The organism is Streptoverticillium olivoreticuli subsp. olivoreticuli, assembly GCF_003391135.1.
Lineage (GTDB): Bacteria > Actinomycetota > Actinomycetes > Streptomycetales > Streptomycetaceae > Streptomyces > Streptomyces blastmyceticus.
This window is the reverse complement of the sequence record NZ_CP031455.1, coordinates 8,104,077-8,161,593: the sequence shown is the minus strand read 5'-3', so window position 1 is coordinate 8,161,593 and position 57,517 is coordinate 8,104,077. Positions and strand designations below refer to the sequence as shown.

The window sequence follows — 57,517 nt, the reverse complement described above, 5'->3', positions numbered from 1 at the left end:
GGTGTGCGCGCGGTGGTGCCGCTCGACCTCGCGGATCAGCGCGGCCGGGTCGTCGAAGGCCGCGCCGCGGATCTTCACGGCGAGGTCGTGGCGGACGCTCTCGGGTTCGATCGGCTCGTGCAGCCATTGGGACAGGGCTGTCCGGCCGAGGGCGGCGACGGAGTACTCCTTCTTGTCCGGCCGGCCCTGCTGCGGCACCTCGCGGACGTCGAGCCGGCCGTCGGCCTCCATCCGCTTGAGGACGCGGTAGATCTGCTGATGGGTGGCGGTCCAGAAGTAGCCGATGGACCGCTCGAACCGCCGGGCCAGCTCATAGCCGGAGCCCGGCTTCTCCAGCAGGGAGACGAGGATCGCGTGCTCGAGCGCCATACCCCGGATCCTGCTATGCAACTCGTTTCATATACAAGTGGCGCCACTCGGGTGAGACACGGCTCACCCGGGACCGGGGCAGCACCTCCCTCCGACTCGCCACGGCCTCCGGTGCCTCTCCCGTATCCCCTCCCCCGGTGTCATCCTTGACGCATCTGCGGGACGTCTGCGGGGACAGCCCGCGGGAAGGGGCCCACCGTGCTTCGCGTCGCAGTCGTCGGGTCGGGACCGAGCGGGGTCTACACCGCCCAGGCACTGGTGCAGCAACAGGACGTCCCCGGAGTGACGGTGGACGTCCTGGACCGGCTGCCCTGTCCGTACGGGCTGGTGCGCTACGGGGTGGCGCCCGACCACGAGAAGATCAAGTCGCTCCAGAGCACGCTGCGCACCGCCCTGGAGCACCCGGCCATCGCCTTCCTGGGCAACGTCCCGGTCGGCGACGGACCGGGCGGCCTGACGCCGCGTCGGCTCCTGGAGCTCTATCACGCGGTGGTCTACTGCGTCGGTGCCGCGACCGACCGCAGGCTCGGCATTCCGGGTGAGGATCTGCCCGGCAGCTTCTCGGCCACGGAGTTCGTCTCCTGGTACAGCGCCCATCCGGATGCCGCGCCCGGCGGCTTCGTCCTCGGTGCGCGTTCCGCGGTCGTCATCGGGGTCGGCAATGTGGCGGTCGACGTGGCCCGGGTGCTGGCGCGCGGCGCCGATGAGCTGCGGCCCACCGACGTACCGGACGCCGCCCTGGCCGCGCTCGCCGACAGCCGCGTGCGGGACGTCCACATGGTGGGCCGGCGCGGGCCCTCCCAGGCGAAGTTCACCACCAAGGAACTGCGCGAGCTGGGGGCGCTGCCGGGCGCCGAGGCACTTGTACGGTCCGATGAGGCGGCGCTGGATCCCGCGTGGGCGGACCCGTCCGGTCTGCCGTCCGCCGGCCGGCGCAATGTCGACGTCCTGCGGGGCTGGGGAGAGGCGCCGCGGCTGGGGCGTGCGCGCCGGATCCACCTGCGGTTCTTCCTGCGCCCGGTCGCGCTGCTCGGGGACGGTGCGGTGCGCGCGGTGCGCTTCGAGCGGACCGTGCCGGACGGGCGTGGCGGCGTGGCGGGCACGGGCCGGTTCGAGGAGATCGAGGCGCAGTTGGTGCTGCGGTCGGTGGGTTACCGAGGGGTGCCGATCGCGGGGCTGCCCTTCGACGGCGAGCGCGGGACCGTGCCGCACGCGCAGGGCAGAGTGCTGCGCGACGGGGCCCCGTCGCGCGGTGAGTACGTCGCGGGGTGGATCAAGCGCGGGCCGACCGGGGTGATCGGCACCAATCGTTCGTGCGCCAAGGAGACGGTCGGCTCGCTGCTGGCCGACGCCGAGGCGCTGAGGGCGCGCCGCCCCGCCGAGGACGCGCGTTCCGCTCTGCGCGCGACGGTCCGGGAGTTGGTGGAGTGGCCGGGCTGGCTCGGGATCGAGGCGGCGGAGTCCGCGCTCGGCCGCCGGCTGGGCCGTGGTCCGGTGAAGATCCCGGACTGGGACGGGCTGCTGGCCGCGGCCCGCAGCCGCGGCTGAGCGTCCCGGCGTCCGCGCGGCTCAGTCGTTCGCGAGCCGGTCCGCCTGGTGGGCGGCCGACGTGAGGAGGGCGTCGAGCAGCCCGGGGAAGAGAGCTTCGAGGTCGTCGCGGCGCAGGGCGTTCATCTTCGCGGTGCCGCGGTAGATCTGGTGGATCACGCCGCTCTCCCGCAGCACGCGGAAGTGGTGCGTGGTGGTGGACTTGCTGACCGGCAGCTCGAACACCGAACAGGACAGCTCGTCCTCGGCGCGGGCGAGGCTGCGGAAGATCGTCAGCCGTACGGGGTCGGAGAGTGCGTGCAGCACGCTTTCGAGACGGATCTCGTCCCGTTCGGGGTGCTCGAGCGAACGGCCTGTGGACGGGGGCCGGGTCTGCGTCTGCACGGCTGCTCCTTCAGGTCGGCTAAGGCTTCGGAGGGCCCGCGAAGGCGTCACCGGGAGCCGGTGTACGAGATCCATCGTACTTCGACACCGCCCCTACTACGAGAGGCATCGTAGGAGCTTCGGCCCGCGACAGACCCCCCGCCGGGTGCGGTGGCCGCCCAAACCGGCCCACCCAATCGGTGGGCCGTACAAATGTTTCCTTTTTTCGCGCAACCGTACATGCGTGTCGATCATCTCTAGAAGTGTGGCGGGGGGGTGCTGTCGACCGGTTCGGACGACGCGGCCGTGACCCGCCGCTCGCTCTGCTGATACGAGAAAGGTCGACTCACGTGCACGTCGGATCGGGCCGTCGCTCCGTCCTGTTGGCAGCCGCTCTCATGGGTTCCCTGGCGCTCAGCGCCTGTTCCGGGGGGTCCGGCGGCTCCAGTGCCGATGCCGGGTCGGAGGCCCGGATCACCGTCACCCCGGCCGAGGGCAAGGAGGTGAAGCTCGGCTCTCCCATATCGGTGAAGGCCGACGGCGGACGGCTGACCGGCGTGGAGGTCAAGGACGACAAGGGCCACAAGGTCGAGGGGCAGCTGACCGCCGACGGCTCCTCCTGGACCTCGGAGGGCAAGGTCGGCCCGCAGACCACCTACACCGTGCGTTCCACGGCGAAGGGCGGCAAGGACGGCAAGGGCAAGGAGTCCTCCTCGACCGCCACCTTCACCACGCAGCAGGCGCCGAAGGTCAACAAGCTCACCAACACGCCGGGCAACGGGGAGACCGTCGGCACGGGCATGCCGGTCTCGATCCTCTTCGACAATCCGGTGGACAAGAGCAAGCGCGCCGAGATCGAGAAGTCCCTGAAGGTCACCACGCAGCCGAAGGTGGAGGGCGCCTGGGGCTGGGTGAAGGACTGGTCGGGCCAGGACAGGATCGACTGGCGCCCCAAGGACTACTGGCCCTCCGGGACCAAGGTCTCCGTCAACGGCGGCCTCTCCGGCATCGACTCCGGCGAGGGCGGCTGGTTCGCGAAGAACTACGAGTTCGGCTTCTCCATAGGCGCCGACCACAAGGCCGTCATCGACGTTCCCAGCCACACCCTCACGATGTACGAGAACGGCAAGCCCGTCGGGGACATCAAGGGCTCCGCGGGCTCGCCCGTGGACCCCACTCGCGGCGGCATCCACACCGTGCGCAGCAAGAACGCGGCCGAGACCATGGACTCGGCCACCATCGGCCACGGCAACGAGTGGATGCTGGACTCGAAGTGGGTCACCCACCTGACCGCGTCCGGCACCTTCCTGCACTCGGCGCCCTGGAACCAGTCGATCGGCGTGGAGAACAACAGCCACGGCTGCTTCGGCATGACCACCAGCGACGCCAAGCGCGTCTACGACTTCCTGCCCATAGGCTCGACCGTCGAGGTCAAGAACACCACCAGCACCAAGGTGACCGACGTCGGCAACGGCCTGGAGGTCTGGCAGGAGACGTGGGACCAGTGGCAGAAGCGCAGCGCGCTGAAGTAGCCGTCGCCTCGGGCCGTCCGTAGCGACAAGGGCCGGGGTCGTGGGAGGAATCGCTCCCACGGCCCCGGCCCTTCCCTTACGACCGTCAGGCAGCCCTGCCGTACTGGGCGGGCCGGCGCGGCGGGAGCCCCAGGGCGACGGCCGCCTGCAGCGGCCAGTAGGGGTTGCGGAGCAGCTCGCGGCCGAGGAGCACCGCGTCCGCACGGCCCGAGGCGACGACCTCCTCCGCCTGATGGGGGTCGGTGATCAGACCGACCGCGGCCACCGGCAGACCGGTCTCGTCACGCACCCTGGCGGCGAAGGGGACCTGGTAGCCGGGCGCGGTGGGAATGGTGGCGTCCGGCGCGTTGCCGCCGGTGGAGGTGTCGAGGAGGTCCACGCCGTGCGCGACGAGGTCCTTCGCGAAGCGCACGGTGTCGTCGGCGGTCCAGCCCTCGCGCGCGTCCTGCGGGTTCTCCGTCAGCCAGTCCGTGGCGGAGATCCGGAAGAACACCGGCAGTTCCTCGGGCCACACGGCGCGCACCGCGTCCACGATCTCCAGCGCGAGACGGGTGCGGTTCTCGAAGGAGCCGCCGTACTCGTCGGTGCGGTGGTTGCTGTGCGGGGACAGGAACTCGTTGATCAGATAGCCGTGGGCGCCGTGGATCTCGACGACCTTGAATCCGGCCGCGAGCGCCCGCTGCGCGGCGGCGGCGAAGTCCCGGACCACGCGCCCGATGTCGTCGGTGGTCATCTCGCGCGGCGTGGGGTGGCCCTCCGCGAACGGCAGCGGGGAGGGGGCGACGGTCGTCCAGCCGTGCGCCTCCGGGCCGACGGGGCCGCCGCCGCGCCACGGGCGATCGGTCGACGCCTTCCGCCCCGCGTGGGCGAGTTGGACACCCGGAACGGTGCCGTTCGCCTCCAGGAAGGAGGTGATGCGCCGGAACGCCTCCACCTGCCGGTCGTTCCACAGCCCCAGGTCGGCGGGCGAGATGCGCCCCTCTGGAGAGACGGCCGTGGCCTCGGCGAGGATCAGCCCCGCGCCGCCGACGGCACGGGCCGCGAGGTGGGCGAAGTGCCAGTCGGTCGGCACGCCCATGTCGGGGCCGTGGTCGGCCGCGCTGTACTGGCACATGGGCGCCATCCAGACCCGGTTGGGGATGGTCAGCGATCGCAGGGTGAAGGGCTCGAAGAGGGCACTCATCAAAGACTCCGTTTCCGCCGGTGCAGCCGACGCGCTGCGGCTGGTACGAGAAACACCGTACTACGAGATTCATCGAATTACGACACCCTTCGTACAAGGCCTTCCGATCGCCCCCGCCGACGGGTCTCGCGTGCGACGCCCACCCGTTCGGGGGACACCGGGCACGGCCGGAACCCGTCCACGAGCCGGACGCGTTCGTACGAGCACGCACTGAGCCAGTAGAGTGACGCCCCGTGGCTGCACGACCTTTGAACGAGATCGTCGAACCTGGCTGGGCCAAGGCACTGGAACCGGTGGCCGGGCGCATCGCCTCGATGGGCGACTTCCTGCGCGCCGAGATCGCCGCGGGCCGTACGTACCTGCCCTCCGGCGCGAATGTACTGCGCGCCTTCCAGCAACCCTTCGACGACGTAAGGGTGCTGATCGTCGGTCAGGACCCCTATCCGACACCCGGCCATGCCGTGGGCCTGAGCTTCTCGGTCGCACCCGAGGTGCGACCGCTGCCCGGCAGCCTGGAGAACATATACCGCGAGCTGCACACCGACCTGGGCCTGCCCCGCCCGTCCAACGGCGACCTCACGCCGTGGACCCGGCAGGGCGTCCTGCTGCTCAACAGGGCCCTGACCACCGCCCCGCGCAAGCCCGCGGCGCATCGGGGCAAGGGCTGGGAGGAGGTCACCGAGCAGGCGATCCGTGCGCTCGTCGCCCGCGGCGGCCCGCTGGTGGCGATCTTGTGGGGCCGTGACGCGCGCAATCTGCGGCCGCTGCTGGGCAGCGTGCCGTCCGTCGAGTCCGCGCACCCCTCCCCCATGTCGGCCGATCGCGGCTTCTTCGGTTCCCGGCCGTTCAGCCGGGCCAACGAGCTGCTGGTCCGCCAGGGGGCGGCCCCGGTGGACTGGCAGCTTCCGTGATCCGGCCGGGCCGGTGACGACGACGGCGGGCCATGTCCTGGGGATCGACTCGGGCGGTTCGGGGATCCGGATCGCCGTGGCTCCCGCGGACGGCACGGGCTCGCCGCTGACCTGGACCTCCCCGGCCCCGGCGGGGGTCGACGCCCGACGCCTCCTCGACCTCGTCCTGCCCGCCGCCAGGGACCTGCTCGCCCGCACCGGTGCGGAGCACTGCGAAGCCGCCTGCGTGGGCGCCGCCGGAATGGTCGCCCTGGGGGCGGACCTCCGCGCCGTACTGCCCGACGCGCTGCGCGGGGCCCTCGGGGTACGCCGCCTCGCGCTCGCCTCGGACGCGGTCACCGCGTACACGGGCGCGCTCGGGCAGCGTCCGGGGGCCGTGGTGGCCGCGGGCACCGGAATGGTCGCGCTCGGCACCGACCTGACCCCGCAAGGCGGTTGGCGCCGCGCGGACGGCTGGGGGCATCTGCTCGGCGACAGCGGCGGCGGCGCGTGGATCGGCCGCGCCGGGCTCGAAGCGGCGCTGCGCGCGTACGACGGGCGGGCCGGCGGGTCGAGCGCCTTGCTGGCCCGGGCGACCGCCGTCTTCGGTCCGGCAGCGGATCTGCCCGCCGCGCTGTACCCCCGACCGGACCGGCCCGCCGTGCTCGCCTCGTTCGCACCGGAGGTCGCCCGGTGCGCTCCGGCCGATCCCGTCGCCGCCCGGATCCTTCGCGAGGCGGCCCGGCACATCGCCGGGGCCGCCGCCGCGGTCTGCCCGAGCGACCGGCCGGAATCCGGCCGAATGGCCTGCCCGCCAGCAGGAACGGCGGAGCCGCGGGCGACGGATGTGACGTATGAAGTCGCACTCACGGGCGGACTGTTTCGCATGGGTGACCCGCTGCTCGCACCACTGCACGAAGAATTGCAATCGCAACTGCCCCATGCGCAACTCGTCGACGCCGCGGGCACGCCGCTCGACGGCGCATTGCGCGTGGCAGGAGCCTTGATGACGGACAGTCTGCGATTGCCCACGGACCCCGCGATGTTGCGTATCATTTGCTGAACGACTCTGCGTGGACCGTATGTCTGGACGAATAAATCCGGACAGACGGCTCTGAAACGCCCCCGCCCGAACGGTCCGGTGCGATGAACGGCTAACATGCGGCGCCATGAGCTCCCCCACAGGGCCCGCGCCTGGCCTGCCTGTACGAATGCCGCGTCCCCGCCAGCCCGGACGGCACCGGCGGCCGGAACCCGCGGCCGCGCCGACGGGCGCGCCGCCGCTCGTCCTCGCCGTACCGGGGACGCCCGACCTCGCCACCCGCCGGCTCGCCGAGGAGACCCTCAGCATCGCCCGCTCCGAGCTTCCCGGGCTCGACGCGCGCGTCGGCTATGTGGACGCCGACGGCGGCGATGTCGGCTATCCGTCGCTGGAGTCGGTCCTGGCCCACGCGTCCGCCCAGCGGGCCGCTCGCGCCGGCGAAGCCCAGGGCGGCCCCCAGGCGGACGGAGCCGATTCCTGGGACCGCTATCCCACGGCCGTGGCCGTGCCGCTGCTGGCGGGCCCGGACAGCGCGCTCCTGCGCCGGATACGCCAAGCGGTGATGAACAGCGGTTCCGTCACCGAGCTCACCGACACGCTGGGCCCCCATCCGCTGCTCGCCGAGGCCCTGCACGTGCGCCTCTCGGAGGCCGGGCTGGCCCGCGCCGACCGCGCACGACTGTTCACAGTTGCAACCGCGGCGGACGGCATCATCCTGGCGACCGTCGGCGGCGAGGAGGCCGTGCAGGCGGCGGGCATCACCGGCATGCTGCTGTCGGCACGTCTCGCCGTGCCCGTGCTGGCGGCGGCGCTGGACGAAGAGGGCGCCATCGCCCGGGCAGCGGAGCAGCTGCGCTCGTCCGGCTCCCGGAACCTGGCGCTCGCCCCGTGCATCATCGGCCCCGAGGTGGCCGAGGGGCTCGCGGCCGAGGCCGCGCGCGAGGTGTCCTGTGCCGCGGCCGAGCCGCTGGGCGCCTACCCGGCGATCGGCAAGCTGGCCCTGGCCAAGTACGCGGCCGTGCTGGGTCTGTCGACGCAGCCGTCGCTCCAGGGCGCACCGGTCCGCTGACGCTTCGTCCCGTACGGATCCGCACCCGTACGGATCCGCACCCGTACGGATCCTCAAACGCACGTGCCCGGCAGGGCGAACGCTGCCGTCACGTGCCGCACACCCGGCGATACAGCCGTAGAAGACCGCAGCCGGAGCCGACCGGCGCCCGGAGAGGGGCTTCCGCACCGCGGGAGCCCCTCCGGCCGTTTCAGGAGAAGATCACGCAGGACGCGGCGGGCACGGCGAGCGAGCCCGCGGGGCTCGGTATGCCCGTGTCGGGGTCGATCGTGAACCAGGTGACGTCGCCCGATCGCTCATTGGCGGCGTAGAGGTGGCGGCCCCCGGGGTGCAGGGTCAGGTCGCGCGGCCAGTGGCCCCCGCAGGGGGTGGAGGCGCGGATCCCGAGGATGTCGCCGGACGGGTCGAGGGCGAGGGTGGTGATGCTGTCGTGCCCGCGGTTGGCGACCCACAGGAACCGCCCGTCCGCGGAGACGACGGGCTCCGACGGGTAGGTGGCGGTGCCTGTGCCCGGCAGGAGGACACGCGTCTCGCCGGTCGGCTCCAGGGAGCCCTCCGTCGCGTCCCAGCGGCACACGGTGACGGTCGGCTCCAGCTCGTTGAGGACGTACGCCCGGTCGCCCCGCGGGTGGAAGACCAGGTGACGGGGACCGGTCCCGGGCCGGAGGCGCACCTCGTGGTGCGGGCGCGGCAGACCTGTCGCCGGGTCGAGGGCGTAGACCCACACGGAGTCCGTGCCGAGGTCCACGGCGAGCAGCAGGCGCCCGGAGGGGTCGGGCACGACGGCGTGCGCGTGCGGACCCTGCTGCCGGCCGGCCACCGGGCCCGAGCCCCGGTGCGGCAGGACGGCGGACGGCGCGCCGAGCACTCCGCCCCTGCGGACCGGCAGGGCGCTGACGCTGCCCGAACCGTAGTTGGCGGTGAACAGGTGCGTACCGGCGAAGACGAGGTGCGTGGGCGCCTCACCGCGCACGGGGACGGGCGCGCCGAGCGGCTCGGGCCGGGCGGGGTCGGCCAGGGAGAAGGCCGCGGCGGCGCCCTCGTCGGTCTCGCTCACCGCGTAGAGCACATCCGCTCCGGGGGAGAGCGTGAGGAAGGACGGGTTGGCCACGGCGTCGGTCGCGTGTACCGGTGTGAGCGCGCCCGTGCGGGCGTCGACCTCGGCAGCTGTCAGGCCCGGCCCGCCCGCCTCCGTGAACGAGCCGACGTATGCGAACCGTCCCCGTCGGCTGTGCTGCTCGCTGCTGATCACCGTGCCGCCCCTCCCCCACCGAACCACTCTGTGCGCCCGACGCTACACGGAGGCACCGACAAGCCCCAGGTCAGGCCTGGTCCGTTGGTCCTCCGTGGCGCAGGCCATGCTCACAGCGCTGTACCAATGGCACAGTCTTCACGTCTTCTCTTGAGCCAGCGGGCCCCCGGATGCTTTGATGATCCTGTCGATGGCGCTGCGGATCTCGCGGCGCCTTTTTGTTTTGTGCGCAGAGGGAGCCGGAAGAGTTGCTGAAGAGGATGTTCGTCGCTCCGGACCCGGGTCGGCTGCGGCTGCGCATCTCGGCCCGGGCCGTCCTGGGCATCGGGTCGGCCGTGGCCGTCTCCGAGCTGGCCACGCACTCGCTCACCGCGGCCGTCGCCGGCGGCCTCGCCGCGCTGCTCGCGCTCTTCACGGTCGCCGACACCGAGGTCGGCGGGCAGGCCGTCACCACCGCGCTGCTGCCCGTCGTGGGTTTCCCCGTCCTCGCCCTGGCGACGGTGCTGCACGGACACCCGCTGATGCGCGACGCCGCGTTCCTCGCCGTGGTGTGCGCCGGGGTGTACGCCCGCCGCTGGGGCCCGCGCGGTCACGCCCTGGGGACCTTCGGGTTCATGACCTTCTTCATGGCCCAGTTCCTGCACGCCGTCCCCTCCCAGCTCCCTCGGCTCTGCACGGCCGTGGCCCTGTCCGTGGCCGTCGCCGGTCTCGTCCGCTTCGGCCTGTGGTGCATCGAGCGCCGCACTCCTCCGCCCGCGGGGCCGGCTCCCCTGACAGCCCGCGGGCTCGCCCGCCCCACCACCCGGCAGGCGCTCCAGAACACCTTCGCCTGCGCGCTCGCCCTGGGCGTCGGACAGCTCGTCTCGGACGAGCGCTGGTACTGGGCGGTCGGCACCGCCTGGTGGATCTTCGTCAACACCACCTCGCGGGGCGAGACCCTGGTCCGCGGCTTCCGGCGCGTCGTCGGCACCCTGGCGGGCATCAGCATGGGGCTGCTCGTCGCCGTGCCCCTGGACGGCGCGCCCGCGCCCACCGCCGCGCTCGTCGCCGTCTGCGTCTTCGGGATCTTCTACACCGCCCCGCTTTCGTACAGCTGGATGATGTTCTTCGTCACCGTCATGGCCAGCCTGCTGTACGGACTGCTGGGCGTGCTCCACCCCGGTCTGCTGGCGCTGCGCTTCGAGCAGACCCTCGTGGGGGCCTTCGGGGCCGCGATCGCCGTCGTCGTGATCCTGCCCATCACCACGCACGCCTCCACCGACGCCTGGATCCGACGCGCTCTGCTGGCCGTACGCCACTGCACGGCGGAATCGGCGCGCCGACTGGCCGGCGACGCCTCGGCCGACCCCACGCCGCACGTCGCCGAGCTCGAACTCCTCCTCGCCAAGGTGCGCGCTTCCCTCGCACCGCTGCTGCACCCGCTCAGCCCGCTCCGGGCCCGTAAGCAGCGCGCCCGGCAGGTCATGCTGTTCCTCGACGACTGCGTCCACCAGGCACGCGGCCTCGCGGCGGTGGCCGCCGACCCGGACGCGTCGCACGACGCCCGGCTGACCGCCGCCTGCCAGCGGGTCGAGACCGCGCTGCACGCTCTGCTGCCGGCCCCGGAGGCACCCGCCCCCGCGGTCGAGTTCGGCGCCTCCGCGCCGCAGCACCACCCGGGCGCCGAGCGCGCCCTGGCGCATCTGCACGACCTGGAGAAGGCGCTCTCCGAGTTGGCCGCGCCGGTGCTGAGCAGCCCGCGTTCACCGCTGGCCGGGGCGTGATCCGCCGGCCCGGAATGTCCTGACCTCGATGACCGGCCCGGCACTTGACGTCGTGTGAGGCTGGGCCATTGGTACTGTTACCGGCCAGGAAGCACGACCACAGGGAGGTCGTCGGCCGATGGCCGTGGACACGCTGGACGCGAAGATCCTGCGGCTGCTGCTGGAGCAGCCGCGTACGAGCGTGCGGGAATACGCGCGCGTGCTGGGCATCGCGCGCGGCACGCTCCAGGCGCGGCTCGACCGGTTGGAGCGCGACGGTGTGATCACCGCCACCGGCCCGCGCCTGTCCCCCGCCGCGCTCGGCCACCCCGTGCTGGCCTTCGTCCATATCGAGGTCACCCAGGGGCATCTGGACACGGTCGCCACCGCGCTCGCGGACGTACCGGAGATCATCGAGGCGTTCTCGATAACCGGCGGGGGTGACCTGATGGCGCGGGTCGTCGCACGGGATGCCGGGCATCTGGAGGATGTCATCCAGCAACTGGTCCAGTTCCCGGGTGTGGTGCGCACGCGCACGGAGGTCGTGCTGCGCGAGCGGGTGCCGTATCGCGTGGTGCCGCTGGTGGACGCGGTGGGTCACGCGGCGGCGGCTCAGCGCGGCGCGTGAACGGGCCGTCCCCGACGAAAGCCCGGCCCCGTTTCTCACCGTGAAGAAGTAGGTGCGATTATCTGCTCGCTCTACTCAACACGCGAGAAACAGAGGCATGTATGGAGCGATGTGGGGAAAGACCGGCACGCCGGTGGGGCGCGGCTCTGATCGCGTCGGCCGCGGCGGTCGCCGTCGCGCTCCCGGCGACGACCGCGGAGGCCGCGAGCGGCCCGTCGGTGGCCGGCGCCAAGGGTGCGTTCCTGCTCGACAGCGGCAGCAACCGCCAGCTGTGGAGCAAGGATGCCGACACCAAGCGGCAGATGGCCAGCACCACCAAGGTGATGACCGCGACGGTCGTTCTGGACACACGCGGGGTCGACCTCAACAAGAAGGTCACCATCAAGCAGTCCTACCGCGACTACGTGGCGCGGAACGGCGCGAGCACCGCCGATCTGCGCACGGGCGACAAGATGACCGTGCGGCAGCTGCTGTACGGCCTGCTGCTGCCCTCGGGGTGCGACGCGGCGTACGCCCTTGCCGACACGTTCGGCAGCGGCAGCACCGAGGCGGAGCGCACGCGCTCGTTCATCGCCAAGATGAACAAGAAGGCGTCCGACCTCGGCATGAAGAACACGAAGTACGACTCCTTCGACGGCATATCGCCGTCCGGGGCCAACTACACGACGCCCCGCGACTCGGCGCAGCTCGCCCGGCACGCGATCGACAACAGCACGTTCAGCACGGTCGTGAAGACGACCGGCACCCAGCAGACGGCCGCGAACGTCAAGCGGACCTACTACTGGGACAACACGAACAAGCTGCTCGGCTCGTACAAGGGCGCGATCGGCATCAAGACCGGCACCGGAACCGCGGCCGGTCCGTGCCTGGTGTTCGCCGCCAAGCGTGACGGACGGACCGTGGTGGGCGTCATCCTCAACGACGCCGCCGACCGCTACCCGGACGCGGTGAAGATGCTGGACTGGGCCTACCGGACCAAGACCAGCGTCAAGCTGCGCCAGCTCCCGGAGTCGGCCCAGCAGGACTGAGTGCCCCGGTGAGCGACTGCGGATGAGCCTTCCGGCCATGCGCCAAGGCCCTACCAGGATCGCCTGGTAGGGCCATTGTTGTGAGGGCACGGGGGCTGCGCGGGGCGTCGGATCCGGCGAGCGCGGCGAGCCCTGCCGACCGCGATCGACCGCCGCCGAGCGCGATCAGTTGCTGTCAGCCGCTGTCAGCCGAGGAAGGACAGGCGGACCTTCCGGTCCGGGTTGTCCACGTTCGTATCCACCAGGACGACCGACTGCCAGGTCCCCAGTTCCAGTTCACCGTCGACCACGGGCAGCGTGGCGTGCGGCGGGACCAGTGCGGGCAGGACGTGGTCCCGGCCGTGCCCGGGGGTGCCGTGACGGTGCCGCCAGCGGTCATCGGCGGGAAGAAGGTCACCGAGGGCCGCCAGCAGATCGTGGTCGCTGCCCGAGCCGGTCTCGATGACGGCCAGACCCGCGGTCGCGTGCGGTGTAAAGACATTCAGCAGTCCATCGCGCCCCGGAGCGACCTCGCGCAGGAAGGCGGCGCACTCCTCCGTGAGGTCGTACACGGTCTGCGTGGAACCGGTCGTGATGCCGATCGTGCGGGAAGTGAAGGTGGTATCAGCCATGCCCCACATTCAAGCGGAATGTCGGCAAACCCCGCCGCCGACCCATCCACGGCGCCTGTGGTGACCGCGGATCCGGACGGTCGCCCGATGCAAGCCGGTCCTTCACAGCGGTCGCCCGCTGCGGCAGTATGAGGCGCCGGATGATCAGGCCGACGGCCGGGAGGGGAACATGCGCGTAGGGCTGTTCGTCACCTGTGTCAATGACACGCTCTACCCGCGTACGGGCCAGGCGGTCGTCACCCTGCTGGAACGGCTCGGTGTGCGGGTCGACTTCCCCATGGAACAGAGCTGCTGCGGTCAGCCGCTCTTCAACACGGGATACCGCCACGAGACCGAGCCGCTGATGCTCCGTTACGGCGCCGCCTTCCGCGACCATGACTACGTGGTCACCCCGTCGGGTTCCTGCGCCGCCATGGTCCGTGACAACTACCCCCGGCTCGCCGCGAAGGCCGCCGCCGAGGGGCGGGGCGACGAACTGTCCGAGGTGGCGGCCGCCGCGGTGGCCAAAACCTATGAGCTGACGGAATTCCTCGTGGATGTCCTCGGTGTGACGGACGTCGGCGCGTACTTCCCGCATACCGTCACCTACCACCCCACGTGCCATGGACTTCGGGTCCTGGGCCTCGGCGACCGCCCCCGACGCCTGCTGGAGCAGGTGAAGGGGCTCGAACTACGGGAGTTGGCGGGAGCGGAGGAATGCTGTGGTTTCGGCGGCACCTTCGCGGTGAAGAACCCCGCCGTGTCCGCCGCGATGGGCAGCGACAAGGCACGCGCCGCCACAGCGACCGGCGCGCAGGCTGTGTGCGCGGTCGACAACTCCTGTCTGATGCACATCGGTGGCATCCTCTCCCGTGAAGGTTCGGCCGTGCGTCCCGTCCATATCGCGGAGGTACTCGCCGGCGAGGAGGGCGACCTCCGGTGAGCAGCGGTCGCAAGGGTCGTCACGTGGGCAGTGCGACGGGGCCGTCGGACCAGGCCGACGGCGGTTCCCTGGGCCGGCCTCACAGCGCCACCTATCTGGGCATGCCGGCCTTCCCTCAGGCCGCGGCCGTCTCGACCCGTGACAGCCGGCTGCGCTCCAACCTCCGCCACGCGACACACACCATCCGTGCGAAACGTGCCCAGGCGGTCGCTGAATTGGCCGACTGGGACCGGCTGCGCAGCGCAGGAGCCGCGATCAAGGACCGGACCTTGCGCCATCTCGACCACTACCTCGTGCAGTTGGAGGAGTCCGTGACCCGCGCGGGCGGCAGGGTGCACTGGGCGGCCGACGCCGCGGAGGCGAATCGCATCGTCACGGAGCTGGTGCGGGCCACCGGTGAGACCGAAGTCGTGAAGGTCAAGTCGATGACCACCCAGGAGATCGGTCTCAACGAGGCTCTGGAGCGGGCCGGGATCCACGCCTACGAGACCGACCTCGCCGAACTGATCGTCCAGCTCGGTGACGACCTCCCCTCGCACATCCTGGTCCCCGCGATCCACCGCAACCGCGGTGAGATCCGCGATATCTTCCGCGACCGCATGGCGAACTGGGGGCGCCCGGCACCCGAGGGACTGAGCGACCGGTCGGCCGATCTCGCCGAGGCGGCACGGCTGCATCTGCGGGAGAAGTTCCTGCGCGCCAAGGTCGGTGTCTCCGGGGCGAACTTCATGGTCGCCGAGACCGGCACCTTGGTGATCGTCGAGTCCGAGGGCAACGGCCGGATGTGTCTGACCCTCCCGGAGACGCTGATCTCGGTCGTCGGTATCGAGAAGGTCGTGCCGACGTGGCGGGATCTGGAGGTCTTCCTCCAGACCCTGCCCCGCTCCTCGACGGCGGAGCGGATGAACCCGTACACGTCGATGTGGACAGGCACCACCGACGGCGACGGCCCGCGCTTCTTCCATCTTGTGCTGCTCGACAACGGCCGCACGGACACCCTCGCGGACCAGGTCGGCCGCCAGGCACTGCGCTGCATCCGCTGCTCGGCCTGCCTGAACGTCTGTCCCGTGTACGAGCGGGCCGGGGGCCATGCGTACGGCTCGCCGTACCCAGGCCCGATCGGCGCGATCCTCACCCCCCAGCTGCGCGGTCTCGCCTCCCCACTGGAGGAGTCCCTTCCGTATGCCTCGTCGCTGTGCGGCGCCTGTTTCGAGGTGTGCCCGGTCGCCATCGACATCCCGGAGGTCCTGGTCCATCTGCGTGAGCGGGTCGTGGAAGGAGGCGTGGTGACCCTGCGCGGAACACGGACCGTCATCAAGCCGGCCAGGAGACACCGGGCCGAGCGCGCCATGATGCGGGCCGCCCGCTGGACGTTCGACCACCCGGGTGCGCTGCGCCACGGCCAGCGGCTCCTGTCCCGTACCCGCGGGCTCCTCCCCGGACGGCTTCCCGGCCCGGGCCGGGCCTGGACGGACACCCGGGAGCTGCCCGACGTACCGGCTGAATCCTTCCGGGACTGGTGGGCCCGTACGCGAGGGGACGCGACATGAACACCGCCGCGAGCAGGGAACGGATCCTGGGACGCGTGCGGCGCGCGCTGGCGGACGTGCCGCACGACGAGCTCCCGGAAGGTCACCCCGTGGCACGCGACTATCTGTCCACGCACGGGCAGCACACCCCCATCGAGTCCGTCGATCTGCTCGCCCGGAACCTGACGGACTACCGCGCCCTCGTGCACCGCTCGGACGAGGCCGGTCTGCCCGTGCTCCTTTCGCGTCTGCTGGCCGCCCGGGGCGCACGGCGCGTGGTCGTGCCGACCGGGCTGCCGGACCGTTGGCTCGCCGAGGCACCGGTGGACATCGTGACCGACTCCGCATCCGCCGCGCTGTCGCCGGGCGAACTGGACGCGATCGACAGCGTCGTCACAGGCTGTGCGCTGGCCATCGCCGAGACCGGCACAGTCGTCCTCGACGCGGGCCCGGACCAGGGGCGCCGCAGCATCTCGCTCGTACCCGACCACCACCTGTGCGTGGTGCGGATCGCGGACCAGGTCGTGGACTCCGTGCCCCAGGCCCTCCTCCGCCTGGCGCCGGACCGTCCGCTGACCTGGATCTCGGGCCCTTCCGCGACCAGCGACATCGAGCTGGACCGGGTCGAAGGAGTTCACGGTCCACGCACGTTGGAAGTGATCCTCGTGGCGGGAGATCCTCGGCCCACCTCCGCGTACCCCTTCGACGTTCGGAGTTGACGCATGCGCGCACCACGACCGGACCCCCGCGCCACCGTCGTCACCGGTGCTTCCCCCGAGGTTTTCCAGATGAACCGGGAATCCGCCCGTAGCCCGCTCGTCCCCTTCGCCGATGTGCGGTCCGCCCTCTCCTCCGGGCCCGCCGACTCGCCGTACTACCGCTCGCTCAACGGCGAGTGGCGCTTCGCCTGGTCCAGGAACCCGGCGGAACGTCCCCTGGACTTCTGGCCCCCCGATTTCGACGACACCGGCTGGGACCGCATCGCGGTACCCGGCAACTGGGAGATGCAGGGCTACCCCGAGCCGACCTATTTCAACGTCCGCTACCCCTGGACCGGATACGAGCAGCCCACACCCCCGCACGCGCCGACCGGCTTCAACCCGGTCGGTTCCTACCGGCGCACCTTCACCGTCCCCGACGAGTGGCACGGGCGCCGGATCCTGATCTCCTTCCAGGGCGTCAAGTCCGCGTTCTTCATCTGGGTGAACGGCGAGCCCGTCGGCTACAGCGAGGACAGTTACTCCCCTGCCGAGTTCGACCTCAGCCCCTATCTGCGGACGGACCGGGGCGCGGAGGAGAACACGCTGGCGGTCGAGGTCTACCGCTGGTCCAACGGCAGTTGGCTGGAGGACCAGGACATGATCGACCTGTCCGGGATCTTCCGCGATGTCCACCTCCTCTCCGTGCCTCAGGTCCATGTGCACGACCTCTTCGTCCGCACCGAACTCGACGCCGACTTCCGCGACGCCGAGCTGGTGGCGCAGGTGACCCTGCGGGCCGGGTCGACAGCCACTCCGGCCGACCATCTCGTCCGTGTCGGCCTGCACGACGCGGAGGGTGCCCGTGTCCTCTCCCGTACCGGCACCGCTCGGTTCGACGCCGCCACCGGGGAAGCGGTGATCGAGATCGGTGCCCACGTCCCACGGCCGTCGCTGTGGTCCGCCGAGGCGCCGAACCTCTACGACGTCACGGTCGAGCTGGCCGATGCGGAGGGCCGCATTCTCGAAGTCCAGCGCACTCGCGTCGGTTTCCGTGCCGTCTCCTGCGCGCGGGGCGAACTCACGATCAACGGAAAACCGCTCGTCTTCCGCGGGGTGAACCGGCACGAATCCGATCCGGATCACGGGCAAGCGGTACCCCTGCACCGCATGGTGCAGGACATCCGCATCATGAAGCAGCACAACATCAACGCCGTCCGTACCTCCCATTACCCCAATCATCCGCGCTGGCTCGAACTGTGCGACGCATACGGCCTCTATGTGATCGACGAGGCCAACCTGGAGACGCATGACGTACGGGAGACGGTGCCGACGAGCCGTCCCGAGTGGGCGGCCGCCTGCCTCGACCGGGTCCGCAGTCTCGTCGAGCGGGACAAGAACCACCCCTGTGTCGTGGTCTGGTCGCTGGGCAACGAGGCCGGCCGGGGCGACACCTTCCAGGCCATGGCCGACTGGGTGCACGATCGTGATCCGTCCCGTCCCGTGCACTACGAGGGCATGAACGAGGTCGCGGACATCGAGTCTCGGATGTATGCCACGCCCGACGCCGTCGAGGCCTACGGGAAGTCCGGCGGAACCAAGCCATACATCTTGTGCGAGTACGCCCACTCGATGGGCAACAGCACGGGGAATCTCAAGGAGTACTGGGACGTCATCGACGCCCATCCCTTGCTGCATGGCGGGTTCATCTGGGACTTCGCCGATCAGGCCGTCAGGCTCCCCCTCCCCGGCGGCCTCAAGGGCAACTACCTTTCCTACGGCGGTGACTGGAAGCCTGGGCACCCGTCGGACGGCAACTTCTGCTGCAACGGCCTCGTCGACGCCGACCGCGCCCCACGGCCCGCTCTTCAGGAGGTCAAGAAGGTCTATCAGTCGCTGCGCATGTCCGCCGGGGATCTCGGCAACGGAGTCGTGCGGGTCGACAACCGTCAGCTCTTCACCGACCTCCGGGGATACGAGCTGCTGTGGGAGGTCACCTGCGACGGGGTCCGTGTCCAGCACGGCACCCTTGCCCCGCCACAAGCCGGACCAGGTGAAATCGCGGCCGTACAGCTGCCGTTGAAGCCACCGCAGCAACCGGCGCCCGACGCCGAGTACTGGTTGAACGTCTCCTTCGCCCTCCGCACCGCAACATCCTGGGCCACGGCGGGCCATGTCGTCGCCTCCGAGCAATTCGCCCTGCCCTGGGGCACCCCGGCACCCTCCCACGTCAGCCCCGCTCCCGTTCAGGCCCTCTCCGTCGCGCGGACCGCGCAGACCGTCACCGTCACGGGTCCGGAACTCGATCTGGTCCTGGACAGGTCCACCGGAACGCTCACCACCTACCGCTACGGCGGCCGACCGCTCTTGTCCGGCGGACCCGTACCCAACTTCTGGCGCGCGCCGACCGACAATGACATCGGGCGGGGCGTCCAGGTCACGTCGCGCACCTGGCGCGATGCGGGCGCCAATCGCACTGTCACCGGGGTCGAGGTCGCACGGACCGCGTCCGGAGAGGTCGTCCTCAGCGTCACGGCGACCCTTCCGACGGCTCCCGCCGTGTCCCATTGGACGACCGTCTTCACCGTGCGCGGGGACGGCGAGATGCACGTACGCCATACCCTGCTTCCCGGCCAGGGCCTCCCGGACCTGCCACTGGTGGGTGCCCTGTTGACCGTACCGGCCGCCTATCGGGCGCTCAGCTGGTACGGACGGGGGCCGCAGGAGAACTATCAGGACCGGTTCACCGGGTCCTTCGTCGGCCGCTACGACCGCCTCTTGGACAGGCCCACCATGCCATACGCCCGTCCGCAGGAGAGCGGCAATGTGACGGACGTGCGCAGTGTCTCGCTCACAGGGCGGGACGGGAGCGGGCTTACCGTGCTGGCCGAACCAGGGGGTGCAGCGGGGTTGTTGGAGATCAGCGCCCTGCCTTGGACACCCTTCGACGCGGACGGGCCCCGCCACCCTCACGAGCTCGAGCCACGCGGCGAGACATTCCTGGGCGTCAATCACCGGCAGATGGGAGTGGGCGGCAACGACTCCTGGGGGGCGGCGCCGCTGGAGCGCCATCTGCTGCACGCCGACCGCCAGTACAGCTACTCCTACCGGCTGCGGCCCGCCCCCTGAACGCCCGTGGAACTCACCGACACTGTGCTGCTCTTCGAAGTCCATGACGCGAGGCTATGCACGGAGCGATCGGAGCGTGACGGACTGTCCACAGGGCCGGTCATATAATCCAAGCAAGGAGTCGAGTTGACACTTCCCCTGCACGGCATCACCGTCGTCGCTCTCGAACAGGCCGTGGCCGCGCCCTTCGCCACCCGTCAGCTCGCAGATCTGGGCGCGCGCGTGATCAAGGTCGAGCGACCGGGCCATGGAGATTTCGCCCGCGACTACGATCGCAGTGTCAAGGGGCTTTCGGCCTATTTCGTCTGGGTCAATCGGGGCAAGGAGAGTCTCGTCCTCGACCTCAAGGCGGCCTCGGACCGCTCCTTGCTGGACCGCGTGCTCGCCCGCGCCGATGTCTTCATACAGAACCTCGGCCCCGGCGCCGCCGAGCGGCTCGGCTTCGGCAGCGGGGAGTTGCGCGCCCGGCACCCGCGCCTGATCACCTGCGATGTCTCCGGCTACGGCACCTCGGGGCCGTACCGGGACAAGAAGGCCTACGACCTGCTCGTGCAGTGCGAGACCGGACTGGTTTCGATCACCGGCGATCCCGACTCACCGGCCCGGCCGGGTATTTCCATCGCTGACATCGCAGGTGGCATGTACGCCTATACGGGAATACTGAGCGCACTGTACGAACGCGAGCGCACCGGAGAGGGGTCGCAGCTGTCGGTCTCGCTCTTCGACGCTCTCGCGGAGTGGATGGGGCATCCGTATTTCACCGAGGCGTACGACGGCCCGCCCGTCTCCAGGAACGGCGCCCGGCACCCGACCATCTCCCCTTATGGTCACTACCGTTGCGGGGACGGCGCTCGGGTGTTTCTCAGTGTGCAGAACGACCGCGAGTGGGTTTCCTTGTGCGAAGGTGTGCTCGGGCAGGCCGCGTTGATCCGTGACCCCCGTTTCGCGGACAATCCTCTGCGGCGGGCGCACGACGACGATCTGACAGCCTTGATCGAGAAACAGTTCCGCCCGCATACGGCGGATGAGGTTCTTGCCCTCCTCGAAGGAGCGGGAATCGCCCATGCGCGGCTGCGGACAGTCGCCGAATTCGCCGCTCACCCTCAGTTGACGGCGCGCGACCGGTGGCGCGGATTCGACTCGCCAGCGGGTCCGTTGCGCGGCCTGCTTCCGCCGGTCGAGGTGGGTGGCAGGGAGGCGGCGATGGGCGCGGTGCCGGCGCTCGGCGCCCATACAGCCGCGATCCGCGCGGAATTCCCGGAGCCCGGCGTGCCTTAGCGATCCAGCGGGCGTTTCGCGGTCTCCGGAAGCACCAGATAGACGCAGGCGGAGATCAGGCACAGCCCGGCGACGTACCAAGGGAAGGCACCCGGATTGCCCGACTGCTTGAACCAGGTGCCGACATAGGGTGCCGTGCCGCCGAAGAGCGCGACGGTCAGGGAATAGGGAAAGCCGATTCCGGCGGCCCGTACGCGTGCCGGGAACACCTCGGCGTTCACCGCCGCGGCAACGGAGGTGTATCCCGTGAGCAACACCATCCCGGCGCACTGCACCAACAGCAGCGAGGTGAAGGACTCGTCGATCGCGTGCAGCAGAGGAACCGCGAGAGCGGCGAATCCCAGCGCGAAGCCGATCAGCAGAGGCTTACGCCCCACGCGGTCCGACAGCAGACCGCCGAGCGGCTGGAGTACGGCGAAGAAAGCCAGGGAGATTGTCCCGGCGAGCAGTGCGTCGCCTTTGCCGAAGTTGGCGTTCACCTGAGCGTACGTCGGCAGATAGGTGGTCCAGGTGTAGTAGGCAAGAGTGCCGCCCGCGGTGATCCCGCAGATCAGCAGGGACTGACGAGGGTAGCGGCGCACCCCTTCGAAGAGCGTGGGCCGCGCGCCTGTCCGTCGCACCGCCTCGTGGGTCTCGCGTGCTCCTTGCCGGATCCAGAAACCGACGAGGCTGATGAGGGCCCCGAGAAGAAAAGGAACACGCCAGCCCCAGTCTCCCATTTGCTCCTCCGTGAGGAGGTGTGCCAGGAGGGCCGCGCTTCCTGAGGCGAGGAGTTGCCCGATGGTCGTGGACACGTATTGGAAGCTGGAGAACAGCCCTCTGCGGCCCGGGCTCGCCGATTCGATGAGGAAGGTCGTCGAGGCCGCGAATTCCCCGCCGACGGACAGACCTTGGACCAGTCGGGCAACGACGAGCACCACAGGAGCGAGGACGCCCACGGAGGCGTAGGTGGGCGTGAGCGCCACCAACAGGCTGCCGCCTCCCATCAGCAGGATGGTGACGGTGAGCGCGGCTCGCCGGCCGCGGCGGTCGGCGACGACCCCCATCAGGAGCCCTCCGACCGGGCGCATGAAAAAGCCGACGGCGAAGACGGCGAAACTGGACAGCAGGGGCACCAGGGAATTCCCGGAGCCCTTGGGGAAAACCTGGTCGGCGAAGTAGGTCGCGAGGAACGAGTAGGCGTACCAGTCGTACCACTCGGCGGCATTACCAACCGAAGCGGCGGCGAGTTGGCGAAGGGAGGAGGGGGAACGGACACCCGTTGCCTTCGCCGGGTTCGGGGCATCGGCAGCTCCGCCACCGTCGACAGGCAGGGACTCGGATTGCGTCATGATCCATTGAATCCCCTCGACATCGATCTCGCACACCCGCCCGAAGAACCTTCTCGCAGGGTGACCCTGTCAGTGGTACGCATGGGCGTCGTACGCGGCACAAGGGGCTGGGTGCCACAGCCTGGGGACGGCAGGCTCTTCGTCGGCAGCACACATCCAAGAGACAAGGGCCTTGACCATGGCAGTTCAGGAACAGCATTCGGCGGCGGCACCGGTTGCCGAGACTACGGCGCGACGGGACGCGGCACTGTCATGGTCCGCCGGATGGTCGGCTCCGGTGCAGCGGCCGAGTTCCGGATTCGAGGAGAACTGGGCGGAGTCGGGCTTCGCCCGGCAGTCGGTACGCCAGACGGTGCGGGTCACCGGAAGCGGCACCGCTGTCCGGATCAGGCTGTCGAACCGTTTCGGCAACGAGCCGTTGGTGGTGTCCGCGGTGAGCCTCGCGCTGGCCGGCGAAGGTGCCGCAGTCCGCCCGGGGACAGTGCGGGAAGTGACCTTCGACGGCCTGACGGCAGTGACCGTCCCAGCAGGCGGAGAGGTCGTCACCGATGCGGCGGAGCTGACGGTGCGGCGATTCGATTCGCTGACTGTGACGCTGTACTTCGACTCTCCCACCGGTCCCGCGACTTTCCACGCACAGGCCTATGCGAACAGCTACCTCGCTGCCGGAGACCGCACGACCGACGTCGAAGGCGACGGTTTCACGAAGCACACCCACTCCTGGTACTACCTCTCCGACGTCGAGCTGTCGGAAGGCGAGGAGCAGCACAGCACGGTGGTCGCCTTCGGGGACTCCATCACCGATGGCTTCGGCTCCACTGTGGGGGCCAACTGCCGCTATCCCGACCGACTCGCCGAGCGGCTGTCCGCCGCCGGTAGGCCATGGGCCGTCATCAACGCGGGCATCGGCGGCAATCTCGTCCTTCATGACTCGGCCTGGTACGGCGACCGGGCGGTGAGCCGCTTCGAGCGCGATGTGCTCGACAAGCCCGGCGTCCGCTCGGTGATCATTTTCGCCGGCCTCAATGACATCGGCTTCAGCGAAGTCGACCTGGAGACGTACAAGCCCAACCCCGATGTGACGGTTTCGGAGCTGATCGTCGCCTACCGCGAGCTGATAGCCAAGGCTCACGGCCGCGGCATCAAGGTCGTCGGAGCGACCGTCCTCCCCTTCAAGGGCTCCGAGTACCACACTCCGCGGGCCGAGGCCAAGCGCATCGCGCTCAACGAATGGATCCGTGCGTCCGGTGAGTACGACGCGGTGGCCGACTTCGACAAGGCGCTCGCTTCGCCCGATGACCCTGAGGTGCTCCTTCCTGCCTACGACTGCGGCGACTTCAAGCACCCCAACGACGCGGGCTACCGGGCCATGGCGGCGGCCGTGGATCTCGACTCTCTGTGATCGGCCTGCTCGGCGCCTCAGACGCTCGCTGTGAGGCGGGCGTCGCGGCGGACGAGTGCGGCGTAATGCCCGTCATCCGCGAGGAGTTCCTGATGGGTGCCGCGTTCGGCGATTCGGCCCCGGTCGAGGACGACGATCTGATCGGCGTCGCGGACCGTGGAGAGTCGGTGTGCGATGGTGATCGTCGTACGGCCCGCGGAGAGTGCGTCGATGGCTTGCTGCACCGCGTGCTCCGTGCGGGTGTCCAGGGCACTGGTGGCTTCGTCCAGGATGAGGACGGGCGGATCGCGCAGGATCGTGCGGGCGATGGCCAGCCGCTGTTTCTCGCCTCCGGAGAAGCGGTAACCACGCTCTCCGACAAGGGTGTCATAGCCGTCGGGCAGGGAGGCGATGTGCTCGTGGATCTGCGCGGTCCTGGCCGCCGCCACGATCTCCTCGTCCGTGGCGTCCGGTTTGGCGAACCGCAGATTGTCGGCGACAGAGGCATGGAAGAGATACGTCTCTTGCGAGACCACGCCGACCGCGCGGGCGAGGGTGTCGAAATCGAGGTCACGGACGTCGACTCCGTCCAGAAGGACCCGGCCACCGACGACGTCGTACAGCCGGGGCACCAGATAGCTGAGGGTGCTCTTGCCCGACCCCGTCGGGCCGACGACGGCGAGGCTGCCACCGGCCGGAACAGCCAGCTCGATGCCGCTGAGCGCCTCCCTCGGGGGCTCGCCGGAGCCCTGCGCCTCATAGGAGAACGTGACGTCCTCGAAGCGGACTTCACCACTTACCTTCTCCAGCCGCACGGGCTTCTCCGGCTCGGCGATGTCCACCGGCAGGTCGAGGTATTCGAAGATCCGCTGGAAGAGAGCGAGGGAGGTCTGGATCTGCACACCGGTGGTCAGCAGGCTGACCGCGGGCCGGAACAAGGCCTGTTGGAGAGAGACGAAGGCGACCAGCGTGCCGAGGGAGATGTCCGGGCCGCCCGCCTGCAGCGCGATGCCGGCCGCCCAGTAGACGACGGCGGGCATGGCCGCCATGACGACGCCGATGGTGGACATCCTCCAGCGCCCGGCCATGTTCGCGCGGACCTCGAGCCCGACGAGCCGTTCGGACTCCTGGGAGAACGCCCGCGTGAGGGAGTCGGAGCGGCCCATGGTGCGGCCGAGGAGGATGCCGCTCACCGACAGCGACTCGGTGACCATGGCCGCCATGGCGGCCATCTGCTTCTGCCGCTGAGAGGTGATCTTCTTTCGCTCACGGCCGACACGGCGGCTGATCCACACGAAGACCGGGAGCAGGAGCAGCGAGACCACGGTGAGCCGCCAGTCCAGGGCCAGCATCGCCACCACTGTGGCGACGACGCTGGTGAGATTGGAGACCAGCGAGGTGGCGGTCGAGGTCACGGTGGCCTGCATGCCGCCGATGTCGTTGGCGATGCGGGACTGCACCTCACCAGTGCGGGTCCGGGTGAAGAAGGCGAGCGGCATGCGCTGGAGCCGGTCGTAGACCGAGGTGCGCAGATCGTGCATCACCCGCTGACCGACCGTGGTGGAGATCAGCGTCTGCGACACACCGAGGACGCTGTTCACGACCGCGGCCGCGATCATGCCGAGCGCCAGCAGGCTGAGAAGGCCCGTACGGCCTTGCGGGATGGCTACGTCGAGGACCTCGCGCAAGAGGAACGGCGAGGCGACCGAGACCAGCGAGGAGGCGGCGACGAGCAGCCCGACGAGGGCGAGTCTGCCGCGATAGGGGCGGAATAGCCGGAGGATCCTGCGCACTTGCGCGGGTTGTTCCGGATCTGCGGGCGGGGGTGTCCAGTCGGATTCGTCGTGACGCATGGGCTCCTAGTTCTCTGATCGCGAAGAGTGTGCGGAAGAGAGGCATGGACGGGGCCGGCGGCGCGCCGGCCCGCAAGGTCGGCGATGGAGATCCGACCGCGTAGCGAGCATAGCTCATTGTTACCTGTACTCACAATGCACTGAGTCCTGTAATCTGGGGATCATGACCGTCCCCGATTCGTCCGGCCAGCTCGCCGAACAGCTGCTGCGCCTCACCCGCAGGCTCCACCGGGCGCAGAAGCTCTATCTGGACCCGGTCGGCATCACACCCGCCCAGGCCCGGCTGCTCCGCACCGTCGCGCACTACGAGGAGCCACCACGCATGACGGACCTCGCCCAGCGGCTCGAGGTCGTGCCGCGCGCCGTGACCACGCTGGTCGACGCCCTGGAGGAGAACGACTCGGTGCGCCGGGTACCGGACCCCACCAACCGGCGGGTCATCCGGATCGAGCTCACCGATCACGGCCGCTCCACCCTGCGCGCGCTGCGTGCCGCACGGCGGGCCGCCGTCGAGGACATCCTCGCCCCGCTCTCCACCGAGCAGCGTGAGCTGCTCGGCAGTCTGCTGACCGAGCTGTTGAACGGCCCGGACCAGCGCTGCTGACGAAGGGGGCGGGCCGTCGGGCGGAGGGCTCCGGGGGCGGCAACCCCTGGAGCCCGTCCGGCCGCGCCGGTCAGCAGCGCTGCCGGTCCTCCGTCAGCTCGCCCTGGGCCGTCGCCAGCGTCCGGTCGTAACAACTGCCGGGGCCGTCGAGGCGGTACCGCTCACGCGAGACACCGGTCGCGTGCCGCTGGTCGCGTGGCACGTTCTGGTTGTACGCGGCATCACCCTTGTAGGTGTCGTCGAAGCTCGACCAGTCGAGGCGCCTGCCCGCACGCACAGTGACGCTGTCCGACCGGTCCCCCATCGTCATCACGGTCCGCAGACGGTCTGCCGCCGAGACCGTCGTCGCCCCGTCCATGGTGTACGTCCGGTGGGTGCGGGTGACAGCGGCGGGGCCACGCCCGGCGACGGTGACCGCCTCGTCGTCGTTCCAGCGCGCCTGAAGCGCGTCCGTCGTCTCGTTCTCGTTCCAGCGGTGGTCGGAGTTGCCCGTGATGTTCCGTGTGACGGTCGTCGTCACACGGCCGTGCGAGGTGTCGAGATAGCCCGCGACGGTCAGGGAATGCCCGCCGTCGGCTCGCAGGTGACGCTCGGTACCGGGTTCGTAGGCGGTGGTGTTGCGGGGGTCACCCGCAACATGAGTGGTCAACGCGCCGGTGAGCCCGGACGACTTGGCGTCCTGCCAGACCAGGATGTTGGTGGGCGTGCTCCAGCCGCTCTGCCCCTCGGGCAGTCCGGCGACGGAGACCGTGATCCGGTGCGGCTTGCCGTCGTTCAGCTGCCCGGCGAAGGGCGTGAGGTCGTACTCGATCGGCCGCACGTCGAAGGCGCGCGGACCTGGTATGACGTACCACAGGAAGGGATTCGACCAGCCTCCGGTCCATACGGTCGGGAACGGCGCGGCGATTCCCGCCAGACGGCCGTCCACCGCGACCTGGACCTCGCGATAGGGGCCGTCCTTGGCCTTGCACGAGTACGGCGCCGAGTCGGGCACGGTGAGGTACCAGAACTCCTCACAGCCGCCGCCCGAGCCTGTCGCGTAGACCTCGGCCACGATCTTCTCGCTGTTGCGCGGCGTGGTCAGCCGGCCTTCGTACGCCGCGCCCACACTGTGGGCCCCGTCCAGGGTGAGGACCTTGTCCGGGGTGGACGCCGCTTTCACCGGCCCTTCGGCGGCGTAGAACGTCAGCGTCACCTTGACCTTGATGACGCCGGTGTACGTACCGTCCACGGTGTTGCCGATGAGCATCTCGACGGGCTGCTCGCCACGCAGCGTGGCGGCGTAGCGGGTGACGTCCTTTTCCACGTTCCAGGTGATGCCCTTGGGCGACGGCTCGGGCGTCGACGTACGCAGGACTTCGACGCCACCGATGTGCAGGTAGCCCAGGCGGTCGAATTGCCGTCCGCCGACGGCTCCTTCGAGCCGAAGGACCACCTTGTTCCAACGGTCGCCGCAGCGCTTGGGCGGTGTGTACGTGCTTCTGTAGGGCGTGTAGTCGCGGAACTCCGTGTCGGCGACGGTCACCTTGCAGGACCTGGTGTCCGGGGTGGCTGTCGGCGGGGCGGCGGTGACCGGGTCGTGCCAGTCGGTGCCGAACTCGGTCGGCGGCGCCGCGGCCGTCGCCGGGCTCACGCCCAGCAACAGTCCGGTGGCCGCGGCGCACAGCGAGAGAAGCAGTCGTCTCATGGGGCAGGAGTGAAGCGCGTCATGGAGCAGCGCGCCAGAGCCCCTTTGGCCTGATGCGTCGCTCCTGCGGAAAAACCAGTTGAATGCGGCACTCCGGTGGCGCGAACCTTTCAGCGCTCCCACCCTCCACTCGAACTCGGGATGTTATGCAGATTCGCGATCTCCCCTATCCCGATCCAGGTCGGCCCGATGTCCGTTCCGGCCCGCGCCTGCTGCTCTGGCTGGGGCGGAACCAATTGGCGGGCCAGATCAAGGCCATGCTGTGGGGCACCCTGCACATGGCGTCCGTGGCCGTACTGCCGGTGGCCTTGGGCTTCGCCGTGCAGGCGGTCGTCGACCGGTCGGGCATACGGCTGGCTCTGGCGGGTGGTCTGATGGTGCTGCTCGGCACGCTCATCGCCGTGGGCGACACGATGCTGCACCGTACGGCCATCACCAACTGGATCACGGCGGCGGCCCGGGTGCAGCAGCTGCTGGCCCGTAAGACGGCCGAGTTGGGAGCCACTCTGACCCGGCGGGTCGCAGCGGGTGAAGTGGTCGCCGTCTCGACCGGTGACGTCGAGAAGGTCGGCTGGTTCGTGGAGGCGCTGTCGCGCTTCGCCTCCGCCGCGCTCACCACTGTGGCGGTGTGCGTGGCCCTGGTGATCTACCAGCCCGCGCTGGGCGTCGTGGTCGCGATCGGTGTGCCCGTCCTGGTGCTGGCCGTGCTGCCGCTGCTGCCCCGTGCGACGAAGCGGGCGGACGAGCAGCGCGAGAAGGCGGGCCGGGCGACGGAGTTGGCCTCGGACACGGTGGCCGGACTGCGGGTGCTGCGGGGCATCGGCGGCGAGGAGCTGTTCCTGGACCGCTATCGGCGCGCGTCGCAGGAGGTCCGCAAGGCAGCCGTGCACAGCGCCCGGATGTGGGCGCTGATCGCCGCTGTTCAGGTGGCGCTGCCGGGGCTGCTGTTGATCGCGGTGGTCTGGTACGGCGTCAGGCTGGTCCAGGACGGCCGCATCGGCGTCGGTGAGCTGGTCACCGTCTACGGCACGGTCACCTTCCTGCTCTTCCCGCTGCGTCAGTTCGAGGAGATCGCCATGGCGTACTCCTTCTCCCGTCCGTCCGCGGCACGCGCGGCGAAGGTGCTCGCGCTGCGGCGCACCGTACCGGCGCCGGACGACGGGGACCACGGCCCGGCACCGGCGGGCGACCTCCACGACCCGGCGAGCGGAGTGCTCGCACCGGCGGGCCTGCTGACCGCGGTGGTCTGTGGTGACCCGGATGCCGCCGGAAGACTGGCCGACCGGCTGGGCGGGCACGCGACGGGCGACAGCACCGGTGTGGCTTCGGCCCGGCTCGGTGACGTGGCCTTGGACGAACTCCCGCTGGACGCGGCCCGTGCCGCAGTGCTCGTCCAGGACAAGGACCCGGTGCTGCTGTCGGGAACGCTCGCGGAGCTGCTGGACGTGCCGGCTTCGGGGGCCGTCGGCGCCGACGCGGCGCTTGCCGCGGCGCAGTGCGGTGACGTGCTGACCGCACTGGCGCAGGCATCGGCGGACGATTCCGGTGATCCGATGCGGACCCGGATCACCGAGCGCGGCCGTTCGCTCTCGGGCGGGCAGCGCCAGCGGCTGGCACTGGCACGGTCGCTGGTGACCGATCCTCAGGTGCTGGTGCTCGACGAGCCGACCTCGGCCGTGGACTCGCACACGGAGGCGCGGATCGCGGACGGGCTGAAGGCCCTGCGGGCGGGCCGTACCACCGTGGTGTTCTCCTCCAGTCCGCTGCTGCTCGACCGGGCGGACCGCGTGGTGTTCGTGCAACAGGGCTCCGTCGCGGCCGAGGGCACGCACCGTGAGCTGCTGTGCGATGTCGCCTATCGCGCTGTCGTCACACGGGAGACAGACGCGGAGAGCGACACGGAGAAGACCGCGGGAACCGCGGAACTGGAGTCGGAGCTCACCGAGCTCAAGAAGATCGAACACATCGAGGAGTCGGCATGATCGGCGTGGCGCCACCGGCGCACGACCCGGCGGCACCGGAGTCGGCGACCACCTTGCCCGTGGCCGCGCCGTCGACCGTGCGGGCCTACGTACGCGGGCTGTTGCGCAGGCACCGGAAGGCCTTCGTCCTGTTGGTGACGGTGAACGCGCTGGCCGTGACCGCTTCCATGGTCGGCCCGTATCTGCTCGGTGGTCTGGTCGAGGACCTGTCGTCGGGCGTGCGGGACCTTCATCTGGGGCGCACGATCTCGCTGTTCGCCGTTGCTCTGGCCGTGCAGACCCTGTTCGTACGGTTGGTGCGGCTGCGCGGGGCGGTGCTCGGCGAGGAGATGCTGGCGGATCTGCGCGAGGACTTCCTCGTCCGGTCGGTGGCGCTGCCTCCGGGCGTTCTGGAGCGCGCGGGTACGGGCGATCTGCTGTCCCGCATCACCACGGACATCGACCGGCTGGCGAACGCCATGCGCGAGGCCGTGCCGCAGCTGGCGATCGGCTTCGTGTGGGTGGGGCTGCTGCTGGGCGCGCTGGCGTTGACGGCGCCGCCGCTGGCACTGTGCGTGCTGGTCGCGCTGCCGGTGCTGGTGGCGGGCTGCCGTTGGTACTTCCGGCGGGCGCCGAGTGCCTACCGGTCCGAGGCCGCGGGGTACGCGGCGGTCGCCGCGTCGCTGACGGAGACCGTGGACGCGGGGCGGACCGTCGAGGCGCACCGGCTGGGCGCGCGCCGGGTCGCGCTGTCCGACCGGCGGATCTCGGAGTGGACGCAGTGGGAGCGCTACACACTGTGGCTGCGCTCCGTGCTGTTCCCGGTGATCAATGTGACGCACACGCTGGTGTTCGGCTCGGTGCTGATCATCGGTGGTGTCTTCGTCCTCCAGGGGTGGGTCTCGGTCGGTCAGCTGACGACGGGCGCGCTCTTCGCGCAGATGCTCATCGATCCGATCGGGCTGATCCTGCGCTGGTACGACGAGCTCCAGATCGCTCAGGTATCGCTGGCCCGGCTGGTGGGGGTCCGTGAGATCGAACCCGAGGACGGGGGCGAGAGCACGGAGCCGAAGGGCCGGAACGTACGGGCGGACGAGGTCAGGTTCGGGTACCGGGCGGGCAGCGACGTGCTGCACGGGGTGTCCCTGGAGGTCAGGCCGGGCAGCCGGGTGGCACTCGTCGGACCGTCCGGAGCGGGCAAGTCGACGCTGGGGCGGCTACTGGCGGGGATCTACGCCCCGCGCTCCGGTGCGGTGACGCTCGGTGGCGCCGAGCTGGCGCGGATGCCCGTGGAGCGCGTGCGGCGGCATGTGGCCCTGGTCAATCAGGAGCATCACGTCTTCGTGGGCTCGCTGCGCGACAATCTACTGCTCGCCCGTACGACCGCCGGGGACGGCGAGCTCTGGACCGCACTCGGCGCCGTGGACGCGGATGCCTGGGTGCGGGCGCTGGACCAGGGACTCGACACCGAGGTCGGGTCCGGTGCCCTCTCGCTCACCCCTGCCCAGGCCCAGCAGATCGCGCTGGCCCGGCTCGTCCTCGCCGACCCGCACACTCTGGTGCTGGACGAGGCGACGTCGCTGCTGGATCCTCGGGCGGCGCGACACCTGGAGCGCTCGCTGGCGAGGGTCCTGGAGGGGCGTACGGTCGTGGCCATCGCGCACCGGCTGCACACCGCCCACGACGCGGATGTGATCGCGGTCGCGGAGGACGGCCGCATCACCGAGCTGGGCAGCCATGACGAGCTGGTCGCGGCGGACGGCGCGTACGCGGCGCTGTGGCGTTCCTGGCACCGGTAGCCGGTGGCGGGCCGGGCCCCGGGAGATCAGATCAGTTCCAGGGCGCCGAGCCCGCTCGCTCCTCCGAGCAGGACGAACACCGGCATCAAGACCTTCAGCTCCACCCAGCTGCCCGCCCGGAAGCGCAGGGGCTTCGGCGGGCCCACCGGATACCAGCGCTTGCGGCCGATCGGTATGGGCCACAGGATCGGGCAGCCGGAGACGGTCAGCGCGTCGCCGATGTCGTGCACGAGCGCGCCGAGGACGATGGGCAGACCCAGCCAGATGTACTCCTGGCCCGGGCCGCCGAACAGCCAGTCGGAGCCGTTGCCCGGCTGGTTCAGGACCCCGGCCAGTATCCAGGCGCCGGTGGCGCCGAGCAGCCACACCAGGACGTCGCTGGATGTCCGGGCCATCCGCCACAGGAGCCCCTCGACGGCGAGCACGAGGTGGACGAAGAGGATGCCCAGCACCGCCCAGCGGCCGCCGGTCACCGCCAGCAGCGAGGCGCCGGCCCCTATCAGCACCGCCCACAGCCAGGTGTGGGTGAGGGTGCGGTGGCCACCGTTGCGGCGCGGGTCGCCATGGCCCCGGGTGGCCTTGTAGACGGAGTGCGACAGCTTGTCGATGATCTCGCACAGGGAACGGGAGACCGGGCCGAAGGCCCGCGATATGGTCGCCGACTTGTGGTCGAGGTCCGGGGCGAGTGCCGCACCGGCGCAGATCAGCGCGCCGACGACCAGCACCGGCCACGGCATCGGGTGACCGGCGGCGGCGACCGCGGCCCCCACTCCCAGCCAGGCAGCGGCACCCGAGAGCGAGTGCGCCGGTCCCATCATGGTCGTTTCACCCCTTTTGTTGGCCGACGTCTCGCGTTTCTGACGCCAGGTCGGCGACTCAGCGTAGCGCCCGATGATCATCGCCCGACCGCCCGGTTCTCTGATACGCCCCTGGGCCAGGCAGTATGGAGGGGTGACCCTTATCGATCAGATGCCGAGCCATGCCGACCCCGATGCCCTCTTCGAAGCTTTTTCGACCTGGGCCGAGGAGCGGGGTATCACGCTGTACCCCGCCCAGGAGGAGGCACTGATCGAGGTGGTCTCCGGCGCGAACGTGATTCTCTCGACGCCGACCGGCTCGGGGAAGAGCCTCGTCGCCGCCGGAGCGCACTTCACCGCGCTGGCCAACGACCAGGTGACGTTCTACACCGCGCCCATCAAGGCGCTGGTCTCGGAGAAGTTCTTCGACCTGTGCAAGATCTTCGGCACGGAGAACGTCGGCATGCTCACGGGTGACGCGTCGGTCAACGCGGACGCGCCCATCATCTGCTGCACGGCCGAGGTCCTCGCCTCCATCGCACTGCGGGACGGCAAGCACGCCGACATCGGCCAGGTCGTCATGGACGAGTTCCACTTCTACGCCGAACCGGACCGGGGCTGGGCCTGGCAGATCCCCCTGCTCGAACTGCCGCAGGCCCAGTTCGTCCTGATGTCCGCGACGCTGGGCGACGTCTCCCGGTTCGAGGAGGACCTGGCCCGGCGCACGGGGCGGCCCACCACCGTGGTCCGGTCGGCGACCCGTCCCGTTCCGCTGTCCTACGAATACCGCGCGACGCCGCTGACCGAGACCCTGACCGAGCTGCTGCAGACGCATCAGGCGCCGGTATACATCGTCCACTTCACCCAGGCGGCCGCCGTCGAGCGGGCGCAGGCGCTGATGAGCATCAACATGTGCTCGCGCGAGGAGAAGGACGAGATCGCCAAGCTGATCGGCAACTTCCGCTTCACCACCAAGTTCGGCCGGAATCTCTCGCGCTACGTCCGCCACGGCATCGGCGTCCACCACGCCGGCATGCTGCCCAAGTACCGCAGGCTCGTGGAGCGGCTGGCACAGGCAGGTCTGCTGAAGGTCATCTGCGGTACGGACACGCTGGGCGTCGGGGTCAACGTGCCCATCCGCACCGTGCTGTTCACCGCGCTCACGAAGTACGACGGCCAGCGGGTGCGGACGCTGCGCGCCCGGGAGTTCCACCAGATCGCCGGGCGGGCCGGGCGGGCCGGGTTCGACACGGCGGGCTTCGTCGTCGCCCAGGCACCCGAGCACGTCGTGGAGAACGAGAAGGCTCTGGCGAAGGCGGGCGACGACCCCAAGAAGCGCCGCAAGGTGGTCCGCAAGAAGGCTCCCGAAGGCTTCGTCAACTGGGGCGAGAACACCTTCGAGAAGCTCATCGCCTCCGAGCCGGAACAGCTCACTTCCCGCTTCCGGGTCACCCACGCGATGCTGCTGGCGGTCATCGCGCGACCGGGCAATGCCTTCGAGGCGATGCGCAGCCTGCTGGAGGACAACCACGAGCCGCGCAGGAACCAGCTCCGGCACATCCGTCGCGCCATCGCCATCTACCGCTCGCTGCTGGACGGCGGCGTGGTGGAACAGCTCGACAAGCCCGACGCCGAGGGCCGGATCGTACGGCTGACGGTCGACCTCCAGTCCGACTTCGCGCTCAACCAGCCGCTGTCGACCTTCGCGCTCGCCTCCTTCGAGCTCCTCGACCCGGAGTCCCCGTCCTACGCCCTGGACATGGTCTCGGTGGTCGAGTCGACGCTGGACGACCCACGGCAGATCCTGGCCGCCCAGCAGAACAAGGCGCGGGGCGAGGCCGTGGCGGTGATGAAGGCGGACGGCGTCGAGTACGAGGACCGCATGGAGCGCCTCATGGACGTCACCTACCCCAAGCCCCTGGAGGAGGTGCTCTCCCACGCCTACGACGTCTACCGCAAGAGCCACCCCTGGGTCGGCGACCACCCGCTGTCCCCGAAGTCGGTCATCCGCGACATGTACGAGCGGGCCATGACCTTCACGGAGTTCACCTCCTACTACGACCTCGCGCGGACCGAGGGCATCGTGCTGCGCTACCTCGCGGGGGCGTACAAGGCACTGGACCACACCGTTCCCGACGACCTGAAGTCCGACGACTTCGAGGATCTGATCGCCTGGCTCGGTGAGATGGTCCGGCAGGTCGACTCCAGCCTGCTGGACGAGTGGGAGCAGCTGGCCAACCCCGAGAACGAGACGGCGGAGGAGGCGCAGGAGCGCGCCGACCAGGTCAAGCCCGTCACCTCCAACGCCCGCGCCTTCCGGGTGCTGGTGCGCAACGCGCTGTTCCGCCGTGTCGAGCTCGCCGCGCTCGACAAGGTCGGCGAGCTCGGCGAGATGGACGCCGAAGCCGGGTGGGACGAGGACCGCTGGGCCGACGCCATGGACGCGTACTGGGACGAGTACGAGGAGCTGGGCACCGGCCCCGACGCCCGGGGACCGAAGCTGCTGCGCATCGAGGAGAAGCCCGAGGACGGTCTGTGGCGGGTCCGGCAGACCTTCGCCGACCCGAACGGCGACCACGACTGGGGCATCTCCGCCGAGGTGGATCTCGCGGCTTCCGACGAGGAAGGCCGCGCGGTGGTGCGCGTCATGGACGTGGGTCAGCTGTAGCGTCCGAGGCGCCGCCCGCGAGCGCCGCACCAGCAGAGGAGTAGCGATGACCAGTCCCACCGACCGTCTGGTGGGTCTGCTCGACCTGGAGCAGATCGATCTGAACATCTTCCGGGGCCGCAGCCCGGACGAGTCCCTCCAGCGGGTGTTCGGCGGACAGGTCGCCGGGCAGGCGCTGGTCGCGGCCGGGCGGACCACCGACGGTGGCCGCCCGGTCCACTCGCTGCACGCGTACTTCCTGCGCCCGGGTCGGCCGGGCGTGCCGATCGTGTACCAGGTGGAGCGGGTCCGCGACGGGCGGTCCTTCACCACGCGTCGCGTGGTGGCCGTCCAGCAGGGCCGTACGATCTTCAATCTCACCGCTTCCTTCCATCAGCCCGAGCCGGGTTTCGAACATCAGGTGGCGATGCCCGAGGTGCCGGCCCCGGAGGCTCTGCCACGGCTCGCCGACGAGATCCGCGAGCACCTCGGCGGCGAGCTGCCGAACGCCCTGCGGCACATGGAGCGCCGGCTCGCCTTCGACATCCGCTATGTGGACCGACTGCGCTGGACGGCGCGGGACCTGGCCGACGCGGAACCGCGCAGCGCGGTATGGATGCGCGCCCTGGGACCGCTTGGTGACGATCCACTCGTGCACACCTGCGCCCTCACCTATGCCAGCGACATGACGCTCCTCGACGCGGTGCGCATCCCGGTGGAGCCGCTGTGGGGACCGCGTGGTTTCGACCTGGCGTCGTTGGATCACGCCATGTGGTTCCACCGGCCCATCCGCGCCGACGAGTGGTTTCTCTATCAGCAGGAGTCACCCATCGCCACCGGGGCCAGGGGGCTGGCACGCGGCCAGATCTTCGACCGCGAGGGCAGACTTCTGGTGTCGGTGATGCAGGAAGGCCTGTTCCGCAAGGTGCCTTGAGCGGCGTCAGTCGCGGGTGGGCTCCGTGTTCCCCCGTCGCAGCCATCTCCACAGCGCGCGGAGCCCCGACGGTTTCGCCTGTCGCACCACCGGTGTTCCGCCGGCCCTGCTCGCGGGTGGCCCTGCCGTGGTGACCGTGGGTTCCGCTGCCGCCCGGGTGGGGGCGGTCGGCGTCTCGGCGGTCCGTGCCCCCTCCGGTCTCGGCGCGTGCCGGACCTCGCGGGCTTCGGTGAGCGCGATGGTGAGCCTGCGCCGGTACCCCTCGATCTCGTCCGGTTCCGCTGCCAGGGTCACTTTGTCGATGACCTCGCGACCGGCCGCGGCATTCGGGCGCCCGTGGGCGAGCTCCGGGCGCATCGTGCTCACGTAGGAACGCTCATAGGGGTCGGGGACGGCGTCGGCCAACTGCTCGGGGCCGAGGACCGATGCGATGACCGCGGCCCGTTCCCATGGGTCCTCGGCCAGGGCCAGCAGTTGGTCGATCCGTCGGGCGCGCCAGGTCCGGGCCCGCCTGTCCTCTCGCTCCGCCAGGGCCGTGCGCAATGCAGGAGGGGTACGGCCGGTGAGCAGGTCGGGGTTCGCGTCGGCGAACTCCACGAGATCGGCCGCGAGATAGTGCCAGACCACCGCGCGATACCTGTTGACGTAGAACCTCACGGGTGCGAAGCAGCCCGCCCTCGCGAGGCGCCCGAACCGGGCCGGGCTGATGCCCATCAGTTCGGCGCCCTCGGCGGTGCCGACCACCCACACCCGGGTACGGAGCGTGTCGGGAAACCCGGTCGCGGCCGTATGCCTCTCGATCTCGTCACGGGGGACCCGCCGTCGCCCGCCGGGCCCAAACACGACGGTCCGTACATGGCCCAGCTGCACGGCCAGTTCGAACTCACGCGGCTTGAGCTCCAGCTCCCGGGCCGCCCGCCCGAACGGGATCCCCACCGCCGCCGTGCCCGGCTCCTGGCATTGCTGCACTGTCATGACGCCCTCCCCACCACGGATCAATCACTGACAGTGACGACTGTAGCGGCGGAGTGCGACACCGCGTTCACCCTGTGGATAACTCCGGTCAGGGCTTGCGGTCGGTCTCTCCGCGAGGAACGTCTTGCTGTCGCGTCTCCACGCCCAGATGCTCGCCGACCCGGTTGACCAAGAGGGTCATTTCATAGGCGACATGGCCGATATCGGCCTCGGGCCCGCCGAGGACGCAGAGGCAGCTCCCTTCGCCCGCGGCTGTCACGAAGAGGACGCCTTCGTCGAATTCGACCATCGTCTGTCGCACCCGGCCCGCCCGGAATTGCCGACCCGTACCCTTGGCCAGGCTGTGCAGTCCGGAGGCGACCGCGGCCAAGTGCTCGGCTTCCTCCCTTTCGAGAGTCGCGCTCGCGCCCGTCACCAGTCCGTCGTTGGACAGCACCAATGCGTGGCGTATGTGTTCGACGCGCTCGGTCAGGTCGTCCAGCATCCAGTCGAGCCCCTTGCTGAGTGCCATGCCCCGCCTCCCCGTTCCGCCGTTCCCCGTGACTGCCGTGCCAGCCTCGCTCACCTGCGCGCTGTCGGCAACCCGCCCGGCCTGTCGGCACACGTCTGTGCGCCAGTTGGCACAAGATGGGGACATGGCACAGAAAATGAGCAAGGACGAGTGGCACGCCTTTCTTTCCATGGGTACCCGCACCGGAAAGCTTTCGACGGTTCGCGCTGACGGAAGCCCGCACATCGCGCCCATCTGGTTTGTGCTCGATGGGGACGACCTGGTCTTCAACACCGGCGAAAACACGGTCAAGGGCCGCAACCTCGCTCGCGACGGCCGGATCGCGCTCTGCGTGGACGACGACCGGCCCCCGTTCTCGTTCGTCACCGTGCAAGGGCGCGCCGAGTTGAGCGACGACCTCGATGAGGTACGCGCCTGGGCGACCAGAACCGCCGCGCGCTATATGGGCGACGAACGCGCGGAGGAGTACGGAGCACGTAATGGCGTGCCCGGTGAGTTGGTGGTCCGTGTCCGGATCGACAAGGTCGTGGCCCTGGCCTCGGTGGCCGACTAGAGATCGTCCGGCGGCCCCGGCTCGACCGGTCCGCGACGGCGCCCCCGCCCCGGAGGGGCGCAGGACCGGGGCGGAGTTACGACATCGGGGCAAGCTGCCCCGCGACCGCCGCGACGAAGGCCGTGGGGTTGTCGAACATGATGTTGTGCCCGGCGTCGGCCACGGTCACCACGTCCACTCCGGATGCGGCCAGTTCGGCACGCTCCGGCAGGTCACCGCTCAACTCCCCCATCAGATAGGTGCGCGGAATGGTCAGTTCCATCAACTGGCGGCGCATTGTGGGGTCGGTGCCGCGGACCAGCCCGGCCGCGGAACGGTGCAGGGCCGTCGGGTCGGTCAGCCGCATCGTCGCCCGCCATACGTGGCCGACCCGTTCCAGCGTCTCCGTGAAGCCTCCGCCCCGCACGAAGTCCACCTCCGTATAGGACGCGATGCCGCTGCTCCCGGCCGTCCGGGGCGGATTCGGGTCGAGGTTCGCCTCGGCCAGGACGAGGCGTGAGACCAGGTCCGGGCGCCGGGTCGCGAGCACGATGGCGACCGCCCCGCCCATGCTGTGGCCGACGATCTCGGCGCCCGCGGCCCCGGCCGCGTCCAGGACCGCGGCGAGCGCGTCGGCGTGCTCCTCAAGGGTGTAGCCGAACGCGGCGGGACGGTCGCTGATGCCGTGCCCCGGCAGGTCGACGAAGAGGGAACGGCGGCCCGCGAGCGTCGCGTCGGCGGCGATGTGGGCGTGGTACACGGACGAAGCCGATCCCAGGCCGTGGACATAGACGCGTGCGGGGCCGTGCCCGTCCGCCTCCGTCCAGCGTATCTGGGCACCTTCTGTCCCGAATTCCGCCTGCCGCATGCCTTCTCCCCCTTTGAACCCACCGGTAGCTCCGGTGAGTCTAGTGAGTCCTGCGCCGGGATTCGGCAGCGGTGGGAGGCAGGCGGCTCACTCCGTGGTGTCCGGGCCGGGGCGACCGTGAGGCACCGGGCACGTGGGGATCTTGGCACCGGTCCAGGGTGCGGGGAACGTGCCGAGCGCGGCGATGTCGTAGCCGTTCGGGTAGCCCTTGATCTCGGGGTTCTGACGGACGTAGTGGGGAGTCCGGCGGGGAGGGAGCAGACGTACGGCCTTCGCCCGGGCGCGCAGGGCACCGCGTGCCAGCGCGCGGGCGGCGGGATGCGGCTGCTCATAGCGGAACGCGCGCAGGAGCGGGTCGTCCAGCAGGGCCAGGCTCGCGCCACGCACCAGCGGGGCGAGGCTGCACGGATACCAGGACGCCATCAGGTCGAGGGTGGCGTCCGCGACTCTCCGCCCGCCTGCGTCCCAGCCGAAATGGGCGTCCTCATAGTCGTCGAGGTAACGCTGGAAGTCGGCGTACGACCGGGGGATGTCCTGGATGCCCATGTGCCGGCCGAGGGTGCGGTAGTACGCGGCCAGCGCGTGCCGCTCGTGCTCGGACAGGCGACGCCAGCCGTACGTGTCGATCCACCTTCCGGGGATGACGACGAAGGTGCTCAGGACGTAGCGCATGTCGTCATTGCTGATGTCGTAGCCGCGGTGCATCTGGTTGATGCGGCGGATCGCCGACCGGCCGCTCTCGTGGTCGAAGCCGTGCTCGACGACCGCGTCCAGCAGCAGCGCCGTGTCGTCATAGCGCTTCTGTGTGCGGCCGGGGAACTCTCCGGTCGCGTCGAGGAGGCGTCCGATACTGGGCACGGCATAGGTCCTGTAGAGCGCGAGCTCCAATGCGCGTGTCACGTCCCAGGGGAACTCGATGGTCGCGGTGATCCGGTAGATCCGCAGGAAGTCCTTCTCCGGATCGAGCCGCCGGATCTCCTTGAGCCAGTCAAAGCGCTTCACTCCGCGGTTGCCCCTTCGTTCGTCGGAGGTTCAACTCTACGGGCGCCGGGCACACTTGAACGACCGCAGGGCAATCGGCTCACGGGGGCAGGTGATCGACGTGTTCGACAGACTCCGCAAGCGTATCGAAGAGGCCTGGCAGCCGCCGACGCCACAGCCGTCGCCCCCGGCCACGGGGCGCCGGAGCAACCTCTTCGAAGCAGCGGCCACCTATGTGGCGGCCTGCGCCGAGGACGACCACGAGAGCAGCGCGGAGGCCGCACGCTGGGTCTCGCCGGAGGCGCTCTGCTTCGGCGTGAACGAGCTCGCCTGCCGCGCGGTCATCGCGCTGGCCCGCGAGCGCGGCCAGACACCACAGGACGTCGCCCGTACGCTGCTGGGCCTTCCTGTCGCCTGACCCGCCGGGGCGCGCCGTTCCGACTTCGTACAAGCTCCGGTGGAAGCGTCCGCCCTGAAGGGAGTTCGGCGCGTAGGGGGTCTCCGGGCCCGGCCTCACAGCCTGTCAGCACCCATGTCCGTCGCGGCAACCGTTCCCGACACGGATCGTTCCCTCTTACGGCCATCCGCGTGCCGCACGCCGTTCACGGGCGGCATCGATGATCCGACTCTATGCGGCAGCACCGACAATCACCGGTCGTGCTCCGCTCGGCCAGTGTTCCCGTTCCCGTCACCAATAAGGCGTGTACATGTCATTAAACTCGCCCTACGCTGCCACCGAACCCGCAGGCAGCACCCCCTGATCCCGCCACTTCCCTTCGCCTGCGCGCTGTCACCCACCCCGTACGGAGGACCCGTGCCCGCCGCAGCCAGCCCATCCCTCGCCCACCGCCTCCCCCGCCGCCGTCTCGCCGCCCTCACCACAGCCTGCGGGCTCGCCGCCGCGTCCCTCGGGCTGTGGGCCTCGGACTCCTCCGCCGCGGCGGCCGTGCCCACACCGGACCACGTCGTGGTCGTCGTCTTCGAGAACCACGCCTACGACCAGGTCATCGGCAGTTCGAGTGCCCCGTACATCAACTCCCTGGTCTCCGGCGGCGCCAACCTGACCGCGTCGTACGCCGAGACCCACCCGAGCCAGCCGAACTACTACGCGCTGTTCTCGGGGGACACCCAGGGCATCACCGACGACAGCTGCGTCACTCCGGGCTTCAGCGACCAGCCGAACCTCGCCTCCGAGCTCCTGTCCACCGGCAATACCTGGGCCAGCTACAACGAGTCCCTGCCGGCGGAGGGTTCGACCACGTGCAGGAGCGGCAAGTACGCCCAGAAGCACAACCCCTGGTTCGGCTTCGACAACGTGCCCACGAGCACGGCGCACACCATGTCGGCCTTCCCCGCCGACTTCGGGAAGCTGCCGACGGTCTCCTTCGTCGTCCCGAATCTGTGCAGTGACATGCACGACTGTTCCGTGGGCACGGGTGACACCTGGCTGAAGAACAATCTCAAGAGCTATGCCGACTGGGCCAAGACCCACAACAGCCTGCTGCTGATCACCTTCGACGAGGACAACCGGCTGAGCGGCAACCGCATCCCGACGGTCCTCTACGGACAGTCCGTCCAGGCCGGTTCGGCCTCCGACGCCACCTACAACCACTACGACGTCCTGCGCACGTTGGAGGACATGTACGGCACCTCGCACGCCGGGAACGCAGCGGACGCCAAGGACATCGCCGGCATCTGGAACAACTGACCGTGTATCTCGCGGACAGCCGCACCACCCCGGACCCCTCCGACACCGCCGGCCGGCACCCCCTCCCCGGCCGGCGGGCCGCGCTCGTCCCCGGAGCCGTGTTCGCCCTGGGCTCCGTCAGCCTGATCACCGACGTCTCCTCGGAGATGGTCACCGCCGTCCTGCCGCTCTACCTCGTCGCCGGACTCGGCCTGTCACCGCTCGGCTTCGGCCTCCTGGACGGCGTCTACAACGGCGTCAGCGCGCTCGTACGGCTCGTCGGCGGCAGGGTCTCCGACCGCGGCGGGAGCCACAAGACGGTCGCCGCGGTCGGCTACGGACTGTCCGCGCTCTGCAAACCCCTCCTGCTGATGGCGCACAGCGTGCCGTTGATCGGCGCGGTGCTCGCGGCCGACCGTACGGGCAAGGGGCTGCGCACGGCGCCGCGCGACGCCATGATCTCGCTTGCCTGTGAACCCGGCACCCGAGGACGGGCGTTCGGCGTGCACCGTGCGATGGACACGGCCGGTGCCCTGCTCGGTCCGCTCGTCGCCTTCGTCATCCTGCGGGCCGCGGCCGACGGCTACGACGCCGTCTTCACCGTCAGCGGCTGCACCGCGGCGCTGGGCGTCCTCGTGCTCCTGCTGTTCGTCCCAGGGCGCGAGGACGCCCGCCCGTTTACGGAGCCGGCCGCCGGCCGCGCACCCCTGCGGGCCGTTCTGCGCCGGCCGGCGGTGCGCCGCCTCACCGGCTGCGCGGCACTGCTGGGCCTGACGACGGTCAGCGACTCGTTCCTCTACCTCATCTTGCAACGGCGCTTGGATCTCTCCGAGACCTGGTTCCCGCTGCTGCCGCTGGGGACGGCGGCGGCGTTCCTCCTGTTGGCCGTGCCTTTCGGGACGTTCGCCGACCGGGTGGGCCGCCGTCGGCTGTTCCTCTGCGGCCATCTGGCACTGCTCGCGGCGTACGGCCTGCTCGTCTCCCCGCTCGGCGACTCCCCGACGCTCGCCTTCATCGTGCTCGCGCTGCACGGCAGCTTCTACGCGGCGACCGACGGGGTGCTGGCCGCCGTGACCGCCGATGCCGTGCCCGAGACGATCCGCGGCACCGGGCTGGCGGTGGTCCAGACAGGTCAGGCAGCCGCCCGCTTCGTGTGCTCGATCGCCTTCGGGGTGGCCTGGACCACCTGGGGCGACCGCGTGGCGCTGGGTTCGGCGGCGACCGGCCTCGCCGTCTCCGTCGCCGTCAGCGCCCTGTTGCTGCGCCCTTCACCCGACGCCCCACCGGAGCCTGTCCGTTGAACCGCAAGAACCGCATCCTGGCCCTGCTCGCCGCCGTCCTGATCCTGGGCGGCGTCGCCGTCGGCGCGACCTTGCACGCCGCGGGGCGCTCGGCCGAGAAGGACCGCGCGCAACCGGGTGGCCCCCGCGTACACCCCGGCGAGGTCGTCCTGGACGCTCCGCGGCTCAGTGTCTTCCGCAACATGGCCTGGGGCCCTCACCGCGATGAGATCGCCACGGTTCCCGCCGACGACCCGGCCGGCCCGCGCACCTCCTCCGGAGTCCGCTGCCTGCGCTTCCACGCGGCCGCGGGCACCGGCATCTGCCTCCAGGCGGTGCACGGCAGGCTCCGCGACAGCTACCGCGCCGTGGTGCTCGACGCGCACCTGCGCGAGCTGCGCCGCTACGACCTGGCGGGCGTACCCACCCGGGCCCGGGTCTCGCCCAGTGGCCGGAGCGTCGCCTGGACGGTCTTCGTCAGCGGCGATTCCTACGCGGGTACGTCCTTCTCGACCCGCACCTCGGTGCTCGACACCCGCACCTGGAGTCTGGACCGCGATCTCGAGGAGTACCGGTTCTTCCTGGACGGCCACCTCCACAAGGCATCGGATCTCAACGTCTGGGGCGTCACCTTCGCCGACGACTCCCGGTTCTACGCGACCGTCGCCACCGGCGGGCGGACCTATCTCGTACGCGGCGACCGCACCGACCGGACGCTGCGCGCCCTGCACACCAACGTCGAGTGCCCGTCCCTCTCACCCGACGGGACTCGTATCGCCTATAAGAAGCGTGTCGAGGGCGCGTCCTCCGACGCGCCCTGGCGGCTGTACGTCCTGGATCTGCGCACCCTGCGCGAGAGTGCCACGGCCGAGCACCGGAACATCGACGACCAGGCGATCTGGCGGGACGGGCACACCCTTGTCTACTCGTTGCCCGGCGATTACGGCTCCGATCTGTGGACCGTCCCGGCGGACGGCTCCGGGAGCCCCGGGCTCTCCATGACGGCCGCTCTCGCCCCGGCGTTCACCGGCTAACGGCAGCCCCCTAACGTCCCAGTTGCTTGCGGGAGACCCGACGCAGACGCTTGCGCTGCGCGGGGTCCAGCAGCAGATAGGCAGCGGCCGGCACACCTACCAGCACCAGCAGCCCCACCCAGGGCTGCAGCCACAGCAGGATCGCCCCTGCCACCACACCGGCGACGGCGATCTTGGCCCTGTTGCTCATGTCCGTGCCTCCTTCGCGACAGCTGCCGCTTGTCCTGGAGAACGCCCGGGGGCTCCGTACGGTTCCTCACTCGGCCCGGAGCGGGGCGCCGACCTCGTGCATGTGGCCCAGCGCCTGCCGATAGGAGTCGACGAGTCCGGTCTCGGTGTACGGGAGCCCGGTCGCACGGCAGTGCGCGCGCACCAGGGGCCGGGCGAGCCGGAGGTGGGTCCGGGGCATGTTCGGGAAGAGGTGGTGCTCGATCTGATAGTTCAGTCCGCCCATGAACCAGTCGGTCAGCACCCCGCCCCGCACGTTCCGCGAGGTGACGACCTGGCGGCGCAGATGGCCCCAGCGTTCGCCGTCCGGGTCCGGCATGTCCATCCCCTTGTGGTTCGGCGCGAAGACCATGCCGAGATGGAGCCCGAACAGCGCATGGTGGACCAGCGCGAAGGCGAGCGCCTTGCCGGGGGACAGTGCGGACAGCAGGAGCGTCACGTAGCCCACCGCATGGAGGGCGAGGAGGGCCGCTTCGACCCAACGCTCGCGTGCTTCCTGCCTTTTGAGGTCGCGCACGCTCGAAACCTTCAGGGCGATGCCTTCGAGCAGCAGCATGGGGAAGAAGAGCCGGGCCTGGTGGCGGGTGATCCAGCGGGCGAACCCCTGCCGCTTCGCCGCTTGCCGCTGGGTCCACACGAGCGCGCCGACGCCGACGTCCGGATCCTTGTCGATGTGGTTGGGATTGGCGTGGTGCCGGTTGTGCTTGTCGTTCCACCAGCCGTAGCTCATGCCCAGCAGCAGGTTCGCGTGGAGGAGGCCGAGCACGCGGTTGGCGCGCCGGGTGGCGGCTATCTGCGCGTGCCCGCTGTCGTGGCCGACGAAGGCGATCCGGGCGGAGAACACGGCGGCGGGCACGGCCAGCAGCACGGCCCACCAGGAGTTCCCGGCGAGCACGGTCCCGGAGGCCGTGGCGGCGAGCGCGAGCAGGTCGACGGCGATGGTGAACGCGTACCTGCCCCGGCGCCGGTCGAGGAGCCCCTCTTCCCGGATCAAGCGCAGAAGCGGCGCGAAGTCGCTGCCCGCGGTGCGTTCCGCGAGCGGGGTGGTGGCCTGGCGCATGAGGTCTCCGGAGAGTTCGGACCGGCGGGCTGACCCCACAGAACGTACGGATCCGGGGGGTTCGGCGACCATGAAGGCACCACCCGGATCCGCAGGGGGCAATCCCCCTGCGGCCATGGGGGGCTGGGCACACCCCGGACAGGAATGTGTCGCACAGCACATTCGGAATAAGAGCTTCCGATGCCATTTCCCTGTACCCTCGGCCGCCCGGAGCTCAGCTAGTCAAATTTGAGGAATGCCCAGCGTCGTGACACCACCCCCTGCCGCAACACCCTCCGAGATCTCCTTGCTCGCACAGTGCTCGGCGGTCTTCCTCCCCGGTGACCCTGCGCGCACCGGCCGCGTGGCGTTCTGGCGGGCGGACGACGACCTGCCCGCAGGGCCGGGCGGCATCGAGGAACTGACCATCGCCGTCGCCGACGGCACCGACATCACCACCACGACGGTGCGGGCCGTGGTGATGCCCGTGCGCGAAGCCGTGCCCGTCCTCACCCGTGCCCGCGCGGCACGCGCCGACGAAGCGGCCACCTTCTGGGGCAGCGCCGCGGTGCTCGCCCTGCAGCTGGCCGCTCGCGGCCGCCTGCTGCCCGGATTGACCGCGACCGATCACGACGCCTGGCGCGTCGGACCGCTGGCCCCCGAGGACATGGGACGGATCCGGGAGCTGGCAGCCGCCATGCCGCCCGCCGCGCACGCCGTACCGCTCCCTGACGACGGCAGCGGCCCTCTGCTGCTGCCCGACCCGGAACGGCTCGTACGCGCCTTCCTGGACGCTGTCGCCGACGGCCTGCCGCGCACCCCCGCCGCCGCGCTCGCCGCGGGTGGCCCCGCCTTCGCGGCCGGCGAACCCCGGCGGCTGCCCGAGCAGCGCGCGTGGGCCGACAGCGTGGCCGCCGGGTACGACGCCGGGGTCCGGCTGTCCCTCCGCGTCGAGGCGCTGGGGCTCTCCGACGCGGCGGACGGCGGCGGCACCGCTCCGCGCTTCCGGGCCGTGCTCCAGCTGCACAGCCTCGCCGACCCCGCGCTCGTCGCGGACGCCGCCGATGTGTGGTCCGGCGCCTCCCCTCTCATGACCGCGCTCGGCCGGGGAGCGCGCATGAACGCGCTGCTCGCCCTGCGCCGCGCCGCTCACGCGTGGCCCGCTCTCACTCCACTGCTCTCGGCTCCGGCGCCCGATGCCATCGACCTCGCCGACGAGGAGGTCGGCGAACTGCTCGGCGCCGCCTCCGAGGCACTGGACGCCACCGGTGTCCAGGTGCACTGGCCGAAGGGGATGGCCCGCAAGCTCACGACGTATGCCGTTGTCGGCTCACTGGACGACGACAACCACGGCCACGGCGACGACCGTTCCGGCCTGCCGTCCCTGCTGTCGGCCGACGCGCTGCTCACCTTCAGCTGGCGTTTCGCCGTGGGTGACCAGGAGTTGACGCAGGCCGAACTGGACCGGCTCGCGGAAGCCAGCCGCCCGGCCGTGCGCCTGCGCGACCAATGGGTGCTCCTCGACCCGGAATCCGTACGCCGCGCCCGGGACCGCCAGGACCGCAAGCTCTCCCCCGTGGAAGCGCTCGGAGCGGCCCTCACGGGGCATGCGCAGGCAGAGGACCCCGGGGACGACGAGACCGTCGACGTACGGGCGATCGGCCGGCTGGCGACGCTGCGCGACCGTATCGCCGATCCGGAGAACACCGAGGACCCCCTCGCCCAGCCCGCCGCGCTCGCCGCCACCCTGCGCGACTACCAGCTGCGGGGACTCGACTGGCTGCACCGCATGACCTCGCTCGGGCTCGGCGGCTGCCTCGCCGACGACATGGGTCTCGGCAAGACCATCACCCTCATCGCCCTGCATCTGCACCGCAGGACACTGCGGGACGCTGCCGGACCGACGCTGGTCGTCTGCCCGACCTCCCTCATGGGCAACTGGCAGCGCGAGATCGAGAAGTTCGCCCCCGGCACGCCCGTACGCCGGTTCCACGGCCCCACGCGGAGTCTGGACGGCCTGGCGGACGGCGAGTTCGTCCTCACCACGTACGGAACGATGCGGCTGGACGCCCGGCGACTGGCCGGGACCGACTGGGGCCTGGTCGTCGCCGACGAGGCCCAGCACGTCAAGAACCCCTACTCCGACACCGCGAAGCAGCTGCGCACCATCGGCGGCAAGGCCCGCGTCGCGCTGACCGGCACTCCGGTGGAGAACAACCTGTCCGAGCTGTGGGCGATCCTCGACTGGACGACACCGGGCCTCCTGGGCTCCCTGGGCGGCTTCCGCCGGCGTTACGCACAGGCGGTCGAGGGCGGCGCGGATCCGGGCGCGGCCGAGCGCCTCGCCGCTCTCGTCCGCCCGTTCCTGCTGCGCAGGCGCAAGTCGGACCCCGGCATCGCCCCCGAGCTGCCGCCGAAGACGGAGACCGACCGCACGGTCGCGCTCACCAAGGAACAGGCGGCTCTCTACGAGGCCGTGGTGCGGGAGGTCCTGGCCGAGGTGGAGGCCGCGGACGGCTTCGAGCGACGCGGCCTGATCGTCAAGCTGCTCACCGGGCTGAAGCAGATCTGCAACCACCCGGCACAGTTCCTCAAAGAAGACGGCCTCCAAGAGGGCGCCGCGAGGATCCAGGGCCGCTCGGGCAAGGTCGAGCTGCTCGACGAACTGCTGGAGACGATCCTCGCCGAGGGCGCGAGCGTCCTGGTGTTCACGCAGTACGTCCAGATGGCCCGGCTGCTGGAGCGGCACCTGGCGTCCCGGGGTGTCCCGGCGCAGCTGCTGCACGGCGGTACGCCGGTGCCACGGCGCGAGGAGATGGTCCGGCGCTTCCAGGACGGTGAAGTGCCGGTCTTCCTGCTGTCGTTGAAGGCGGCCGGTACGGGCCTCAACCTGACCCGGGCGGGCCATGTGGTGCACTTCGACCGCTGGTGGAACCCGGCCGTCGAGGCACAGGCGACCGACCGCGCCTACCGCATCGGCCAGACCCAGCCCGTGCAGGTGCACCGGCTGATCGCCGAGGGGACGATCGAGGACCGGATCGCGGAGATGCTCACGCGCAAGCAGGCCCTCGCGGACTCCGTCCTGGGCTCCGCGGAGACCGCCCTGACCGAACTGACCGATGCCGAACTCGCTGAACTCGTCGCACTGAGGGGGGCCGGACGATGACCGGACACGACGTCACCGGTGGCACCGAGCGCACCTTCGCCGCCCTGCCGCCCGATCGCGGACAGGCCTCTGCCCGGAGCTGGTGGGGCCGGGCCTGGCTCAAGGCGCTGGAGGACACCGCGCTGGACGGCCAACAGGTCAAGGCCGGGCGCAGGCACGCGCGCGCGGGCGCGGTGGGCGCGGTGTCGGTCCGGCCGGGCCGGATCACGGCACTGGTCCGCGACCGCGACGGCACGCCGTACCGCTCCGATGTGATGGTCCAGGAGCTCTCGGCGGCCGATTGGGACCGGCTGCTGGACCTGGTGGCCGACCGCGCCGGACACATCGCGGCGCTGCTCGACCACGACATACCGTCGCACCTCGCGGAGGACGCGCTGGCCGTCGGCGTGGAGCTGCTGCCCGGCATCGGCGATCTGGAGCCCGAGTGCGGCTGCGGCGCCTGGGACCACTGCCCGCACACGACGGCACTGTGCCATCAGATGGCGCGGCTGCTCGACGAGGATCCGTTCGTCCTTCTGCTGATGCGCGGGCGCGGTGAACGGGAGCTGCTGGACGAGCTCCAGGCCCGCAACGCCGCGCACAGCAAGGCGCATGTGCCGGAGCCGAGCGCCGGTACTCCTTCGGGCATACCGGCGCGCGAGGTGTTCGCGGCGGGCTTCCTCGTACCCCCGCTGCCCGAGCCGCCTCCCCCGGTGGAAGCCGCGGGCCGGCCGCCCGCGCTGTCGGGTGACACGGCTCCGGCGCCGGGGCTGGATGTCGAGGCGCTGGAGTTCCTCGCGGCGGACGCGGCCGCGCGGGCACGGCGGCTGCTGGCCGAGGCGCTCGCTCCCGGCCATGAACGGTCGCCCATGGGGGATGAACTGAGCCTGTGGCAGGACACGGTGCGCCTCGCGGCCTCCGGGCCGCCGGCCGGGGTCGCCGCACGGCTGACCGCGGGCTGCGGCCGTGACCGCGCCCGGCTCGCCCAAGCCGTACGGGCGTGGGGGCACGGTGGCCCCGCGGCGTTGTCGGTCCTGGAGGACGAATGGACGCCCGGGGCCGAGGCTCTCGCACGCGCCGGTGCGCAACTGGCCGCCGCGTGGGAGGGCGACACGGCGCCGGTCCTGCGGGTCTCGCGCAACCACTGGACGGCGGTCGGCTCGGACGTGCAGCTGCGTTACGGGCGCGACGGCCGCTGGTGGCCGTACCGCAAGGAGGGCGGCCGGTGGCAGCCTGCCGGGCCCTGCGAGCACGATCCCGCGGCCGCCCTCGCGGTACTCCTGACGGAGGGTTCGCAGGAGAGCTGAAAGAAGCTCATGACACGGGGACCCCTACACCTCGGCGAGGAATCGAAGGCAAGGGTAGGTAGCAATTCACACTTTCATAGGCAGTAAGTAAAATTTTGCCTTTCAGTAGAGGAATGTGGTGATCTACAGGTTCATCACCTTCTGATCACGGAAAGGCCCTTCGGGATGGTTTTCGCCCTGCTGCGCCGTCGTAAGCGTTCCCTCCACCAGGAGATCGCTCCGATTCCGTACGGCGCGGGGGCTCTCGACTGTGTCGTCCTGGACCCGGTCCAGTTGCCGATGCACAGAGCGGAAGTATCCGTACGGGATCTCAACGGCCAGGAAGTGGTTCACGGGCAGACCGATCCGCACGGCAGGTTCGCCACGACCGTGACGCCCGGCGCGTACAGCGTCGCCGTGACGGCCGAAGGCTTCCAGCCCGTGCGACGTGCCTTCACGTCCACGGAGGGCGTACGGACCTCCCTCGAACCGGTGGGCATGGAACCGGCGCCCGTCCCGTCCATGCCGGCACCCGGCGCGTGGCGCATCGACCCGGACCACACGGCCGTGCGCTTCATCTCCCGGCACATCGGGCTCGCCGAGGTGCACGGCCGGTTCAACCGGTTCGAGGGCACTCTCTGGATCGCCGAGAACATGGAGCACTCCCGTATCGATGTGGTGATCGAGACGGCGAGCATCGACACGGGGGTCAAGCAGCGCGACGAGCATCTGAGCTCCCCGGAGTTCCTGAATGTCGCCAAGTTTCCGTACATGCAGTTCACCAGCGAGCGCTTCGTGCACCGCGGCGGGTCCCGGTGGACGGTCCAGGGCGTGCTCAATCTGCACGGTGTCAGCCGCAACGTCTCTCTCGACACCCGCTACCTGGGCATCGGCACCGGCATCATGGGCGAGACCCGCACCGCCTGCTCGGCCTCGACCGAGTTGCACCGCGAGGACTTCACCCTGGACTGGCGCTCGATGCTGCAGCGCGGTATCGCCATGATCGGTGCGACCATCAGGATCGAGCTGGATATCCAGGCCGTACCGGCCCAGTGACCGCAGCCGCCCGCCCGGCTGCCGGGTCCCGCCGGTCGCCGACGGGCATCGGCAGCAGTTCCGTGGGGAATCCGCTGGGAAGGCTCGTGGGCAGACCGGACGGCAGGCCCGTCGGGAGGCCACTGGGCCAGCCGGACGGCAGACTCGTCGGCAGTCGGCTGGGAAAGTGCGTCGGGAGCTCCGAGGGCAGCCCGCTGGGGACGGTGAACGAGGGCGAGGAGTCACTGGACGAGGTTCCCTTGCCGGGCTCGTCCCCCTTCTTGCCCTTGTCCGCGATGATGAGCACCGCCCCCAGCGCGACTGCCGCGACCGCCACCAGCACGGTCACGGCGATCGCGGTCCGCCGTCCGGAGCCACCGCCCGACGGCGGCTCCGGGTTCCACGGAGGCTGCCCCGGGCCGAAGCCGCCCGGGGGTGGAGCGGAGGGCGGCGGTGGGCTCGCGGGCGGGCCGTACGGCGGTCCGGGGGGAGTGGCCATACGCTCCAGCGTTCCCGGTCGCGGACCGTCGGCACCGCGCGGTGACGGTACCGGCACACGCTCCGCTCAGGACCGCGACATTCCACCGCGAGAAATCCCGCTGCCGGTCCCGCGTGGCGATCACACCAAAAAGAACCATAATCGTACGATTTGCCGGTGCTTGCCGAACCGTGCCCGGAGCGCTCAGCGGTGCGCGCGCAGGAACACCTCAAGGCCCGCGAGGTCGTCCGTGTTGAGGTAGTCCACGCCCGCGGCGAGGAGTTCGCGCCAGAGGGCGTCACGCGCCGGGCCGGGCTGGTCGGGTGTGGCCCAGAACCGCACCTGCCGGTGTTCGGCGTGCGCGGTGGAGACGATCCGCCGCAGCTCGGCGCGTTCCCGCCCGGGCATCGGACCCGCACCCCGCCAGGTGAAGTTGAGGGACCAGTTGTCGCTGACGAGCGGGGCGAAGGACACGGGGACACCGCTGCCGAGGTCCGTGAGGCGGCCGTCGTAGAAGGCGCGCCGCACGCGCTCCCCCTCCATGGGCTCCCTGGCTCCCCGGTCGCCGGATATGACGGCGGTGATCGCGCCGCGCCGGACCCGGCCGTTGTCGCAGACACTCAGCATCGAGCGGTAGTGATGCAGGTGGCGGGAGAGCTCCCGGTAGGCGGGACCGCCCGCGGTCTTGATGTCGATGAGCAGTTGCAGCGAGAAGTCGTACCCCGGATAGACCCGGCCGTGCCCGGATCCGACCCGGCGCAGCAACGGGTCGAGGTAGAGCGACTCCAGCGTGCGCGTGGGGTCGAGCCCGGAGGCGTCGTGCGCGACCAGGAGCTTGTCGCCGACGAGCCAGATGTCGGCCTCGACGCTGCCGAACCCATGGGAGAGCGCGTCGGTGAGCGGGCGAGGGTGCTCGTAGTCGTTGTGCGCGTGGGCGCGGCGCAGCGGAGGCTTGCCCGGCGCGACACCCGCGCCCGGATCCGCCTCCGCCCGCTCCGCGAAGGCGGGTCCCGCGACGGAGCCCGCGAGGGCGGCTCCCAGGGTGATGACGGCTGCGCGGCGCGTACGAGGGGTCATGGTGACTCTCCCGGATCGGGGTGCGTCCGCGGGCGGTGCCGGCGGCCCGCACGAGCTGTCTCCTGCGAGTATCCGGGCACACAGGGCCAAAGGGCAGGGATGTGGCAAGAGTTGCCCGTGTCGACTTCGGCGCGTTCCCTGTCGTTCTTTCGGGGCATGGTGAACTCTCTTGCATCGTGCCAGAGTTGACGGGACCTCTGGGGAGACTGTGATCGGATGCGGAAACCGCGTGCGCGCGGTGCTGACGGTTCTGGTGGCATGGACGTCGCTGGTGGGAGGAGGCACCGCCTGGGCCGACCCGGCGGATACGAGCGCACGGCAGGCACTGAGGTTGGGCGCGCTCGCCCCTGTGGCGCCGGGGGTGGAGTACCGGGACTTCGCCCTGACGGCTTCGCACGGGCCGGCGCACGGGCATCTGCTGACCGTCGACCTGCGCGAGCCGGGGGTCTCTCTCGACCTGCTGTATCCGGGGTCGGTCGCCGCGCGGGCCACCGTGTCCCGCATGGTCGACCGCGGCGGTGCGGTCGGCGGGATCAACGGCGACTTCTTCAACATCACCGAGTCCCAGCACCCGGGGGTCGAGGCGACCGGCGCCCCGGTGGGGCCGTCCATCGCGAGGGGCGGCCGGCTGGGCGCGGCGGTGCCGAACGGCCAGCGCTTCGGGCCGTCGATGCCGCCGGGCGTGACGACCCGGGACGTCATCGGCGTCGGGACGGACGGCACGGCCAGGCTGGACCGCCTCACCCTGGCGGGGACGGTGAGGGCCAAGGGCAGGAAGCTGGCGTTGCGCGGTCTGAATCAGTACGCCCTGCCGGTGGGCGGCATCGGGGCGTTCACCCACGAGTGGGGGACGGCCTCGCGACGTCGGGCGACGTGCGGAACGGACACCAACCGGGCCGCTCCGTGCAGCGCCGACACCTATGAACTGACCGTGCGGCGCGACCGGGTGACGGAGGTGGCCAAGACCCCTGGGCGCGGTGCGATCCCGTCCGGTTCCGTGGTCCTGGTGGGGCGCGACGCGGGCGCGAAGGAGCTGCGCAAGCTGCGGGTCGGCGACACGGTGAAGGTCGAGGAGCGGCTGGAGCCGGCGGCGCGCGGGGCGCTCCGCTTCGCCATCGGCGGCTTCCCGGTGCTGCGTGACGGCAGACCGCTGGCGGGGCTGAACCGTTCGACGTCGGCGGTGCGGACCTCCGCGGGCATGGGCGAGGACGGGCAGCGCTTCTTCCTCCTGGCCCTGGACGGCGGCAGCGAGTACCGCTCGGGCATGACCGTCGCCGAACTGGCCGATCTCATGCGGGACCTCGGAGCGGACGACGCGGTGAACCTGGACGGCGGGGGGTCGAGCACCCTGGTCACCCGCGACCCGGACGCGAGGCGCACGACGGTGCGCAATCACCCTTCGGGCGGGGGTGAACGGGCCGTCGCCAACGGCATCGGCATTTTTATCCGAACTTAACATCGTCGATCAATCCACCCATGTGAGTGACTGCGTCAGCCGATTCCCGCTGCTAGCTTCGAAGGTGCACGAGCGAAAAAGCAGCGGAAAAGCAATCGTCGGGTCCGCAACGGGCATTTCGCAATGGATGGGTGGGCATTCGCATTATGACGACATCAGTGGAGACCGATACCGCGGGCAATAACGGTAGCGGCCCCCTGAGCCTGGGCACCGCGGCCGCGCGCAATCTGGCGACCACGACGAAGACCGTGCCGCAGATGCAGGGCATCACCTCACGGTGGCTGCTGCGCCTGCTGCCGTGGGTCCACGTCCCCGGCGGTTCCTACCGGGTCAACCGCCGTCTTACACACACACTGGGCGACGGCGTGGAGTTCGTCTCCACCGGCGCGGAGGTCCGGGTCATCCCCGCCGAGCTGGGCGAGCTGCCGCTGTTGCGGGGCTTCACGCATCCGGCGACCCTCGAAGCCCTGGCGGGCCGCTTCACCCAGCGCGAGTTCCAGCCCGGCGAGCTGCTGGTGGAGGCCGGGCAGCCGGCCGACCAGGTGGTCCTGATCGCCCACGGCAAGATCGACAAGGTGCGCGAGGGCGAGTACGGCGACCCGGCCGTGCTGGGCGTGCTGGCCGACGGCGGATATTTCGGCGACCAGGCGGTCGCGGCGGACGAGGAGCAGACCTGGGACTTCACCGCCAGGGCCGTCACCGCCTGCACGGTGCTGACCCTGCCCCGCCAGGCGTTCCAGGAGCTGCTCGGCACCTCCGACGAGCTGCGCGCCCACGTCGCGGCCTTCCATGCCACCGCCGACCTCCCGCACAACGAGCACGGTGAATCGGCCATCGACGTCGCTTCGGGACACACCGGCGAGCCGTCGCTGCCGGGCGTCTTCGCCGACTACGAGCTCACACCGCGCGAGTACGAGCTGAGTGTGGCCCAGACGGTCCTGCGGGTGCACACCCGCGTCGCGGACCTCTACAACGAGCCGATGAACCAGGTCGAGCAGCAGCTGCGCCTGACCATCGAAGCCCTGCGCGAGCGCCAGGAACACGAACTGGTGAACAACCGCGCCTTCGGGCTGCTCCACAACGCCGACCTCAAGCAGCGCATCCACACCCGCACCGGCCCGCCCACCCCCGACGACCTCGACGAGCTCCTGGCCACCGTGTGGAAGGACCCCGCGTTCCTCCTGGCGCACCCACGCGCGATCGCGGCGATCGGCCGCGAGTTCAACAGCAGGGGCGTCTATCCCGACAGCGTGGATGTGAACGGGCACTCGCTGCCCGCCTGGCGCGGCGTCCCGATTTTCCCGTGCAACAAGATCCCGGTCTCCGACGGGGGCACCAGCTCCATTCTGGTGATGCGTACCGGGGAGGAATCCCAGGGGGTCGTCGGTCTCCACCGGACGGGAATTCCCGACGAGTATCGCCCGAGCCTCTCGGTGCGGTTCATGGGAATCAGCGAGCAGGCCATCATCTCCTATCTCGTGAGCGCCTACTACTCCGCCGCCGTCCTCGTTCCCGACGCCCTGGGAATTCTCGAGAACGTCGAAATCGGGCACTGAATCCGGACCGGGGCCGGATTCGGATGCCCCGGCACCTCAGCACACGTTTCGCGCCGGACAGCGCAACCACGCCAGATACCGCAACAGATGGGTGATGACCAACCATGACCACGTCAGTGGAGTCCGTACCTGGTGAGCAGCCGGGCCAGTCACAGCTGAGCCTCGGCACTCCCGCGGCACGGCAGCTCGCCACCACGACGAAGTCCGTACCGCAGATGCAGGGGATCTCCTCCCGCTGGCTTCTGCGCGTGCTGCCATGGGTCCAGGTGTCCGCGGGCACCTACCGGGTGAACAGGCGGTTGAGCTACACCGTCGGGGACGGCAGGGTCGAGTTCATCTCGACCGGCGCGGAAGTCCGGGTCATCCCACCGGAGCTGGGCGAACTTCCCCTGCTCCGGGGCTTCGAGGACAGCACCGTGCTGGAGGCGCTGGCGGGCGGATTCGTCCAGCGGCAGTACGCGGCGGGAGACACCCTCGTCCAGGCGGGCAGCCCGGCCGATCAGGTCTTCCTGATCGCGCACGGCAAGCTCAACAAGACGGGTCCCGGCAAATACGGGGACGAGACGGTGCTCGGGGTGCTGGCCGACGGGGACTACTTCGGCGAGCGCGTGCCGCTGGAGCCGGACGGCACCTGGCCGTTCACCGTCACGGCCGTCACGCGCTGCACGGTCCTGGCGCTCCCCCTCCAGGCCTTCCAGGAGCTGGCCGACCGCTCGGAGGCGCTGCGCGACCACGTCGCGGGCTTCGCCTCCCGCCCCCAGCCGGCGCAGAACAAGCGCGGTGAGGCCGATATCTCCGTCGCCTCGGGCCACACCGGGGAGCCGGTCATCCCGGGCACCTTCGTCGATTACGAACTCTCGCCTCGTGAGTACGAACTGAGCGTGGCCCAGACGGTCCTGCGGGTGCACACCCGCGTCGCCGACCTCTACAACGACCCGATGAACCAGGTCGAGCAGCAGCTGCGCCTGACCATCGAAGCCCTGCGCGAGCGCCAGGAACACGAGATCGTCAACAACAGCGAGTTCGGCCTGCTCCACAACGCCGACCTCGGCCAGCGTCTGCACACCCGCAGTGGGCCGCCGACCCCCGACGACCTCGACGAGCTGCTGTCGCGGCGCCGTAAGACGCAGTATCTGCTGGCGCACCCGCGCACCATCGCGGCCTTCGGCAGGGAGTGCAGCAGCCGTGGCCTCTACCCGAAGAACATCGAGGTCCTGGGATCGGCTGTGCGCTCCTGGCGCGGCGTGCCGCTGCTGCCGTGCAACAAGATCCCGGTGAGCGAATCGGGCACCAGCTCGATCCTCGCGATGCGCACCGGCGAGGAGAACGAGGGCGTGGTGGGCCTCCACCAGACCGGCATCCCGGACGAGTATCAGCCCAGCCTCAATGTGCGGTTCATGGGCATCAGCGAGCAGGCGGTCTCGTCCTATCTCGTGAGCGCCTATTTCTCGGCGGCCATCCTGGTGCCGGACGCGCTCGGTGTACTGGAGGACGTCGAGATCGGGCGCGTGTAACGACGCCCGGTCGCAAGAACGGAATCACGGAGAACGGCATCACCGGCCGCGTGACGTAAGGCGACGGAGGAGATCCGCGAGGAGGTACGGCCTCGATGCCCCCGGCCATGGCCGGTCGGACCGGCAGGAGTGACGGCCGGGGCGTCAGGGTCGTACGCCGCTGACGAACGTCGTGGTGGCCGACAGCCCGTGGGCAAGGGTGGGCGCGATGCTCGTGCTGGAAAGGAGGAATCCGAGCAGAACGCAGACCATCGCGTGGGAGACCCGCAGCGCGCCGCTGCGGAGAAACACCACCGCCATGATCAGAAGCAGTACGACCACGGAGATCGAGATAGCCATGGTGAGCCTCCTCGGCGGAGTGGATTGTCCGCCAGTCTGGCTCATCGCCCGTTGTCGACCTGCGAAAAGCATGTACTCCAATCGGGTATGAGTCGGCCCGGCCGGGGGCGCGGGTGCCATCGCGGGGACAGGCTCGGCGCAAGCGAAAGTGACACCGGCAGACCGTCGTCCGGATGCCGGGGAGGGCGGCCGGAGATGAACGGGACGGGCTCGGATCCCTCGCCGGGAGGGGCCGTCACCGCATGCGCGGCCCGGATGAGGATGCCCAGCGCTCGTACGGGCAGCGCGCGGGTGAGCTCCCGTACGCCCGGGGTCCGGGCACCCGGAGGCCCGGTGGGCAGGCGCTCGGCGGGCAGGTGTGCCGCGCCTTGCCTAGGCTGACGGAATGAGCCGTACAGCCCCGGACAGCGAGCACGCGGTGGCGCCGCCCGCCACCGCGGGGGCCGGAGGCCGGGACAGCAGCGAGGGGCGGGGCTCCGCCTGGCAGCGGCTGCTGCACCGGGTCCCCAATGGGTTCGCGGTGTTCTTCGGCCTGCTCGGGGTCTTCTGCGCGGTCACCTCGCTGGTCGTTCCGCTGCGGCGTGCGGCGCGCCCGCTGACCGACGCCCTGGACACGCTGACCGTGCCCACCGCGCCGAACCTGGCCTACGCCGTCTTCCTGCTGCTGCTCGCCACGGCGATGGCGGCCC

The 57,517-nt window shown here is 70.4% G+C and carries 49 protein-coding genes (2 of these 49 only partly in view); 31 read left to right on the top strand and 18 right to left on the bottom strand.

The annotated features are described in order from the left end of the window. Positions 1-369 carry the 5' portion of a PadR family transcriptional regulator gene (locus DXZ73_RS35445; protein WP_116215023.1) on the bottom strand. The gene continues 189 nt to the left of window position 1, outside the view, so only the first 369 of its 558 coding nucleotides appear in the window; the start codon lies at positions 367-369; the stop codon falls past the left edge of the window. Between the two features lie 198 nt (positions 370-567). Between DXZ73_RS35445 and DXZ73_RS35440 the strand changes: the two genes are divergently transcribed. Next, positions 568-1,917: an FAD-dependent oxidoreductase gene (locus tag DXZ73_RS35440; protein ID WP_116215022.1), complete on the top strand. Its 1,350-nt coding sequence runs from the start codon at positions 568-570 to the stop codon at positions 1,915-1,917. A 21-nt stretch (positions 1,918-1,938) separates the two neighbouring features. Here DXZ73_RS35440 and DXZ73_RS35435 read toward each other — a convergent pair whose 3' ends face one another. Continuing rightward, positions 1,939-2,301, bottom strand: coding sequence for an ArsR/SmtB family transcription factor (locus DXZ73_RS35435; RefSeq protein ID WP_240351638.1), 363 nt, complete (start codon positions 2,299-2,301; stop codon positions 1,939-1,941). A 329-nt stretch (positions 2,302-2,630) separates the two neighbouring features. Between DXZ73_RS35435 and DXZ73_RS35430 the strand changes: the two genes are divergently transcribed. After that, the gene (locus DXZ73_RS35430) at positions 2,631-3,812 is read left to right on the top strand and encodes a L,D-transpeptidase family protein (RefSeq protein ID WP_240351637.1); all 1,182 of its coding nucleotides are present in this window, start codon (positions 2,631-2,633) and stop codon (positions 3,810-3,812) included. 85 nt (positions 3,813-3,897) lie between these two features. Here the strand turns inward: DXZ73_RS35430 and DXZ73_RS35425 are convergent, their stop codons facing one another. Next, entirely contained in the window at positions 3,898-4,995 is a 1,098-nt protein-coding gene (locus DXZ73_RS35425) for an NADH:flavin oxidoreductase/NADH oxidase (RefSeq protein WP_116215019.1), read from the bottom strand. Positions 4,996-5,228: 233 nt separating this feature from the next. On the opposite strand from DXZ73_RS35425, the gene DXZ73_RS35420 reads away from it, so the two are divergent. From DXZ73_RS35420 to DXZ73_RS35410, 3 genes are all read left to right on the top strand, one after another. Then, positions 5,229-5,906 (top strand): uracil-DNA glycosylase, encoded by a 678-nt coding sequence (locus DXZ73_RS35420; RefSeq protein ID WP_116215018.1) that lies wholly within the window; start codon positions 5,229-5,231, stop codon positions 5,904-5,906. 13 nt (positions 5,907-5,919) lie between these two features. Beyond that, the gene (locus tag DXZ73_RS35415; RefSeq protein WP_116215017.1) at positions 5,920-6,948 is read left to right on the top strand and encodes an N-acetylglucosamine kinase; all 1,029 of its coding nucleotides are present in this window, start codon (positions 5,920-5,922) and stop codon (positions 6,946-6,948) included. A 106-nt stretch (positions 6,949-7,054) separates the two neighbouring features. Beyond that, positions 7,055-7,996 (top strand): sirohydrochlorin chelatase, encoded by a 942-nt coding sequence (locus tag DXZ73_RS35410; RefSeq protein WP_116215016.1) that lies wholly within the window; start codon positions 7,055-7,057, stop codon positions 7,994-7,996. Between the two features lie 190 nt (positions 7,997-8,186). Here DXZ73_RS35410 and DXZ73_RS35405 read toward each other — a convergent pair whose 3' ends face one another. Further along, positions 8,187-9,245 carry a lactonase family protein gene (locus DXZ73_RS35405; protein ID WP_116216091.1) on the bottom strand — a complete coding sequence of 353 codons (1,059 nt, stop codon included), beginning with the start codon at positions 9,243-9,245 and terminating at the stop codon, positions 8,187-8,189. A 263-nt stretch (positions 9,246-9,508) separates the two neighbouring features. Between DXZ73_RS35405 and DXZ73_RS35400 the strand changes: the two genes are divergently transcribed. From DXZ73_RS35400 to DXZ73_RS35390, 3 genes are all read left to right on the top strand, one after another. Further along, positions 9,509-11,011, top strand: a complete 1,503-nt coding sequence (locus DXZ73_RS35400; protein WP_116215015.1) for an FUSC family protein — start codon at positions 9,509-9,511, stop codon at positions 11,009-11,011. Positions 11,012-11,129: 118 nt separating this feature from the next. Further along, a complete protein-coding gene (locus DXZ73_RS35395) occupies positions 11,130-11,618 on the top strand; it encodes an Lrp/AsnC family transcriptional regulator (protein WP_116215014.1) in 489 nt (162 codons plus the stop codon). 101 nt (positions 11,619-11,719) lie between these two features. Continuing rightward, positions 11,720-12,646: a D-alanyl-D-alanine carboxypeptidase family protein gene (locus DXZ73_RS35390; protein ID WP_116215013.1), complete on the top strand. Its 927-nt coding sequence runs from the start codon at positions 11,720-11,722 to the stop codon at positions 12,644-12,646. A 185-nt stretch (positions 12,647-12,831) separates the two neighbouring features. Here DXZ73_RS35390 and DXZ73_RS35385 read toward each other — a convergent pair whose 3' ends face one another. Continuing rightward, on the bottom strand, positions 12,832-13,257 hold the full coding sequence (locus DXZ73_RS35385) for a YjbQ family protein (protein WP_116215012.1): 426 nt from the start codon (positions 13,255-13,257) through the stop codon (positions 12,832-12,834). Positions 13,258-13,426: 169 nt separating this feature from the next. Between DXZ73_RS35385 and DXZ73_RS35380 the strand changes: the two genes are divergently transcribed. The 5 genes from DXZ73_RS35380 (at position 13,427) to DXZ73_RS35360 (ending at position 20,813) form a co-directional block, all read left to right on the top strand. After that, the gene (locus DXZ73_RS35380; protein ID WP_116215011.1) at positions 13,427-14,179 is read left to right on the top strand and encodes a (Fe-S)-binding protein; all 753 of its coding nucleotides are present in this window, start codon (positions 13,427-13,429) and stop codon (positions 14,177-14,179) included. 101 nt (positions 14,180-14,280) lie between these two features. Next, entirely contained in the window at positions 14,281-15,729 is a 1,449-nt protein-coding gene (locus tag DXZ73_RS35375; RefSeq protein WP_116216090.1) for a lactate utilization protein B, read from the top strand. Further along, positions 15,726-16,427 (top strand): LutC/YkgG family protein, encoded by a 702-nt coding sequence (locus DXZ73_RS35370; protein ID WP_116215010.1) that lies wholly within the window; start codon positions 15,726-15,728, stop codon positions 16,425-16,427. Before DXZ73_RS35375 ends, DXZ73_RS35370 begins: the two co-directional genes overlap by 4 nt. A 3-nt stretch (positions 16,428-16,430) precedes the next feature. Continuing rightward, a complete protein-coding gene (locus DXZ73_RS35365) occupies positions 16,431-19,535 on the top strand; it encodes a glycoside hydrolase family 2 TIM barrel-domain containing protein (protein WP_116215009.1) in 3,105 nt (1,034 codons plus the stop codon). A 126-nt stretch (positions 19,536-19,661) separates the two neighbouring features. Continuing rightward, entirely contained in the window at positions 19,662-20,813 is a 1,152-nt protein-coding gene (locus DXZ73_RS35360) for a CaiB/BaiF CoA transferase family protein (protein ID WP_116215008.1), read from the top strand. Here DXZ73_RS35360 and DXZ73_RS35355 read toward each other — a convergent pair. Beyond that, positions 20,810-22,144, bottom strand: a complete 1,335-nt coding sequence (locus tag DXZ73_RS35355; protein ID WP_116216089.1) for an MFS transporter — start codon at positions 22,142-22,144, stop codon at positions 20,810-20,812. The genes DXZ73_RS35360 and DXZ73_RS35355 overlap by 4 nt on opposite strands. Positions 22,145-22,421: 277 nt before the next feature. Between DXZ73_RS35355 and DXZ73_RS35350 the strand changes: the two genes are divergently transcribed. Continuing rightward, positions 22,422-23,546 (top strand): SGNH/GDSL hydrolase family protein, encoded by a 1,125-nt coding sequence (locus tag DXZ73_RS35350; protein WP_240351636.1) that lies wholly within the window; start codon positions 22,422-22,424, stop codon positions 23,544-23,546. A gap of 17 nt (positions 23,547-23,563) precedes the next feature. Here the strand turns inward: DXZ73_RS35350 and DXZ73_RS35345 are convergent, their stop codons facing one another. Then, positions 23,564-25,378 (bottom strand): ABC transporter ATP-binding protein, encoded by a 1,815-nt coding sequence (locus tag DXZ73_RS35345; RefSeq protein ID WP_116215006.1) that lies wholly within the window; start codon positions 25,376-25,378, stop codon positions 23,564-23,566. A gap of 163 nt (positions 25,379-25,541) precedes the next feature. Between DXZ73_RS35345 and DXZ73_RS35340 the strand changes: the two genes are divergently transcribed. Next, a complete protein-coding gene (locus tag DXZ73_RS35340; protein WP_116215005.1) occupies positions 25,542-25,982 on the top strand; it encodes a MarR family winged helix-turn-helix transcriptional regulator in 441 nt (146 codons plus the stop codon). 70 nt (positions 25,983-26,052) lie between these two features. Here the strand turns inward: DXZ73_RS35340 and DXZ73_RS35335 are convergent, their stop codons facing one another. Beyond that, positions 26,053-27,669, bottom strand: a complete 1,617-nt coding sequence (locus DXZ73_RS35335) for a peptide-N4-asparagine amidase (protein WP_116215004.1) — start codon at positions 27,667-27,669, stop codon at positions 26,053-26,055. Between the two features lie 146 nt (positions 27,670-27,815). On the opposite strand from DXZ73_RS35335, the gene DXZ73_RS35330 reads away from it, so the two are divergent. After that, the gene (locus tag DXZ73_RS35330; RefSeq protein WP_116215003.1) at positions 27,816-29,651 is read left to right on the top strand and encodes an ABC transporter transmembrane domain-containing protein; all 1,836 of its coding nucleotides are present in this window, start codon (positions 27,816-27,818) and stop codon (positions 29,649-29,651) included. Next, a complete protein-coding gene (locus DXZ73_RS35325; RefSeq protein WP_116215002.1) occupies positions 29,648-31,429 on the top strand; it encodes an ABC transporter ATP-binding protein in 1,782 nt (593 codons plus the stop codon). The genes DXZ73_RS35330 and DXZ73_RS35325 overlap by 4 nt, the downstream gene beginning before the upstream one ends. Positions 31,430-31,455: 26 nt before the next feature. Here the strand turns inward: DXZ73_RS35325 and DXZ73_RS35320 are convergent, their stop codons facing one another. Further along, positions 31,456-32,247: a metal-dependent hydrolase gene (locus tag DXZ73_RS35320; RefSeq protein WP_116215001.1), complete on the bottom strand. Its 792-nt coding sequence runs from the start codon at positions 32,245-32,247 to the stop codon at positions 31,456-31,458. 133 nt (positions 32,248-32,380) lie between these two features. Between DXZ73_RS35320 and DXZ73_RS35315 the strand changes: the two genes are divergently transcribed. After that, the gene (locus DXZ73_RS35315) at positions 32,381-34,894 is read left to right on the top strand and encodes a DEAD/DEAH box helicase (protein ID WP_116215000.1); all 2,514 of its coding nucleotides are present in this window, start codon (positions 32,381-32,383) and stop codon (positions 34,892-34,894) included. Between the two features lie 46 nt (positions 34,895-34,940). After that, positions 34,941-35,807 (top strand): acyl-CoA thioesterase, encoded by an 867-nt coding sequence (locus DXZ73_RS35310; protein ID WP_116214999.1) that lies wholly within the window; start codon positions 34,941-34,943, stop codon positions 35,805-35,807. A gap of 6 nt (positions 35,808-35,813) precedes the next feature. Here the strand turns inward: DXZ73_RS35310 and DXZ73_RS35305 are convergent, their stop codons facing one another. Both DXZ73_RS35305 and DXZ73_RS35300 read right to left on the bottom strand, forming a co-directional pair. Continuing rightward, positions 35,814-36,782 (bottom strand): DUF6397 family protein, encoded by a 969-nt coding sequence (locus DXZ73_RS35305; RefSeq protein WP_240351635.1) that lies wholly within the window; start codon positions 36,780-36,782, stop codon positions 35,814-35,816. An 88-nt stretch (positions 36,783-36,870) separates the two neighbouring features. Next, a complete protein-coding gene (locus DXZ73_RS35300) occupies positions 36,871-37,293 on the bottom strand; it encodes a roadblock/LC7 domain-containing protein (RefSeq protein WP_116214998.1) in 423 nt (140 codons plus the stop codon). A gap of 124 nt (positions 37,294-37,417) precedes the next feature. Here DXZ73_RS35300 and DXZ73_RS35295 point away from each other — a divergent pair, with 124 nt between their 5' ends. Continuing rightward, on the top strand, positions 37,418-37,846 hold the full coding sequence (locus DXZ73_RS35295) for a PPOX class F420-dependent oxidoreductase (protein ID WP_116214997.1): 429 nt from the start codon (positions 37,418-37,420) through the stop codon (positions 37,844-37,846). 76 nt (positions 37,847-37,922) lie between these two features. Here DXZ73_RS35295 and DXZ73_RS35290 read toward each other — a convergent pair whose 3' ends face one another. Beyond that, positions 37,923-38,693, bottom strand: coding sequence for an alpha/beta fold hydrolase (locus DXZ73_RS35290; RefSeq protein WP_116214996.1), 771 nt, complete (start codon positions 38,691-38,693; stop codon positions 37,923-37,925). An 87-nt stretch (positions 38,694-38,780) separates the two neighbouring features. After that, on the bottom strand, positions 38,781-39,695 hold the full coding sequence (locus DXZ73_RS35285; RefSeq protein WP_116214995.1) for an oxygenase MpaB family protein: 915 nt from the start codon (positions 39,693-39,695) through the stop codon (positions 38,781-38,783). A 100-nt stretch (positions 39,696-39,795) separates the two neighbouring features. On the opposite strand from DXZ73_RS35285, the gene DXZ73_RS35280 reads away from it, so the two are divergent. The 4 genes from DXZ73_RS35280 to DXZ73_RS35265 all read left to right on the top strand — a co-directional run bounded on the left by DXZ73_RS35280 (position 39,796) and on the right by DXZ73_RS35265 (position 43,675). Beyond that, positions 39,796-40,092, top strand: coding sequence for a hypothetical protein (locus tag DXZ73_RS35280; RefSeq protein WP_425315892.1), 297 nt, complete (start codon positions 39,796-39,798; stop codon positions 40,090-40,092). A 396-nt stretch (positions 40,093-40,488) separates the two neighbouring features. Continuing rightward, a complete protein-coding gene (locus DXZ73_RS35275; protein ID WP_116214994.1) occupies positions 40,489-41,382 on the top strand; it encodes an alkaline phosphatase family protein in 894 nt (297 codons plus the stop codon). Positions 41,383-41,384: 2 nt separating this feature from the next. Beyond that, positions 41,385-42,662, top strand: coding sequence for an MFS transporter (locus tag DXZ73_RS35270; RefSeq protein ID WP_116214993.1), 1,278 nt, complete (start codon positions 41,385-41,387; stop codon positions 42,660-42,662). Next, positions 42,659-43,675 carry a PD40 domain-containing protein gene (locus DXZ73_RS35265; RefSeq protein WP_116214992.1) on the top strand — a complete coding sequence of 339 codons (1,017 nt, stop codon included), beginning with the start codon at positions 42,659-42,661 and terminating at the stop codon, positions 43,673-43,675. Before DXZ73_RS35270 ends, DXZ73_RS35265 begins: the two co-directional genes overlap by 4 nt. A 10-nt stretch (positions 43,676-43,685) precedes the next feature. Here DXZ73_RS35265 and DXZ73_RS35260 read toward each other — a convergent pair whose 3' ends face one another. Further along, complete coding sequence (locus DXZ73_RS35260; RefSeq protein WP_116214991.1) at positions 43,686-43,865, bottom strand: hypothetical protein; 180 nt, start codon at positions 43,863-43,865, stop codon at positions 43,686-43,688. A 66-nt stretch (positions 43,866-43,931) separates the two neighbouring features. Continuing rightward, positions 43,932-44,963 carry a fatty acid desaturase family protein gene (locus DXZ73_RS35255; RefSeq protein ID WP_116214990.1) on the bottom strand — a complete coding sequence of 344 codons (1,032 nt, stop codon included), beginning with the start codon at positions 44,961-44,963 and terminating at the stop codon, positions 43,932-43,934. 247 nt (positions 44,964-45,210) lie between these two features. Here DXZ73_RS35255 and DXZ73_RS35250 point away from each other — a divergent pair, with 247 nt between their 5' ends. The 3 genes from DXZ73_RS35250 (at position 45,211) to DXZ73_RS35240 (ending at position 50,429) form a co-directional block, all read left to right on the top strand. Next, entirely contained in the window at positions 45,211-48,108 is a 2,898-nt protein-coding gene (locus tag DXZ73_RS35250) for a DEAD/DEAH box helicase (RefSeq protein WP_116214989.1), read from the top strand. Further along, positions 48,105-49,394 (top strand): SWF or SNF family helicase, encoded by a 1,290-nt coding sequence (locus tag DXZ73_RS35245; protein WP_116214988.1) that lies wholly within the window; start codon positions 48,105-48,107, stop codon positions 49,392-49,394. Before DXZ73_RS35250 ends, DXZ73_RS35245 begins: the two co-directional genes overlap by 4 nt. Positions 49,395-49,559: 165 nt before the next feature. Then, positions 49,560-50,429 carry a YceI family protein gene (locus DXZ73_RS35240; RefSeq protein WP_116214987.1) on the top strand — a complete coding sequence of 290 codons (870 nt, stop codon included), beginning with the start codon at positions 49,560-49,562 and terminating at the stop codon, positions 50,427-50,429. On the opposite strand, the gene DXZ73_RS35235 is transcribed toward DXZ73_RS35240, so the two are convergent. Further along, positions 50,389-50,907, bottom strand: a complete 519-nt coding sequence (locus DXZ73_RS35235) for a hypothetical protein (RefSeq protein ID WP_205519295.1) — start codon at positions 50,905-50,907, stop codon at positions 50,389-50,391. The two genes, DXZ73_RS35240 and DXZ73_RS35235, sit on opposite strands and share 41 nt — an antisense overlap. Before the next feature lie 183 nt (positions 50,908-51,090). Next, complete coding sequence (locus DXZ73_RS35230) at positions 51,091-51,963, bottom strand: phosphatidylinositol-specific phospholipase C/glycerophosphodiester phosphodiesterase family protein (RefSeq protein WP_116214986.1); 873 nt, start codon at positions 51,961-51,963, stop codon at positions 51,091-51,093. A 229-nt stretch (positions 51,964-52,192) separates the two neighbouring features. Between DXZ73_RS35230 and DXZ73_RS35225 the strand changes: the two genes are divergently transcribed. From DXZ73_RS35225 to DXZ73_RS35215, 3 genes are all read left to right on the top strand, one after another. Next, positions 52,193-53,419, top strand: coding sequence for a phosphodiester glycosidase family protein (locus DXZ73_RS35225; protein ID WP_116214985.1), 1,227 nt, complete (start codon positions 52,193-52,195; stop codon positions 53,417-53,419). A gap of 146 nt (positions 53,420-53,565) precedes the next feature. Then, positions 53,566-54,975, top strand: coding sequence for a family 2B encapsulin nanocompartment shell protein (locus DXZ73_RS35220; RefSeq protein ID WP_116214984.1), 1,410 nt, complete (start codon positions 53,566-53,568; stop codon positions 54,973-54,975). Between the two features lie 104 nt (positions 54,976-55,079). Next, entirely contained in the window at positions 55,080-56,489 is a 1,410-nt protein-coding gene (locus DXZ73_RS35215; protein ID WP_116214983.1) for a family 2B encapsulin nanocompartment shell protein, read from the top strand. 144 nt (positions 56,490-56,633) lie between these two features. Here the strand turns inward: DXZ73_RS35215 and DXZ73_RS35210 are convergent, their stop codons facing one another. After that, entirely contained in the window at positions 56,634-56,828 is a 195-nt protein-coding gene (locus DXZ73_RS35210) for a hypothetical protein (RefSeq protein ID WP_116214982.1), read from the bottom strand. 385 nt (positions 56,829-57,213) lie between these two features. Here DXZ73_RS35210 and lysX point away from each other — a divergent pair, with 385 nt between their 5' ends. Further along, on the top strand, positions 57,214-57,517 hold the start of the coding sequence (lysX, locus tag DXZ73_RS35205) for a bifunctional lysylphosphatidylglycerol synthetase/lysine--tRNA ligase LysX (RefSeq protein WP_116214981.1). The gene runs 3,068 nt beyond the window's last position; the window shows 304 of its 3,372 coding nt (coding positions 1-304); it begins with the start codon at positions 57,214-57,216; its stop codon lies off the right edge, out of view.

Coding starts and splice junctions, on each gene's coding strand:
- DXZ73_RS35425 (WP_116215019.1), bottom strand. CDS start 4,995: ATGAGTGCCCTCTTCGAGCCCTTCACCCTGCGATCGCTGACCATCCCC.
- DXZ73_RS35410 (WP_116215016.1), top strand. CDS start 7,055: ATGAGCTCCCCCACAGGGCCCGCGCCTGGCCTGCCTGTACGAATGCCG.
- DXZ73_RS35400 (WP_116215015.1), top strand. CDS start 9,509: ATGTTCGTCGCTCCGGACCCGGGTCGGCTGCGGCTGCGCATCTCGGCC.
- DXZ73_RS35395 (WP_116215014.1), top strand. CDS start 11,130: ATGGCCGTGGACACGCTGGACGCGAAGATCCTGCGGCTGCTGCTGGAG.
- DXZ73_RS35390 (WP_116215013.1), top strand. CDS start 11,720: ATGGAGCGATGTGGGGAAAGACCGGCACGCCGGTGGGGCGCGGCTCTG.
- DXZ73_RS35385 (WP_116215012.1), bottom strand. CDS start 13,257: ATGGCTGATACCACCTTCACTTCCCGCACGATCGGCATCACGACCGGT.
- DXZ73_RS35380 (WP_116215011.1), top strand. CDS start 13,427: ATGCGCGTAGGGCTGTTCGTCACCTGTGTCAATGACACGCTCTACCCG.
- DXZ73_RS35375 (WP_116216090.1), top strand. CDS start 14,281: ATGCCGGCCTTCCCTCAGGCCGCGGCCGTCTCGACCCGTGACAGCCGG.
- DXZ73_RS35370 (WP_116215010.1), top strand. CDS start 15,726: ATGAACACCGCCGCGAGCAGGGAACGGATCCTGGGACGCGTGCGGCGC.
- DXZ73_RS35365 (WP_116215009.1), top strand. CDS start 16,431: ATGCGCGCACCACGACCGGACCCCCGCGCCACCGTCGTCACCGGTGCT.
- DXZ73_RS35355 (WP_116216089.1), bottom strand. CDS start 22,144: ATGACGCAATCCGAGTCCCTGCCTGTCGACGGTGGCGGAGCTGCCGAT.
- DXZ73_RS35345 (WP_116215006.1), bottom strand. CDS start 25,378: ATGCGTCACGACGAATCCGACTGGACACCCCCGCCCGCAGATCCGGAA.
- DXZ73_RS35340 (WP_116215005.1), top strand. CDS start 25,542: ATGACCGTCCCCGATTCGTCCGGCCAGCTCGCCGAACAGCTGCTGCGC.
- DXZ73_RS35335 (WP_116215004.1), bottom strand. CDS start 27,669: ATGAGACGACTGCTTCTCTCGCTGTGCGCCGCGGCCACCGGACTGTTG.
- DXZ73_RS35330 (WP_116215003.1), top strand. CDS start 27,816: ATGCAGATTCGCGATCTCCCCTATCCCGATCCAGGTCGGCCCGATGTC.
- DXZ73_RS35325 (WP_116215002.1), top strand. CDS start 29,648: ATGATCGGCGTGGCGCCACCGGCGCACGACCCGGCGGCACCGGAGTCG.
- DXZ73_RS35320 (WP_116215001.1), bottom strand. CDS start 32,247: ATGATGGGACCGGCGCACTCGCTCTCGGGTGCCGCTGCCTGGCTGGGA.
- DXZ73_RS35310 (WP_116214999.1), top strand. CDS start 34,941: ATGACCAGTCCCACCGACCGTCTGGTGGGTCTGCTCGACCTGGAGCAG.
- DXZ73_RS35305 (WP_240351635.1), bottom strand. CDS start 36,782: ATGACAGTGCAGCAATGCCAGGAGCCGGGCACGGCGGCGGTGGGGATC.
- DXZ73_RS35300 (WP_116214998.1), bottom strand. CDS start 37,293: ATGGCACTCAGCAAGGGGCTCGACTGGATGCTGGACGACCTGACCGAG.
- DXZ73_RS35295 (WP_116214997.1), top strand. CDS start 37,418: ATGGCACAGAAAATGAGCAAGGACGAGTGGCACGCCTTTCTTTCCATG.
- DXZ73_RS35290 (WP_116214996.1), bottom strand. CDS start 38,693: ATGCGGCAGGCGGAATTCGGGACAGAAGGTGCCCAGATACGCTGGACG.
- DXZ73_RS35260 (WP_116214991.1), bottom strand. CDS start 43,865: ATGAGCAACAGGGCCAAGATCGCCGTCGCCGGTGTGGTGGCAGGGGCG.
- DXZ73_RS35255 (WP_116214990.1), bottom strand. CDS start 44,963: ATGCGCCAGGCCACCACCCCGCTCGCGGAACGCACCGCGGGCAGCGAC.
- DXZ73_RS35245 (WP_116214988.1), top strand. CDS start 48,105: ATGACCGGACACGACGTCACCGGTGGCACCGAGCGCACCTTCGCCGCC.
- DXZ73_RS35240 (WP_116214987.1), top strand. CDS start 49,560: ATGGTTTTCGCCCTGCTGCGCCGTCGTAAGCGTTCCCTCCACCAGGAG.
- DXZ73_RS35235 (WP_205519295.1), bottom strand. CDS start 50,907: ATGGCCACTCCCCCCGGACCGCCGTACGGCCCGCCCGCGAGCCCACCG.
- DXZ73_RS35230 (WP_116214986.1), bottom strand. CDS start 51,963: ATGACCCCTCGTACGCGCCGCGCAGCCGTCATCACCCTGGGAGCCGCC.
- DXZ73_RS35220 (WP_116214984.1), top strand. CDS start 53,566: ATGACGACATCAGTGGAGACCGATACCGCGGGCAATAACGGTAGCGGC.
- DXZ73_RS35215 (WP_116214983.1), top strand. CDS start 55,080: ATGACCACGTCAGTGGAGTCCGTACCTGGTGAGCAGCCGGGCCAGTCA.
- DXZ73_RS35210 (WP_116214982.1), bottom strand. CDS start 56,828: ATGGCTATCTCGATCTCCGTGGTCGTACTGCTTCTGATCATGGCGGTG.